This is a genomic window from Saccharopolyspora elongata (genome assembly GCF_004348985.1).
GTDB lineage: Bacteria > Actinomycetota > Actinomycetes > Mycobacteriales > Pseudonocardiaceae > Saccharopolyspora > Saccharopolyspora elongata.
In genome coordinates this window covers 1-57,671 of the sequence record NZ_SMKW01000040.1, presented here as the reverse complement: position 1 = coordinate 57,671, position 57,671 = coordinate 1, and the positions used below count along the sequence as shown (strand labels likewise).

Below are 57,671 nucleotides of genomic sequence, written 5' to 3'. Positions count from 1 at the left end.
ATCATGTCGGGCGACGGCCGTCACCACTCCAGGGAACCGGTCAGATGCCCCGGCACCATGGCGTTACTGCGGGTGCATTGACCGGTAAGGTCGGCCGCACGGATAGCTGTGTCTCACGTCACTCATCAGTGGCGGATCGGCGTCCGGAATCGGCGGCCGCGCGGCCGCCACGCAGGAGGGGTGCAGTTGACCGAGCGGAGCGAGCGGAACCGGACTGCTTCCGGTGGTCTCGGCCTGGCCGGCGCCTGCGCCGAAACGTTCGAACTCGTCCCGCTGCCGGCCGCACCGGCCCTGCTGAGCACCGCGGACGGCATCGTGGTGCGGGCGACGGAACAGGCCGCGACGCTCGCCGGCGAGCCAGGCCCCGACGCGCTGATCGGCTGCCGCCTCGCGGACCTCGTGTCCCGCGACGGCGTGGTGTCGATGCTGCGGACGCGCACCGGCCCGCTCCCGGTCCGCCCGCTGAGCTGGCCGCACGCCGACGACGAGCAGCTGCGCGTCACGGTGCTGACGGACGTCTCCGACCTCACCGAGGCGGCACCTGCGGCGGCCGATGCCGCCAACTCCAACGAGCGGCGCTGGCTGATCGAGGCGCAGCGCATCGCCAAGGTCGGCAGCTGGGTGTTCTACCCGGAAACCGGTGAGCTCTACCGCAGCCCGGTGCTCGCCGAGTTCCTCGGCGGCTCGGGCGCCGAGAACGCCACCGACGCCGGCTCGATGATCTCGGCGACCCATCCCGAGGACAAGGACCGCGCCGCCCAGTTCTACGCCGACGTGCTCTCCGCGCCCGAGGGCGAACTGCTGGAGGTCGAGCTCCGCGACCTGCCCGGCAAGCGGATCTACCTGTGCACCGGCCGTGCCGAGTACAACCGCTCCGGCCGGATCGAGCGCGTGCAGGGCACCGTCCAGGACGTCACCGAACACCGGGCGCTGGAACGCCAGCTCCGCGACGAGCGGCGCAAGCTGCAGGACGCGCAGCGGATCGCCCGGCTCGGCACCTGGGAGTGGGATCCGCGGGCCGACGCCATTCGGCTGTCGCGGATGCTGCACGAGATCATCGGCAAGCCGACCACCGCGCACACCACCTTCGACACCTACCTGGAGCGGGTGCACCCGGACGACAGGGACTGGGTCAGGCAGGCGTGGGAACCGCTGATCGACCGGCGCGAACCGATCGAGGTCGAGCACCGCTACGTGCGGATCGACGGCACGATGCGGATCCTGCGGCTGCACGGCACCGCGATCAAGGACGCCGACGGCGAGGTCGTCATGGTCGGCACCGTGCAGGACGTCACCGAGCAGCGCGCGGTGGTGACCCGCATGGAGCGGTCCAGTCAGCGCTTCAGCGACCTGGTCAACATCACGCCGGTCGGCATCGGGCTGTTCGACCGGGCCGAGCGGCTGGTCGACGCCAACGACACGCTGTGCGACCTGCTCGGGTACCGGCTGGAGCAGCTGCGCGGCATGTCCGTGCCCCAGATCACCCACCCCGACGAGCGGCAGACCGGCTTGCCCACGCCGAGCGAGCGGCCGGGCCTCCGGCGCCGGGTACCGCAGCGGGTGCTGGTGCGCTCCGACGGCGAGCCGGTGTACTGCGAGCTGCACACTTCGTCGTCGGTGCAGGACGACGGCACCCAGTTCTGGCTGGTGGTCTTCCAGGACATCACCGAGCGGCGGCGCGCGGCCGAGGCCCTGCGCTACCAGGCCACCCACGACGACCTGACCGGGCTGCCGAACCGCGCGGCGGTGAAGGACCTGCTGCTCAGGTTGCTCGGGCGCGCCGACTCGCACCGCGTCGCGGTGCTGTTCTGCGACATCGACAACTTCAAACGGGTAAACGATTCACTGGGTCACGACGCCGGGGACGAGCTGCTGGTCGCGCTGGCCCGGCGGCTCGAAGGCGGGCTGCCGGACGGCTGCACGGCGGCCCGGCTGTCCGGCGACGAATTCGTGATTATCTGCCAGGACATCGAGGCCGTCGGCGGCGTCGACTCGCTGGCGACCCGGGTGTCCGGGCTGCTGCGCACCGCGGTGCCGGTGCACGGCCAGCTGATCCGGGTGTCGTCGTCGATCGGCGCCGCGGTGCCCAACGGATCGGGGGCCGGCGGCGAGGACCTGCTGCGGTTCGCCGACGCGGCGATGTTCGAGGCGAAGCGCCGCGGCACCGGCAAGGTCTCGCTGGCCAGCCCCGCCCTGATGGCCTCGGCGGACCGGCAGCTGCAGCTGGAGGGCCAGCTGCGGGAGGCGCTGAACAACGACGGGCTCGTCCTGCACTACCAGCCCGTGGTGAACTCCGAAGGGGTGGTGGTCACCGCCGAGGCGCTGGTGCGCTGGCCGCACCCGGATCGCGGGATGCTCGCGCCGGACGCGTTCCTGCCGGTCGCGGAGCAGGGCGACCTGCTGCGCGAGCTGGACCGCTGGGTCCTGCGGACCGCGCTCCGGGAGGCGGCGACGTGGCCGGCCCGCAACGGCCGCCCGGTCGGCGTCGCGGTGAACCTGGCGGGCCTGGTGCCGGGCGGCCCGGAGTTCGTCGACGGGGTCGCCGACATCGTCGCCGAGACCGGCATCGCCTGGAACCGGGTGATCCTGGAGCTGGTGGAGACGGCGCTGGTGGACCTGCCGTCGCGGACCCGGCACGAGATGGGCGAGCTGGTGGCGCGCGGCGTGCGGTTCGCCGTCGACGACTTCGGCACCGGCTACTCGTCGCTGGCCCGGCTGAAGGACCTGCCGGCGCAGATCATCAAGGTGGACCGCCGGTTCGTCGCCGGCGTCGGCGGCGACGCCTCGGACTTCGCGGTGGCGCGGGCGGTCGTGGACATGGCGCGCGCGATGGGCCGCCAGTGCGTCGCCGAAGGCGTGGAGACCGCGACGCAGTTCCACGTGCTCTGCGGCGTCGGCGTGGACGCCTACCAGGGCTGGCTGTTCTCCAAGGCGATCCCGGCCCGCGAGTTCCGCGGCCTCCTCGAACGCGGCCCCGTGCCGATCCCGGGAGCCTGACGCCCGGGAGGTTCCGTTTTCGCGCGAAACCGTCGCCCTGCAGGCCTGCGGAACGCCGTTTTCGCGCGAAAACGGCGCGCAGGACGAGAGCCCGGACAGCCCCTGCGAAGCCCGCACGGCCCCGTTGGCGGCGAAACCCTGGACCTCCTGTGGGGTCGCGGCCGTTACCGTGTCGCGGCGCGGAGCAGGTCGGCGATCCGGTGGCGGGGCAGGTCGATCAGGCGCAGTTCGAGGTCGGCCGCGTTCGGGGCGAGGCCGGCGACCCGTTCCCTGGCTTCGCGCTTGGTCAGGTCCGCCTCGGAACACGCGATCAGCGCCTCCCGCCAGACGTTGCCGACCTTGCCGTGCGCCCGGGTCAGCAGGTGGTGCGCCACCGTCGGGGTGTCAACCAGGTCCGCGACCAGGATCGCGTGCTTCGAGTCCGGGCTGCTGCGGTGGAACCGCAGCCGGTACTTCGCCGCGACCAGCTCGGAAATGGCGCGCTGGGCACGCTCGTTGGTGATGTCCGGGTGGTTGTTCGGCACCACGAATCCGGCGCGTTCGGCGTTGCAGGCCAACAACATCCGCAGCAGCCACGGCCCCGGGTCGGCACGCAGGTCGAACACCGGCGCGCCCTGCTGCTGCCGGATCGGCCGCGGCCAGCCGGGGTCCCGCAGCGACGTGACCGGGCCGCCGACCCGCTCGCCGATCGCGTCCAGGAATTCCGCGGGCGCGGAGGCTTCCAGCGCCTCCACCGACTGCGGGCCGTGCGTGTAGATCCCCGGCGCTTGCCGCAGCGCCAGCTTGCGGGTGTGCGCGGTCGGCTGGCACACGTACAGGTCGCTGGCGCTGCCGATGGCCTGCGCGCCGAAGTACCGGTGGAACCGGGGCAGGATCGCCTCGAACACCATGCCCAGCCGCAGCAGTTCCTGCTGCACCTTGTGCCCCAGCGCCGGCGTCCGCGGGCTGTAGCCGTAGGCGATCAGCAGCCGGCTGTTCGGGCCGGCCAGGCACTCGGCGGCCCGGGTGGCGAACAACCCGATGCCCTCCGGGGTGTAGGGCGGATCGGTGAACACCAGGTCCGCGCTGCTCTCCAGCACCGGCGGCACCCCGAACCGCAGGTCGGCGTGCATCGTGCGGACGGCGAAGCCGTGCTCGGCCGAGACCGAGTCGATGTGTTCCAGGATGCGCTCGTCGACGTCCACCACGGTCACCGACGCCGACGGCACGACGATGCTCAACGCCAGCGAAGTCAGGTCGTGGTCGCCCAGGCAGAGCACCTGCGCGCCGCGCAGGTCGTAGGTGTCGCGCAGCCATTCGGCGCGGCGCAGCGCCGTTTCCGGCGTGGCCGTCACGTGGTCTAGCGCCGCCGTAGGCACCGGCCCGCTCTCGACGAACTCGCGCATCCTCGCCAGCTGCTCGGCACCGGTGGGCGCGGCGGGGCGCAGCTCGTCCAGCGCGAAGCGCTGCCGGTAGCGGTCGCGGGCCTCCGGCGTCAGCCGGTACGTCTCGCCGGAGGCTTCGACGTCGGGGCCGGCGGTGGCGATCAGGTCTTCGACCGTGCGCCGCGTGACGGCCGTCCGGCGGATCAGCTCGTCGAGCGGCAGCGGGCCTTCGGCGAGCTGGGCGAGGACTTCGCGCAGCCGTCGGGCGAGGACTCCGGCTTCGGCGAGCACCGCTTGCACGGCGTCGACGGGCTCGGGAGTTGCGGGGTGCTGAGCAGTGTTCATCGGGTTCTCAACCTTACGGCGTGCCCCGCGCGGCCGCTGCCGCGCCGGTTCCCAGAGGGTGGGAGCGCGCTGTCGAGAAGATCACGCGATGGTCTCGGCCGATCGCACGATTCGGCCGATCGAGCTAGGGTCGGCCAGGTTTGGGGGACCGCGACGATCTACGAGGGGGCTCGGTTGATCGAGTTCCAGGCCGTGCGCAAGCAGTACGACAACGGCACTGTCGCCGTCCAAGAGCTGAGCCTGTCGGTGGGGGCTGGCACGATCACCGTCCTGGTGGGGCCGTCCGGGTGCGGCAAGACCACCCTGATGCGGATGGTGAACCGGATGATCGAGCCGTCGTCGGGAACGGTGCTGGTGGGTGGCGAAGACGTCCGCCGGCGCGATCCCGCGCAGCTGCGCCGCGGCATCGGCTACGTGATCCAGCAGGCCGGGCTGTTCCCGCACCGCAACGTCCTCGACAACGTGGCGACGGTGCCCGTGCTGGACGGTCGCAGCAAGCAGGAGGCTCGGCGGCGCGCGAGCGAGCTGCTGGAGTTGGTGGGGCTGTCGCAGGAGCTGGGCAAGCGCTACCCGGCGCAGCTCTCCGGTGGTCAGCAGCAGCGCGTCGGGGTGGCCCGGGCGCTGGCCGCCGATCCGCCGGTGCTGCTTATGGACGAGCCGTTCAGCGCCGTGGACCCGGTCGTGCGCGAGGGCTTGCAGGACGAGCTGCTGCGGTTGCAGGACGAGCTGGACAAGACGGTCCTGTTCGTCACGCACGACATCGACGAGGCCGTGAAGCTGGGCGAGAAGGTCGCGGTGCTGCGCCAGGGCGGGCACCTCGTCCAGTACGCCGCGCCCGACGACCTGCTCGCGGAGCCGGCCGACGACTTCGTGACCTCCTTCGTCGGCAAGGACCGCGGCTACCGCCGACTGTCGTTCGTGGACTCCGACGGGCTGAGCCCGAAACTGGTGGCCACGGTCGAGGTGGGGACGCGGGTGGCGCCGGAGCAGCGCTGGCGGCTCGCGCTGGACGGCGAGGGCCGGCCGCGCGGCTGGCTCCCGCCGGGTTCCACTGTGGATGGTGAGCTGGCCGAGGCGCAGCTGGTCGCCGGCGGCTCGCTGCACACCCGGCACACCCCGCTGCGCGGAGCGCTGGACGCGGCGCTGTCCACACCGTCGGGTCTCGGCGTCGTCGTCGACGGCGACGGCCGGTACGTCGGCGTGATCACCGCCGACCACGTGCTCGGCCTGATCGAGCAGCACCGCCGCGCGGACGGCGAAGGGCTGACATGATCGACTTCTTCAGCAGCCCCAGCAACCGGGAGATGGTGCTCGAACAACTCGGCCAGCACATCTACCTCTCGCTGCTGCCGCTGCTGCTCGGCGTCCTGGTGGCGCTGCCGCTGGGCCGTCTCGCGCAGCAGGTGCGCTGGCTGCGCGGCCTGCTGCAGGGCAGCGCCAACATCTTCTACACGATCCCGTCGCTGGCCCTGTTCGTGATCATCCCCGGGCTGCTGGGCACGCCGCTGCTGTCCTCGATCAACGTGATCATCGCCCTGACGCTCTACACCGCGGCGCTGCTGGTGCGGCCGGTCCGGGACGCCCTGGAATCGGTGCCCGCGCACATCGTCACCGCCGCGACCGCGATGGGCTACCGCTCCGGCCGGCGGTTCCTGGCCGTGGAGCTGCTGCTGGCGGTGCCGGTGCTGGCGGCCGCCGTCCGGGTCGCGTCGGTCAGCAACATCAGCCTGGTCAGCGTGGGCGCGCTGGTCGGCATCGGCGGCCTGGGACGGCTGTTCACCGCCGGGTTCCAGCTGGACTACCCGGAGCAGATCATCGTGGGCATCGTGCTGACCGTGCTGCTGGCGCTGGTGGTCGACCTGCTGCTGGTGGCGTTGTGGCGGCTGCTGACGCCGTGGGCGCGGGCGGGGGTGAGCGGCTCGTGATCGGCTCGCTGATCGCCTGGCTGACCGACCCGGCGCACTGGACGGGGCCGGGCGGCATCGCGGCGCAAACCCTGCTGCACCTGTACTACTGCGTGCTCTCGGTCGCCGTCGCGTCCGTGGTGGCCGTCCCGCTGGGTGTCTACATCGGACACACCGGGCGCGGCGCGGTGTTCGTGGTGGGGATCAGCAACGCGATGCGGGCGCTGCCGACGCTGGGCGTGGTGACGCTGCTGGTGCTGGGATTCGGGCTCGGGGAAGGCCCGGCGCTGGCCGGGCTGGTCATCCTCGCCATCCCGGCGATCCTCTCCGGCGCCTACGCCGGGGTCCGCAACGCGCCCGCCGACGCGGTCGACGCGGCCAAGGGCATGGGCATGGCGCCGATGCAGCGGCTGTGGCAGGTGGAGCTGCCGACCGCGCTGCCGCTGCTGCTCGGCGGGGTGCGCAGCGCGATGCTGCAGGTGGTCGCCACCGCGGCCGTCGCCGCCTACGTCGGGCTCGGCGGGCTGGGGCGGATCCTGCTGGACGGGCTGAAGATCAGCAACTACGCGCAGATGGCCTCGGCCGCGATCGTCATCGCGGTGCTCGCGGTCCTGCTCGACCTGGTGTTGGCCGGCGCGACCCGGCTGTTGGTGCCGCGCGGTCTGGTGCTGGCCGCCCGACGAGGAGGTAAGGATTGATGAAGCGGTTGCTGGTGTGCGCCGCCGCGGCGGCGCTGCTGCTGACCGGCTGCGGTTCGCAGGATCCGTTGCAGGCCAACCGGGACGCCGCCGGTGGCGCGCTGGTGGTCGGCTCGGCGGACTTCGCCGAGAGCGAGCTGCTGATGCACGTCTACGCCGAGGCGCTGAAGACCACCGGTGCCGAGGTGGAGACCCGCCCGCGCATCGGCGCCCGGGAGTTCTACGTGAACGCGGTGCGCAACGGTGAGCTGGCGGTGGTCCCCGACTACACCGGCAACCTGCTGCAGTACCTGGACCCGCAGTCGCCGGCGACCGAGACCCAGCAGGTCTACGACCAGCTGAAGAAGGCCGTGCCGGGTGAGATGGAGCTGCTGGAGCAGTCCCCGGCGGAGGACTCCGACGTGCTGACCGTCACCGCGGCCACCGCGGGCACCGGGGTGCGCTCGATGGCTGACCTCGGGCCGCGCTGCGGCGAGTTCGTGCTCGGCGCGCCCGCGGAGTGGAAGTCCCGCTGGGAGACCAAGATCGCGGAGGACTACGGCTGCCGGTTCAAGGAGATCCGCCCCGTGGAGGCGGGCACCATCACGGTGAACGCGTTGACCGCCGGGCAGATCCAGGTGGCGAACCTGTTCACCACCTCGTCGCAGATCGCGGCGAACAACCTGGTGAAACTGGACGACCCGAAGAACATGTTCCCGGCGCAGAACGTGGTTCCGCTGGTGCACAAGGGGAAGCTGACCCCGCAGCAGGTGGAGGCCCTGAACAAGGTGTCCCGGGCCCTCGACACGGACAAGCTCACGGAGCTCAACCGCAAGCTGGAGGTCGAGAAGGCCAACCCGGCGGACGTCGCCAAGGAATTCGTCGCCTCGGCCGGCCTCTGACATTTCACCTGGGCGTGAGCCTTCGGCTGGTATAGCGGCTGGTGTGGATGTGGTGTGCCTTCGGAGAGGCAAAGCGAACGGCCTGTTCACCTCGTCTATCGGGACGAACGGTCCGTTCACCCCATCCCGGCTGGTACTCACTGGCGTCGGTGGATGAGGCGAACGGCCTGTTCACCTCATCTATCGTGGCGAGCAGGCCGTTCACTCCGCACCAGGCAGCGCGGACGCGCCGCTGCAGATCGGGTGCGTTCGCCTGGGGCGGGCGTCACGCGTGCCGGGTGTTGATTTCGCGCGAAATCGTCCCGGTGGCTGCCCGGACTGGGCGTCCGCTCAGGCGGTGCGGCCGCTGATTCTGGTGGTCAGCTCCGTTGCCGCGTGGTGGACCTGGGAGGCCAGGTCCGGCCAGGTCTCGGCGCAGGGTTCGCCGCCCGGGGTGTCGCAGAAGTGGCGGAACGTCACGCTGATCGCCGCGATGGGGCGGGCGCCGTGGTCGAACACCGCGCACGCCACCGAGGCGAAGCCCGCCGTCACGAAGCCGTCCTCCACCGCCCAGCCGCGGCGGCGCTCCGCCGCGAGCAGCCGGCGCAGTTCGGGCAGGTTCCGCGGGCCCCGGTCGGTGCGCAGCACGAACCGTTCGCTGGACGGCAGGAGCGCGCGCACGTGCGCGGCGGGCAGGTGCGCGAGCATCGCGCGCCCGGACGCCGTCAGCTGCGCGGGCAACCGGACGCCCACGTCGGTGACCAGCGTCTGCGGCTGCGACGGCCGCTCCTTGATCAGGTACAGCGACTCGCCGCCGTGCAGGACGCCCAGGTGCGCGGTGCGGCCGACCTGGTCCACCAGCCGCCGCAGCAGCGGCCCGGCGAGGCGTTCCAGCGGGTCGTGGCGCAGGTAGGCGGAGCCGAGCTCGAAGGCCGCCATGCCCAGCCCGTAGCGCCGCTCCTCCGGCAGGTGGGTCACGAAGCCGGCGGCGACCAGCTCGGCCAGCAGGTGGTAGGTCGTCGACCTGGGCAGGTCCAGGTCGCGGGCGATGACCCCGGCCGACACCGGCCCGGCGCGGCCCGCGAGGACCCGCAGGATGGCCAGCCCGCGCCGCAGCGCCGGCACGTCGCTGCTACCGCCCACGACCGCCTCCAATCGGGTTCCGGTCTCGTATTCCAGACATTCTCACCCCATCCGGGCTTCTGCCGGTAGCGCCGTCGCGCTGGTATGGAGATATGCAGGACGACATGCTGAATGTTGGTCCGGAGCCGTTGCACCGCGAGCAGGTCGTGGCCGTCGCGCGCGCCGCGACGCGGGTGGAACTGACCCAGCTCGCCGAACAGGGCATCGTCGCGACGCGCAAGCACATCGAGGCCCTCGCCGCCGAGAAGCGCCCCACCTACGGGGTGTCGACCGGCTTCGGGGCGCTGGCCGTGCGGCACATCCCGGCCGACCGGCGCGCGGCCCTGCAGCAGTCCTTCGTCCGGTCGCACGCGGCCGGCGCCGGCCCGGCGGTGGAGCCGGAGGTGGTGCGGGCGCAGATGCTGCTGCGGCTGCACACGATCGCCACCGGGCGCACCGGCGTCCGCCTGGAAACCGCGCACGCGCTGGCGGCGATGCTCAACGCGGGCATCGTGCCGGTGGTGCACGCGCACGGCTCCCTCGGCTGCTCCGGCGACCTCGCGCCGCTGGCGTCCGTCGCGCTCGCGCTCACCGGCGAAGGCGACGCCTTCGACGGATCGGGGCGGCTCCGCCCGGCCGCCGAAGCGCTGGCCGACGCCGGGATCGAGCCGGTCGTGCTGGTGGAGAAGGAAGGCCTGGCGCTGACCAACGGCACCGACGGCATGCTCGGCATGCTGGTGCTCGCGCTGCACGACCTGTCCGCGCTGCTGGACGTGGCCGATGTGACCGCGGCGATGAGCGTGGAGGCGCTGCTGGGCACCGACCGGGTGTTCGCCGCCGACCTCCAGCGCCTGCGCCCGTACCCGGGGCAGGCGGTGTCCGCGGCGCGAATGTCGGCGCTGCTGGCGGACTCGCCGATCATGGCGAGCCACCGGGGCCCCGACTGCACGCGCGTGCAGGACGCGTACTCGCTGCGCTGCGCGCCGCAGGTGCACGGCGGGGCGCGGGACACCCTCGCCCACGCCGAGGCCGTGGCCGACCGGGAGCTCGCGGCCGCCATCGACAACCCGGTGGTCCTCGACGATGGCCGGGTCGAGTCCAACGGCAACTTCCACGGCGCGCCGCTGGCCTATGCGCTGGACTTCCTGGCCATCCCGCTGGCCGACGTCGCCAGCATGTCCGAACGCCGCACCGACCGGATGCTCGACGTCGCGCGCTCGCACGGGCTGCCCGCGTTCCTCGCCGACGACCCGGGCGTGGACTCCGGGCACATGATCGCCCACTACACGCAGGCGGGCCTCGTCGCCGAGCTGAAGCGGCTCGCCGTGCCCGCGTCGGTCGACTCCATCCCGACCAGCGCGATGCAGGAGGACCACGTGTCGATGGGCTGGTCGGCGGCCCGCAAGCTCCGCCGCGCCATCGACGGCCTGACGACCGTGCTCGCCGTCGAGCTGCTCACCGCCGCCCGCGCCCTCGACCTGCGCGCGCCGCTGCGGCCGGGCCCGGCCACCGGCGCCGTGCGGGACCTGCTGCGCACCCGCGTCCCGGGCCCCGGCCCCGATCGCCACATCGCGCCGGAGATCGCGGCGGCCGAAGAGCTGATCCGTTCCGGCGCGGTGCGCGACACCGCCGCCGTCTTCACGAACTCCACAGTGGACCGGAGGTTGCCATGAGCGAAGCCCGACCCGTGCGCGCCCCGCGCGGGAGCACGCTGACCGCGCGGAGCTGGAGCACCGAAGCACCCTTGCGGATGCTGCAGAACAACCTCGACCCGGAGGTCGCCGAGCGGCCCGACGACCTCGTCGTCTACGGCGGCACCGGCAAGGCGGCGCGGAACTGGGCGTCGTTCGACGCGATCGTCCGGGAACTGACGACGTTGCGCGAGGACGAGACGCTGCTCGTGCAGTCCGGCAAGCCGGTCGGCGTGCTGCAGACCCACGAGTGGGCGCCGCGGGTGCTGATCGCCAACTCCAACCTCGTCGGCGACTGGGCGAACTGGCCGGAGTTCCGGCGCCTCGACGCGCTCGGCCTGATGATGTACGGCCAGATGACCGCCGGATCGTGGATCTACATCGGCACGCAGGGCATCCTGCAGGGCACCTACGAGACGTTCGGCGCGATCGCGGCCCGCCGCTTCGGCGGCAGCCTCGCTGGCACGCTGACCATCACCGCCGGGCTCGGCGGCATGGGCGGCGCGCAGCCGCTGGCGGTGACGATGAACGAGGGCGTCGCGCTCGTCGTCGAATGCGACGCCGAACGCGCGCACCGCCGCGTCCGGCACGGCTACCTCGACGAGGTCGCCGACAGCCTCGACGACGCCATCGAGAAGGCCGTGGTGGCCAAGGCTGCGCGGCGCGCGTACTCGGTCGCGGTGATCGGCAACGCCGCCGAGCTGCTGCCCGAGATGCTGCGGCGCGGCGTGCCAGCCGACATCGTGACCGACCAGACCTCCGCGCACGACCCGCTGTCCTACCTGCCGCTGGGCGTCGACGTGGACGACTGGGCCGACTACGCCGCGAAGAAGCCCGACGAGTTCACCGAGCGGGCGCGCGATTCGATGGCCAAGCACGTGGAAGCGATGGTCGGGTTCCTCGACGGCGGCGCGGAGGTCTTCGACTACGGCAACTCGCTGCGCGGCGAGGCCCAGCTCGGCGGCTACGAGCGGGCGTTCGCCTACCCGGGTTTCGTGCCCGCCTACATCCGGCCGCTGTTCTGCGAGGGCAAGGGCCCGTTCCGGTGGGCTGCGCTGTCCGGCGACCCGGCCGACATCGCCAAGACCGACCAGGCGATCCTCGACCTCTTCGGCGAGGACGAGCACCTGGCGCGGTGGATCCGGCTGGCCGGCGAGCGGGTGTCCTTCCAGGGGCTGCCCGCGCGGATCTGCTGGCTCGGCTACGGCGAGCGCGCCGAGGCGGGCCTGCGGTTCAACGAGATGGTGGCCTCCGGCGAGCTCGCTGCGCCGGTGGTGCTCGGCCGCGACCACCTGGACTGCGGATCGGTGGCCTCGCCGTACCGGGAGACCGAGGCGATGGCCGACACCTCGGACGCGGTCGCGGACTGGCCGCTGCTGAACGCGCTGGTCAACACGGCCTCCGGCGCGACGTGGGTGTCGCTGCACCACGGCGGCGGCGTCGGCATGGGGCGGTCGCTGCACGCGGGTCAGGTCACGGTCGCCGACGGCACCGAGCTCGCGGCGCAGAAGCTGGCGCGGGTGCTGACCAACGACCCGGGCATGGGCGTGATCCGGCACGTCGACGCGGGCTACGACCGGGCGGAGCAGGTCGCCGCCGAGCGCGGTGTCCGCACGCCCCTGGTCGGCTGAGCACTCGTGAGCGTTTTGGATCGCTGTGGCGATCCAAAACGCTCACGAGCTCTGGAACTGACGGGTTGCTGCCCGGGACGCGGGTGTTCGGGAAGGAGCGGGTGTGGCGGGACCGAACGAGTTGATGGCGGCCATCGCCGATGTCGGCGCGGACCGGCGCCGGGGCGGGTACTCCCGGCACGTCTTCGACGACGCCGAGCGGGAGTTGCGCGAGTGGTTCGTCGAGCAGGCCGAGGCTCGCGGCCTGCGCGTCACCACCGACCAGAACGCGAACATCTGGGCGTGGTGGGGCGAGCCGGGCGATGACGCGGTGGTGACCGGCAGCCACCTGGACTCGGTGCCCGGCGGCGGCGCGTTCGACGGCCCGCTCGGCGTGGTCAGCGCGTTGAGCGCGGTGGATCTGTTGCGGGCCAGGGGTTTCACGCCCCGGAAGCCGCTCGCGGTGGTCGTCTTCGCCGAGGAGGAGGGCGGCCGGTTCGGCGTGCCGTGCCTGGGCTCCAGGCTGCTGGCCGGAACCATCGACGCGGACCGGGCCCGCGCGCTCCGCGACCCGAACGGCGTGACGTTCGCCGAGGCCATGCGGTCCTTCGGTGCGGACCCGGCCAGGCTGGGGCGCGACGACGCGGCGCTGCGGAGCATCGGGCAGTTCGTCGAGCTGCACGTGGAGCAGGGCCGGGGGCTGATCGACCTGGACCGCCCGGTGGCGGTCGCGTCGTCGATCCTGGCGCACGGCAGGTGGCGGTTCCGGTTCAGCGGCCAGGGGAACCACGCCGGCGCGACGCTGATCGCCGACCGCCACGACCCGATGCTGCCCGCGTCGCGGCTGGTCCTCGAAGCCCGCCGGATCGCGGCGGGCGTCGACGGCGGCCGGGCGACGGTGGGCAGGCTGGTCCCGAACCCCGGTGGCACCAACGTCATCGCGTCTACTGTGGACATCTGGTTGGACGCGCGGTCGCCGGACGACCGGTCGACGCGGTCCATGGTCGAGGACCTGTCCGGGGCGGCCGCGGAATTCGCCGCATCCGAGGGCTGCCAGGTCGAGGTGACGGAGGAGTCCTACGGCGACACCGTGCACTTCGACGCCGCGTTCCGGGACCGGCTCGCAGGCCTGCTCGGCGACGCCCCGGCGCTGCCGACCGGAGCCGGGCACGACGCGGGAATCCTCGCCGCCGAGGTGCCGACGGCGATGCTCTTCGTGCGCAACCCGACCGGCATCAGCCACGCCCCGGAGGAACACGCCGAGCCCGGCGACTGCGATTCCGGCGCGCACGCGCTCGCCCGGGTCCTGGAAGACCTGGCCGGGTGAGGCGGTTGACCACCTACTGGTGCGAATGGGCCTGGCTGCCGAGCGGACCGGAGCGGGGCGTGCTCTTCGAAGTCGACGCCGGCCGCATCGCCGCCGTCGGCTCCGCGCAGAACCCGCCGGAGCACGCCGAACGACTGCCGGGCATGACGCTGCCCGGCATCGCCAACGCGCACTCCCACGCGTTCCACCGCGCGCTCCGCGGCGGGGACGACGGCGCGCGCGGCACCTTCTGGACCTGGCGCGAACAGATGTACCGGGTGGCGGAGGTGCTGGACCCGGAGAGCTACTACCGGCTCGCCCGCGGCGTCTACGCGGAGATGGCGCTGGCCGGGATCACCTGCGTCGGCGAATTCCACTACCTGCACCACGCCGCGAACGGCACCCGGTACGACGACCCGAACGCGATGGGCCGGGCCCTCGCGCAGGCCGCGCGGGACGCGGGGATCCGGCTCACCCTGCTGGACACGTGCTACCTGGCGGGTGGTTTCGGGCGGCCGCTGGACGGCGTGCAGCTGCGCTTCTCGGACGGTTCGGCGGCGAGCTGGATCGACCGGATCGACCGGTGCACTGTGGACGATGGCCGGGTTCGTCTTGGTGCGGCGCTGCATTCGGTCCGCGCGGTGCCCGCCGGAGAGATCCCGGAAGTGGCCGGCTGGGCGCGCGAGAACGACGCACCGCTGCACGTGCACCTGTCCGAACAGCGCGCCGAGAACGAAGCGTGCCTGGCGGCGCACGGTTGCACGCCGACCCAGCTGCTGGACTCGCGCGGCGCGCTGGGGCCCGGCGTGACGGCGGTGCACGCCACGCACCTGGCCGCGTCCGACGTGGCGCTGCTGGGCGGTAGCGCGACCGGGGTGTGCCTGTGCCCGACGACCGAAGCCGACCTGGCCGACGGGATCGGCCCGGCGGCGGCGCTGGCCGTCGCCGGGAGCCCGCTTTCCGTCGGCAGCGACGGGCACTCCGTGATCGATCCGTTCGCGGAGGTGCAGGCCGTCGAGTCCTACCTGCGGCTGGACACCGAGACCCGCGGGCACTTCGCGGCCTCCGAGCTGCTGGCGATGGCCACCGAGGCCGCGCACCGGGCCCTGGGCTGGGCCGACGCGGGCCGGCTCGAAGCCGGTGCCCGCGCCGATTTCGTGGCGGTGGATCTCGGCTCGACCCGGCTGGCCGGAGTCGCGCCCGAGGCCGTCCCGGCGGTCGCGCGGGCCGACGACGTCAGGGTGGTGATCGCCGACGGGCACAGGATCGTGCAGGACGGCAAGCACGAAGCGATCGACGCGGCGGGCGAGCTCGGCGAAGCGATCGCCGCGCTGCGCTCGTGAGCGTTGGTTCCGGTTCTTACCGGCATATTCACTCACGAGCACTTGAAGATACGACGAGCAGGGAACGAACAACGATGACGAGCACTGTTATTACTGGAATCGGCGAGCTGACGACGAACGACGACGAGCTCGGCACGCTCACCGATGCCGCGCTGGTCATCGACGGTGACCGGGTCGTCTGGGCCGGCCCCGCGGCCGACGCGCCGGAAGCCGACGAGCGTTTCGACGCGGCCGGGCGAGCGGTCCTGCCCGGCTGGGTCGACAGCCACACGCACCTGGTGTTCGCCGGCGACCGCACCGCGGAGTTCGCCGCCCGGATGGCCGGGCAGTCCTACCAGGCGGGCGGGATCGCCGTCACCGTGGAAGCGACGCGGGCCGCCACCGACGAGGAGCTGGCCGCCAACCTGCGCAAGCACATCGCGGAAGCCGCCGCGCAGGGCACGACGTGCATGGAGACCAAGACCGGCTACGGGCTCACGGTCGCCGAGGAGCTGCGGGCCGCGAAGATCGCCGCCGAAGCCGACGAGGTGACGTTCCTCGGCGCGCACCTGGTGCCGCCGGGCGAGGACGCGGACACCTACGCGGACCTGGTGCGCGGGGAGATGCTTGACGCCGTGGCCCCGCACGTCGGCTGGTGCGACGTGTTCTGCGAGCAGGGCGCGTTCGACGCCGACCAGTCCAGGCGAATCCTGGTGGCGGCGAAGGAACGCGGGCTGGGGCTGCGCGTGCACGGCAACCAGCTCGGCCCCGGGCCGGGCGTTCAGCTGGCCGTCGAACTCGGCGCCGCGAGCGTGGACCACTGCACCTACCTCGCGGAGTCCGATGTGGACGCGTTGGCGGGTTCGGACACCGTGGCGACGTTGCTGCCCGCCTGCGACCTGTCCACGCGGCAGCCGCTGCCGGATGCCCGGGCGCTCATCGAGGCCGGTGCCGCGGTCGCCCTGGCGTCCAACTGCAACCCCGGCTCGTCCTACACGTCGTCGATGGCGTTCTGCGTGGCGACGGCGGTGCTGCAGATGCGCATGACCATCGAAGAGGCGGTGCGAGCGGCGACCTGGGGCGGCGCGCGGGCGCTGCGCCGGGAGACCGGCGACGGCGCGGTCGGCGTGCTCCGGCCCGGCGCGCGTGCGGACGTCCACGTCCTCGACGCCCCGAGCACGACCTGGCTCGCCTACCGGCCGGGCGTGCCCCTCACCCACGCCGTCTGGCGCAAGGGCGCGCGCGTCGGCTGACGTGCGCGAGCAAGGGAACTTTCCTGTCACCGGCCCTTGATCACGCCTCCTGGAGGTGTGATCAAGGGCACTTTCCGGTCGCCGCGCCGGCATGTTGACCTCCAGTTAAGTCGAAGTCGGAGGCTGTCGGCAGTCAACGGAGGAGAGCGATATGCGCGTGGTGCAGGTGAAGGAATTCGGTGGGCCGGAAGTGCTGGCCGTGGCGGACGTCGCCGATCCCGAACCCGGCGCGGGGCAGGTGCTCGTGCGAGCGTCCGCAGTGGACATCCTGTTCCTGGACACCCAGCTGCGCGAGGGGTGGGGCAAGGACTTCTTCGGTCAGGCGCCGCCGTACGTGCCCGGTGACGGTGTGGCCGGAAGAGTGGTGTCGGTCGGCGAATCCGTCGACCCGAGCTGGATCGGGCGGTCGGTGGTCGCCAGCACGGGCAACGGCGGCACCTACGCGGAGCTGGTCGTCGTCGACGAGTCCGAGCTGCTCCAGGTGCCGGATGGGCTGGGCGAGCGCGAGGCCGTCGCGCTGTTGCACGACGCCACCACGGCGTTGCTCCTCGCCGAGCACGCCCGGATCCGGCCCGGCGAACGCGTCCTGGTCAACGCCGCCGCCGGGGGAGCGGCTTCGGTGCTGGTCCAGCTGGCGGGGGCGGCCGGTGCCCACGTCATCGGCACGGCGCGCGGCGACGCGAAGCTGAACCTGGTTCGCGAGTTGGGCGGCGAGCCGGTCGACTACGCGAAGCCGGACTGGGAACAGCGAGTCCGGGAGCTGACCGGTGGCGTCGACGTGGTCTTCGACGGCGTCGGCGGCGCACTCGGGCGCGCGGCGTTCGAGACGACGAACAACGGTGCCCGGTTCTACGCGTACGGCGCGGCCAGCGGCGACTTCGCCGAGATCGACCCGGCGGAAGCGCAGCAGCGCGACGTGACCGTGGTGGGACTGCTGGACGTCCAGCCTTCCCCGGAGCAGAAGAAGCCGATGACCGAACGCGCGCTGGCGGAGGCTGCGGCAGGGCGGATCAAACCGACCATCGGCCAGACCTTCCCGCTGGAACGGGCCGCCGAAGCACACGCGGCGATCGCGGCCCGCACCACGCCCGGCCGAACCTTGCTCCTGCCGTGAGGCGTCGGTGACAGGAAGGTTCCCATGCTCGCATCGCTTCGGTGACAGGAAGGTTCCCATCCTCGCGTCGTTTCTCTCGGAGGCCGCTGATCCTCAGGGGCGAGCAGCGCGGCCCGCAGCGTGAGCATGGGAACCTTCCTGTCATCCCAGGCCTGGATCGCAGCATGGGAACTTTCCTGTCACCCCAGGCGCAGGCGCGTGAGCATGGGAACTTTCCTGTCAATCCGGCGCGACGCAGGATCGGGAAGGGCGGCCTAGCGGTCCTTGCTCGCCAGCAGCGCGTTCAGCACTACGCGGACCAGCGGGTGCTCCTCCCGTCCGCACTGGACGGCGGCGAAGACCCGGCGGGTCGGCGGCTTTCCCGCGACCGGCAGCGCCACCACGTCCAGGCCGGCCGCGATGGCCGTGCGGGGCACCAGCGCGACACCGGTGCCCGCCGCGACCAGCGCCACCACCGCGTTAAAGTCGTCCGAGGTGTGCGTGATGTTCGGGACGAACCCCGCGTTCTCGCAGGACACCTGGGCCACCGCGCGGCACGGGTTGCCCGGCAGCGGCGCGATCCAGTCGTCGTCGCGCAGTGCGTCGAGCGCGATCTCCGCGGCAGAACCGAGCGGGTGGTTCGGCGGCAGCACCACGTCGAACGGCTCGGCGTACAGCGGGAACCGGCTCACCCGGCGGGCATCCGCCTGCAGCGTCGACGTGTACTCCATCGAGATCGCGATGTCGATCTCCCCGGCCAGCAGCATCATCAGGCTGTTGTGCGCCTCGGCGTCGCGCACCAGCACCCGCACGCCCGGCGCCTGCTGTCGCAACGCGACGATCGACGGCGCCACGACCTGCGTGATCGCCGAGGCGAACGACGCCACCTCGACCGTGCCGACGGTGCCCGCCGCGCACGCCGCCAAGCTCGCCTCCGCGCGCTCCAGCTCGGCCAGCACCGCCTTGGCGTGCTCGACCAGCAGCTCACCAGCCGCGGTCAGCCGAACCCGGCGGCCCTGCCGGACCAGCAGCGGCTGCCCGACCTCGTTCTCCAGCGCGGTGAGCTGCTGCGACACCGCCGACGGCGTCAGGTAGAGCTTCTCCGCCGCCGCGCGCACGGTGCCGTGGTCGGCGAGCGCGCGGAGCACCTGGAGCCGCCGGGGGTCTATCACCGGGCGATGGTACCCATCCGATCGCGCGCCGCCACGAACGCCGACACCGCCCGTTCCACGTCCTCGGTGCTGTGCGCGGCCGACATCTGAGTGCGGATGCGGGCCTTGCCCTTGGGCACCACCGGGTAGGAGAAGCCGATGACGTAGATGCCCTCCTCCAGCAGCAGGTCCGCCATCCGCGCCGCCTCGGCCGCATCGCCGATCATCACCGGGATGATCGGGTGCTTGCCGGGCAGCAGGTCGAAGCCCTCCTCGGCCATCCGCCGGCGGAACAGCGAGCTGTTGTCCCGCAGCCGCTCCCGCAGCTCCGGTTGCGCGGCGACCAGGTCCAGCGCGGCCAGCGAAGCGGCGACGATCGACGGCGCGAGGGAGTTCGAGAACAGGTACGGCCGGGAACGCTGCCGCAGCAGCTCGACGATCTCGGCACGCCCGGACACGTAGCCGCCGCTGGCGCCGCCGAGCGCCTTGCCGAGCGTGCCGGTGACGATGTCGACCCGGTCGGCGACACCGAACAGGTCCGGCGTGCCCGCACCCTTCGGGCCCGTGAACCCGACCGCGTGCGAGTCGTCGACCATCACCATCGCCCCGTACTTCTCGGCGAGCGCGCAGATCTCGTCCAACGGCGCCAGGTAGCCGTCCATCGAGAACACGCCATCGGTGACGACGAGCTTGCGGCGCGCGTCGGAGTTCTCCTTGAGTAGCCGCTCGAGATCGGCCATGTCGCGATTCCGGTACCGGCCGCGGCGGGCCTTGGACAGCCGGATGCCGTCGATGATGCTCGCGTGGTTGAGCTCGTCGGAGATCACCGCGTCCCGGTCGTCGAGCAGCGTCTCGAAAACCCCGCCGTTGGCATCGAAGCACGAGCTGTACAGGATCGTGTCATCGGTGCCCAGGAACTCCGAGAGCCGCCGCTCCAACTCCTTGTGCGGGGCCTGCGTGCCGCAGATGAACCGCACCGACGCCATCCCGAAACCCCACTTCGCCAGCGCCTCCTCGGCGGCGGCGAGCAGCGCGGGGTGATCGGCCAGCCCCAGGTAGTTGTTCGCGCAGAAGTTCAGCAGCTCGGCACCGCCGACGCCCACCCGCGCGCTCTGCGGCGAGTCCAGCACCCGCTCGTCCTTGTACAGCCCGGCGGCGCGGATCTCGGCCAGCTCGGCGCGGACGTCGTCAGCGATCGTGTACATCAGGCGGACCCCTTCGTTGTCCAGTCGAGGATGACCTTGCCGCAGCGGCCGCTGCGGGCCGTCTCGAACGCCTCGGCGTGCTGCGTGTACGGGAAGCGGTGCGTGATCACCGGGCTCAGGTCCAGCCCGGACTCCAGCAGCACCGACATCGAGTACCAGGTCTCGAACATCTCGCGGCCGTAGATGCCCTTGACGGTGAGCATCTTGAACACCACCGCGCTCCAGTCGAGCGGGAAGTCCTCGGCGGGCAGGCCCAGCATCGCGATCCGGCCGCCGTGCGCCATGTTCGCCACGGCCTCCCGCAGCGCCTCGGGCTTCCCGGAGACCTCCATCGCCACGTCGAAGCCCTCGCTCATGCCCAGCTGCTGCTGCGCGTCGGCGACCCGGGTCTGCGAAACGTCCACGGCCAGATCCACCCCGACGCGGCGGGCCAGCTCCAGCCGGTGCTCGCTGACGTCGGTGATCACCACATGCCGGGCGCCCGCGTGCTTGGCCACCCCCGCGGCCATCAGCCCGATCGGCCCGGCACCGGTGATCAGCACGTCCTCGCCGACGACGGGGAAGCTGAGCGCGGTGTGCACCGCGTTGCCGAACGGATCGAAGATCGCCGCCACGTCCGGATCGACGTCGCCGCGGTGCACCCAGACGTTCTGCTCGGGCAGCACCGCGAACTCGGCGAACGCGCCGTTGCGGTGCACGCCGAGGCCCTGCGTGTGCGCGCACAGGTGGCGGCGGCCGGCGAGGCAGTTGCGGCAGCGGCCGCACACCAGGTGTCCCTCGCCGCTGACGAAGTCACCGACCGATGCCCGCGTGACCGCGGCGCCGATGGCCACCACCTCCCCGGCGAACTCGTGGCCGACCACCAGCGGCGTCGGGACGGTGCGGGCGGCCCACTCGTCCCACGACGCGATGTGCAGGTCCGTACCGCAGATCCCGGTGCGCATCACCCGCACCACGACTTCGTCGGGGCCCGGGGTCGGGTCGGGGAGCTCGGCCAGTTCCAGGCCGGGCGCGGGTGAGGTCTTCACCAGAGCGCGCAAGGTTCCTCCGCTCTCGATGCTTGTCGCAGTGGAGTCTGGCCCGGTGCCGCGGCGCAGGTCCATCGCGACTTTCTGCACTGGCTGGTTAGCGGTGCTGCACAGCGCACGGCGCCCCACCCGCCTTCGACGAATGGGGCGCGGCGTTGGCGGCTGGTCAACCGTTCGACGACCGCTCGTGCGTGTGGGAGAAGCCCTGCTGCCCCAGCGGGGAAGAGGTCTGGACGTGGTGCTGGTGCACGTGGTGGTGCTTGTGCTGCTCGTTGTGGCTCACCTGGGTTTGCTGGTTCGGCCCCTGCAGGCTGCCGACGATCGCGGCGAGGAACGGGTCCGACGCCGACGGTTGGGGGCCATCGGCGGCAGCGGCCGTTCCGGCGGCGCCCAGCACGGCGAGACCGGTGAGCAGGGTGCTGGCAAGCAGACGTCGCATCGATTCCTCCGTAGTGCGGTGACATTGCCAGCGCAGAGGCGATCACACATCGGCTCCGGGCGCCGCGCACGTCACTCCGTGGGGGATCACCCCGAATCCCCGGCCACCCGCCCAGGGGAGCCGCCCGTGCGGGCCGCCGGGAACGGCTCGCGAAACCCGCGGGCCCGCCGCTCTGGGGCGAGGACGAGAGCAGGGGAACCTTTCTGTCATTTGCGGGGCTATGCGGTGCCGGCCCACCGAATCGCCGTGATCAAGACCCAGGATCGACGAGGCGGGCCGCTAGTAAAGGATCGATGGCAGATAGGCCCCGGACGGCTCGTTGTAGAGCCCGATGGTCATCAGCGTTGTCACCATGCGGATTCGAAGACCGTGGTTGAGACACCACTGCACGAGGTGGCCGTTCCGGGCGGGGAGCAGGAAGCCGGGGCCGCTGAACTCGGTCGCCGCAGCGATGAGCGCCAGCAGGCCGTCGTCGGTTTCTGCGACCGAGTGCGCGAAGAAGCCCACGCCTGTCGTGTATCCGGTGATCCGCCCGTCGTGTTCCACCACCTGGGCAGCGCCTCGGGCCAGTGCGTCGCCCACCTCGCCCGCGCGGTCGTGGCCATGCACGTCGCGGCAAACGCGGTTGCACTCGTCAAGATCGTTGAACGTCGCCGGCCGGACGACGTAACCGGGCAACGTGCCGCCGACTGGTTCCCCTTGCATGTTCAGCACGGGTTCGCGGATCTGGAAGCCGAGCTTGGCGTAGAGGCTCAGCGATCGGTTGTGATAAGCCGCCTGCAGAAGCCGCACGCCGGGGAAGCCCTGGCGCTCCGCACGCCGCATCACGTCGATCATCAGCTGCCGGCCGATGCCCGAATCCTGCACTCCAGGGGCGACGGTGATGGGACCGATGCCCGCGATGGCAGAACGCTCGTCGAGAAAGTTGCTACCGACGACCTTCCCGTCGAGTTCTGCTACGACGGAGTAGAACCTCGGGTGTGACAGCAGGCCGCGCAGCGCGGTCACCCCTACTTCCGAGGAGGGGAAATCGGGCGGAAAGCCGTGCTCGTGGGCGAGGGCGGCGAAGGCGTCGTAGCAGATCCGCCCGCAGGCATCGGCGTCCCCGGATTTCCCCACCCGCAACACGGCTTTCGTCGCGAACCCGGACGAACCGTGCGTCTGCGGTGAGAGCGTCGACATGGCTACCTCCAGACGCACGAACGGCGAGCCCCAGAACCTGTCCGTCTGCGAACGGCGCGGCCCGGCGATCCCAGTACAAGGCGGAGCAGCTGATTCGGACAGGGGCTTTCGGCGCGGAGCTCTCTGTCGCGAAGCAGCGGCAACCCGATCACGGAGATGACCGGCTGCTCATCTCCCGATGCCTGACGCGCCTCGGCGAGGGAGGGAACCTTCCTGCCACCCACGGCGGTCGGCGGGCGGCGACGACTTGACTTCTACCTAGGTCGAGGTTCGAGGATCGTGTCGCAGCCGATGATCACGAGGAGGCCCGATGACGACCGGCCACGCCGAAATGCCCGACATCACCCGATCCGACGTCGGCACGATCCTGGTCAGCCCGTGGATCGTGGGCACGCCGCAGCGGCAGCGCGCCGCGGTGGACTCGACGATCGCGGAATGGCGCGTCGCGCCGTGGCCGCCGGCGTTCCTGTCGTTGAACTGCTTCGTGAGCGACGACGGCGCCAAGGTGCTGAACTACGCGCAGTGGACCGACGACGACGCCCACCGCGAATTCGTCCGGGCCTACCGGCCGGCGCTGGTCCGCGGCATCGACGAGGCCGTGCCGGGCATCGAACGCCCCGGCCTCGTCAGATACCGCCTGCACAGCAGCGTCGTCGCAGCAGAGCCTGGTCGCGGCGATCTGGTCGCGGTCTTCACCTACGACACCGAGAACATCGAGCAGGCGCGGCAGCTGGCCGACGATGCGCGCGGCCGGATCACGCCCGAATTGCCGCCGGGGCTCATCGCCGCGCACTTCCACATCAGCGTCGACGGCACCCGGGTGCTGATCTACGAGGAATGGGCCGATGAGGCCGCGGTCGCCGGCAGCACCCACCACCTGGAAACCGCCGCCGCCGGCGATCTCTACCGGCTGCACCGCAGCCTGACCCGCTACCGGGCCTGACGGGGGAGAGCAAGGGAACCTTCCTGTCACCAACGTGCGGGACGTGCGGTGGGGTGGCAGGAAGGGAACCTTTCGATCATTCGCCGGCCCACGGCCGTGGCAGGAAGGGAACTTTCCTGTCACCGGCAGGCCGGCGCTTGCCTTTTGGAACGGCCCGGGGCGAGAGGATGGGAACCTTTCTGTCACCAACCGGTCGCCCCGGTGCTGGTCGAACCTCGGCGCTGGTTACTCGTCGTCGGCGTCGTCGCGGGCGAGGAACGTGGCGAGGCGTTCGGTGGCGTCCTCGAAGTCGGGGTTGAGGTCGACGAACGCCCGCATTCGGTCGGCGACCCAGGCCAGCGTGACCTCGTCGTCACCGCGACGATCTTCGAGTTCCTCAATGCCGCGGTCGGTGAAGTACACCGTGTCCTCCTAGTTGTTTCCGTCCGTGACCGGTGCGATCGGGATTGGCAGAACAGCAGAGTACGAAACGCAATTCCGGCGGCGGCGGGAACCGCCCCGAATGGCGGGAAGGTGCTCGTGCTTGCGAAGTTCCGGGGCCGAACGCCACAAGGCCGGAGCAGGACTCTAATCCGACCCGGCCGACCGAATCGAGCCGGGACTGTGGAGCAGGGGAACCTTCCTGTCACCCCCCCGCCGCGGGGCTCGCGGTGCGGCAGCCGGATCCGACGGTATCCAGCGCTCGCCGCACCGAGGAGCGTTTTCGGCTGCAGCCGCAAAAAAACGGGCCGCCGGTTCCGGGAGGGAACCGGCGGCCCGCTTCAGCCGTGGATCAGGCGAAGGCGTTGCGCACGACCTCGGCCTGCTCGACCTCGTGGACCTTGGCCATACCGGTGGCCGGGGCGGCCATCGGACGGCGCGAGACCCGCTGGAGCTTGCCGACCAGCTGCGGGAACAGCTCCGGCAGGGCCAGGCCGAGGAACGGCCACGCACCCTGGTTGGCCGGTTCCTCCTGCGTCCACCGGATCGAGGTGGCGTTCGGGTACCGCTCGAACAGCGCGCCCAGCTTGCGGTGGGGCAGCGGGTACAGCTGCTCCAGCCGGACGATCGCGGTGTCGGTGATGCCCTCCTTGTCGCGGTGCGCGGCCAGCTCGTAGTAGAGCTTGCCGGTGCACAGCACGATGTTGCGCACGTTGGCCGGGTCCGGCTGCGCCGGGTCGTCGATCACCGAGGTGAACTTGCTGCCGTTGGTGAAGTCCTCGACCGGGCTGGTCGCGGCCTTCAACCGCAGCATCGACTTCGGCGTGAACACCACCAGCGGGCGGTGGATGTTGTCCAGCGCGTGCCGCCGCAGCAGGTGGAAGTAGTTCGCCGGCGTCGACGGCATCGCGACGGTCATCGAACCCTCGGCGCACAGCTGCAGCCACCGCTCGATGCGGGCCGAGCTGTGGTCCGGGCCCTGGCCCTCGTGGCCGTGCGGCAGCAGCATGACCACGTCGGACCGCTGGCCCCACTTGGCCTCACCGGACGAGATGAACTCGTCGATCACCGACTGGGCGCCGTTGAAGAAGTCACCGAACTGCGCTTCCCACAACACCAGGGAATCCGGGTTGCCGACCGAGTAGCCGTACTCGAAGCCCAGGGCCGCGTACTCCGACAGCGCCGAGTCGTAGACCAGGAACTTCGCCTGGTCGTCCGACAGGTTCTGCAGCGGCGTGTACTCGGCGTTCTCCTTGCGGTCGATGAGCACCGAGTGCCGCTGGCCGAACGTGCCGCGCCGGCTGTCCTGACCGGTCAGGCGGACCTGGCGGCCCTCCATGACCAGCGAACCGAACGCCAGCAGCTCGCCGAACGCCCAGTCGATGCCGCCCTCGCGACCCATCTTGGCGCGACGCTCCAGCACCGGCTTGACGCGCGGGTGCGGGGTGAAGCCCTCCGGCAGGTTGATCTGCGCCTCGGCGATGTGCTCCAAGGTCTCCTGCGAGATCGCGGTCGCCAGTCCGCGCGGCACCTGCTGCTCGGACTCCACCGACGGGCTCGGCGACGGCGGGTGCTTCTCCAGCTCGCGGACCTCGTTGAACACGTGCTCCAACTGGGCCGCGTAGTCCTTCAGCGCCTTCTCCGCCTCTTCGACGGTGATGTCGCCGCGGCCGATCAGTGCCTCGGTGTAGACCTTGCGGACGCTGCGCATCTTGTCGATCGCGTCGTACATCTTCGGCTGCGTCATCGACGGGTCGTCGCCCTCGTTGTGACCGCGGCGGCGGTAGCACACCATGTCGATCACGACGTCCTTGCCGAACGCCTGGCGGTACGCCACGGCCAGCTTCGCGACCCAGACGCAGGCCTCGGGATCGTCGCCGTTGACGTGGAACACCGGGGCGCCGATCATCTTCGCCACGTCGGTGCAGTACTTGCTGGAGCGCGAGTGCTCCGGCGCGGTGGTGTAACCGACCTGGTTGTTGACGATCACGTGCACCGTGCCGCCCGTGCGGTAGCCCCGCAGCAGCGACAGGTTCAGCGTCTCGGCGACCACGCCCTGACCGGCGAACGCGGCGTCGCCGTGCAGCAGCACCGGCAGAACGGTGAAGCCCTCCTGGCCCTTGTCCAGGATGTCCTGCTTGGCGCGGACGATGCCCTCGAGCACCGGGTCGACGGCTTCCAGGTGCGACGGGTTCGACGTCAGCGACACCTTGGTCTCGCCGTCACCGAACATCCGGAAGTACTTGCCCTCGGCGCCGAGGTGGTACTTGACGTCGCCGGAACCGTGCGCCTGGCCCGGGTCCAGGTTGCCCTCGAACTCACGGAAGATCTGCGAGATCGGCTTGCCGACGATGTTGGCCAGCACGTTGAGGCGGCCGCGGTGCGGCATGCCGATGACGACCTCGTCGAGCTCGTGCGCCGCCGAGGTGTCCAGCACCGCGTCCAGCAGCGGCACCACGGTCTCGGCGCCCTCCAGCGAGAAGCGCTTCTGCCCGACGTACTTGGTCTGCAGGAAGGTCTCGAACGCCTCGGCCGCGTTGAGCTTCGACAGGATGTACTTCTGCTCCGACGGCTCCGGCTTGGTGTGCGGCTTCTCGACCCGCTGCTGCAGCCACTCGCGCTCGTCGGGCTCGAGGATGTGCATGTACTCGACGCCGACGGTCCGGCAGTACGAGTCGCGCAGCACGCCCAGCACGTCGCGGAGCTTCATGTGCTCCTTGCCGGCGAAACCGCCGACCGCGAACTCCCTGTCCAGGTCCCACAGGGTGAGGCTGTGCGACAGGACGTCGAGGTCCTCGTGCCGCCGCTGCCGGTAGTTCAGCGGGTCGATGTCGGCCATCAGGTGGCCGCGGGTGCGGTAGGCGTCGATCAGCTCGAGCACGCGGGCGGTCTTGTCCACCGCGCCCTCGGGGATGTCCTGCGTCCAGCGCACCGGCTCGTACGGGATACGCAGCGACGCGAAGATGTCGTCGAAGAACCCGTCCTCGCCCAGCAGCAGCTGGTGCATCTTGCGCAGGAAGTCACCGGACTCGGCGCCCTGGATGACCCGGTGGTCGTAGGTGGACGTCAGCGTCACGATCTTGCTGATGCCCATGTCGACCCGCGCCTTTTCGCTGGCGCCCTGGAACTCCGCCGGGTAGTCCATCGCGCCGACGCCGATGATCGCGCTCTGGCCCTTGGTCAGCCGCGGCACCGAGTGGTTGGTGCCGGACGGGCCGGGGTTGGTCAGCGAGATCGTGGTGCCGGCGAAGTCGTCGGCGGTCAGCGCGTTGTTGCGGGCCTTGCGGATGATGTCCTCGTAGGCCTGCCAGAACTGCTGGAACGTCATGTCCTCGCAGCCCTTGATGGAGGCGACCACGAGGTTGCGCGACCCGTCCTTGCCCGGCAGGTCGATGGCCAGGCCCAGGTTGATGTGCTCCGGCGTGACGGCCGCGGGCTTGCCCTTGGCGTCCTCGCCGTAGTGGCGGTTCATGTTCGGGTAGTCCCGGACCGCCCGGACCAGCGCGTAGCCGATCAGGTGCGTGAAGGAGACCTTCCCGCCCTTGTTCCGCTTGAGGTGGTTGTTGATGACGATGCGGTTGTCGAACAGCAGCTTGGCCGGCACCGCGCGCACGCTCGTCGCGGTCGGCACGGTCAGCGACTGATCCATGTTCTTGGCGATCGCAGCCGCGGCCCCGCGGAGCGTCTTCACATCGCCTCCGGCCTGGGGCTCCTTCACCGGAGCGGCCTTGGCGGCCTGCTGCGGGGACGGCTTGGGCGCGGCGGCGGGCTTGCTCGCCGGGGGCGCGGTCGCAGCGGCGGCCGGCGGGACCTGACCATTGGTCTCACTCGGGCGCGTCGCGGTGGCCGTGGTCGTCGGGGCCGCTGCAGCGGCGGCAGCAGCGGTGTTCTCGGTGGCTGCCTGGCCCGGCTTGTAGTCGGCGAAGAATTCGTGCCACGCCGAGTCTACGGAAGTGGGATCGTTGAGGAACTGCTCGTACATCTCCTCGATCAACCACTCGTTGGGGCCGAACTGTGACGCAGGGCTGCTGGACACGGCTGGCGTTCGCCTCGATCCATATGCTCGTGATTTACAGACACACTCAGGTACCAGGCTAGCGGTCCGATTCGCGCGGTTGACACACAGGACGGCCGTTCGGCCGACGAGGTCGGTCACAAAATCGATCAGGAAAGCCCAGCTCGCGGGGAACGGGCCCCGTCCGGGACGGACGAACGATCATCGACCGCACTTCGGCATGCACCACTCAAGATCGGCGTTGCTCGGTACTACTCCATCCGGGTTGTCGTCCGACACCAGTATGACGTTTCACCGACACGCTGTGTTCCCTCTCCGGTAACGGACATTTGCGAAGTTCGGGCCTCGGTGGCACTCCGGCCCCACTGGTCCCGAGCAGGTGTGACGACAGGCGGCCGCGGTTGCGGAGCGTGTCTGAAATGTGCCTTTCCGTGTACGCGAGTGGGCGGCGTTGCGCGGTTCGGTGGCAGAAAGGTTCCCTTCCTCACACCGTAGGGCCATGCGATGACAGGAAAGTTCCCTTCCTCTCAATCCGCAGCGGCACGGCAGGCCGGTGGATGGCAGAAAGGTTCCCTTCCTCACGTCACAGGGCTCGGCGGTGACAGGATGGTTCCCTTGCTCACATCGGTCAGGCGATGTTGGTCGCGTCGATGTCCCGCTCGCCCGGTGCGCTGTCCGCTGCCCGCCACAGGCGTGCGTAGTGGCCGTCGTCCGCGAGCAGTTCGGCGTGGCTGCCCTGCTCGACGATCCGGCCGCCGTCGATGACCACGATGCGATCGGCGCGCGCCGCCGTGGCGAGCCGGTGCGCGACGACGAACGTCGTGCGCTGCGCCGCCACCCGGTCGTTGGCCGCGACCACCATCGACTCCGTCGCCGGGTCGAGCGCGGCGGTCGCCTCGTCGAGCAGCAGCACATCGGGGTCCACCAGCTCGGCGCGCGCCAGCGCGACCAGCTGCCGCTGACCCGCCGAGAGGCCCCGCCCGCGCTCTCCCACCTGCTGCCGGAAGCCGCGCGGCAGCATGGCGATCCCCGGCAGCGCCCCGACCGCCCGGGCTGCGGCCTCGACCTCCGTCGGATCGGCGTCCGGCTGCGCGTAGGCGACGTTGCTGGCGATGTCCCCGGTGAACAGGTGGCCTTCCTGCGGGACGACGGCGAGCCGCTGGTGGAACGCCGCGAGGTCGTAGCGGCGGATGTCCTGCCCGTCGATCAGCACCGCGCCGTCGGTGGCGTCGTAGAACCGCGCGATCAACTTGATCAGCGTCGACTTCCCGGCACCGGTCGCCCCGACCAGTGCCACGGTCTCGCCGGGCCGCACCCGCAGCGCGATGTCGCGCAGCGCGAACTGCTCCGTGCCCGGGTAGCGGAACGACACCGACCGGAGCTCGACGCCCCCTTCGAAACGCTCCGGCACGGGAGCGGGATCGGCTGCGGCGGGCACCGAGGTGGGCGTCCGCAGCAGGTCCCCGATCCGCTGCAGCCCCACCTTCGCCTGCTGGTAGCCGTCGAACACGCCGGACAGCTGCTGCACGGGCGAGAAGAACAGCCCGAGGTAGAGCAGGAACGCGACCAGCACGCCGGCGGTCAGGTCGCCCGACGCGACTCGCGCCGCGCCGACGCCCAGCACCGCCGCCTGCGCGATCTCCGACAGCAGCGCGACGAACGGGAAGTAGGTGGCGATGTAGCGCTGGGCGCGCAGCCTGGACCGCCGGTAGGCGTCGCTGCGCTGCGCGAACACCTTCGCGGCGTGCCCCTCGCGGCGGTGCGCCTGCGCCACCCGCATCCCCGAGACGTTCTCCTGCAGGTCGGCGTTGACCGTGCTCACCCGCTCGCGCGCTTCGGCGTAAGCGGTCGACGAGACCTTGCGGAAGATCACGGTGGCCACCAGCAGGAACGGCAGCACCGCCATCGCCACGAGCGCCAGCGAAACGTCCGTGACCAGCAGCGCGCCCGCGATGCCGAACAGCGTCAGCACGCTGACCACGAATGTCGCCAGCCCGGTCTGCAGGAACGTCGACAGCGCGTCGACGTCCGTGGTCATCCGGGTCATGATCCGGCCGGCGAGCTCCCGCTCGTAGTAGTCCAGCCCGAGCCGTTGCAGGTGCGCGAAGCTGCGCAAGCGCAGCAGGTAGAGCAGCGTCTCGCCGGTGCGCGCGGTGATGACGGTCTGCAACCTGACGACCAGCCAGCCCGCCGCGACGACCACGACGCCCAGGCCGGTGGCGACCCACAGCGCGTCGGTGTGGCCCGAGCCCACCCCGCCGTCGATGCCGTGGCGCACCAGCGACGGCAATGAGATCGACGTCAGCGCGTCCCCGGCCACCAGCAGCACGGTCAGCAGCAGGCCCCAGCGGATCGGCCGCAGCAGCCGGGACAGCTTGAAATCGGGGTCGGGCGCCGTGGCGTCCTCGCCGCGCAGATCGGGCTGATCGGTCGCGGGCGGGAGCTTCCGGATGCCTTCGACCAACTCGGGTGTCGGCGGCATCGTCATGCCGCCCATGCCGCGCGACCCGGGCATCGTCGCCGCGTCGGCGGCAGCCGATTCGGCGTCGTCCACCGGCGGCCAGAGTTCCGGGGTGACGCCGTCCGGGCCGGCCACGACATGGCCGTCGCTGCGGCTGTCGATCGACTCCCCAGGGCCGGCCAGCAGCGACCGGAACAGCTCGCACCGCTGGTTCAGCTCCTCCTCGGTGCCGACGTCGACGACGCGCCCCTCGTCGAGCACCGCGATCCGGTCGGCCAGCGCCAGCGTCGACCGGCGGTGGGCGATCAGCAGGGTGGTGCGCTGCGCGGTCACCGACCGGAGGGTGTCGTGGATGGCCGCCTCGGTCGCCGGGTCCACGGCCGACGTCGCGTCGTCGAGCACCAGGATCCGCGGGTTCGAGAGCAGCGCCCGCGCGAGCGCCACGCGCTGGCGCTGCCCGCCCGACAGGGTCAGGCCGCGCTCGCCGACCGTTGTGTCGTAGCCGTCGGGGAGGCTGGTGATGAACTCGTGCGCTTCCGCGGCTCTCGCCGCGGCGATCACGTCGGCCTCCGAAGCATCGGGGCGGCCGTACGCGATGTTGCCGCGAATGGTGTCGGAGAACAGGAACGCCTCCTCGAACACCACCCCGACCGCGGCGCGCAGCGAATCCAGCCGCAGGTCGCGGATGTCGTGGCTCGCGTCGCCGTCCTCGGCCGGCCCGATCCGGATGCTTCCCGCGTGCACGTCGTAGAAGCGCGGCAGGAGCAGCGAAACCGTCGATTTGCCCGAACCCGCCGGGCCCACCAGCGCCACGGTCTCGCCGGGGCTGACGCGCAGCGACGCGTCGCTCAGCACCGGCTGATCGCGGGTGTAGCCGAAGCTCGCGTCGTCGAGCCGGACCTCCAGCGGCCCGTCGGGCAGGGTCGCCGCTCCGGGTTTCTCCTGCACCTCGGGCTGGGAATCGATCAGCTCGTGGATGCGCTCGACACCGGCGCGGGCGAGCTGCGCCTGGATCATCACGCTCGACAACATCCGGGCCGGACCGGCCAGCATCGCCACGTACCCGGCGAAGGCGACGAACGTCCCGAGGCTCACCTGGTCCTGCAGCACCATCCAGCCGCCGAGGCCGAGCACCCCGACCTGCCCGGCGGAGGGCAGCGCGGCCAGGCTCGCCGCCGGTTTCGACGTCATCCTGGCAGCGCGCAGCCGCTCGGCGAACAGCCGCCGCGCGCGGCCCTCCAGCCGCCCGACCTCGCGGTTCTCCTGGCCGAAGCCCTTCACGACCCGGACACCGGTGACGGTTTCCTCGACGTGCTGCGCGATGTCCGCGGCGCGCTGCTGCGCCGACCACGTCGCGGGGAACAAGCTCTTCTTGCTGCGCGCCGAAATCACCGCGATCAGCGGCGCGACGATCAGCGAAACCACCGTGAGCAGCGGCGACAGCCACAACATCACCACGATCGCGAACAGCGCGAGCACCGCAGTACCGGCCGCCAGCGGCAACATCGACAGCAGCGAGTTGACCATCTGCAGATCGCTGATGGAGCGGGACACGACCTGGCCAGTGCGCAGCGCGTCCTGCTTCCCGCCGTCCAGCCGCTGCATCGCGGCGAACACCGCCCGGCGCAGGTCGTGCTGCACGTCGAGGGCCAGCCGCCCGGCGCTGTAGCGGCGGACGAACGCCGACGCGAACCGGAACACGCCGAGCCCGAGCAGCGCGATCACGATCCACCACAGGCGGTCGGTGCTGCGCGCGACGGCGTCGTCCACCGCCAGCTTGGTCAGCAGCGGGACCAGCGCCTCCAACCCGACCGCCGTGACGGACGCACCCATCGCCAACGTCAGGGCCACGGGGTGCCGGCGACAGGCGGCGAAGAGGCGACGGATCCAACCGCCGGAAGTCGGGCGGGGATTACCGGAGTCGCTCACCTCGCCAGGTTATGCCGCCCCACCGACCACGCAGCCCGGCCGGACGGTCGCTGTGACCCCCGCCAAACCGGGGAGGCGGTGCGAGCATGGGAACTTTCCTGTCACCACGACCGCCCAGACCGCGCCCGGTGTGACAGGAAGGTTCCCATGCTCACGTCACCGAGGGCCTCCGCTGCGTGGGGTGACAGGAAGGTTCCCATGCACCACCCACCGGGTCCTGGGTTCGGGAGGCGCTCGGTGGCCGGTGGCAGGAAGGGAACCTTTCTGCCACCGGCGCCGCAGTGACAGGAAGGTTCCCTTCCACAGGTGGTGCGCGTCAGGCGATGTCGCGCCGACGGCCGGCCAGCCAGCCGCCGGCGATGAACACGGCGGCGTAGCCGACGAAGGTGAGCAGGCTCGCCCACCACGGATGGCCGTAGCTGCCGCCGAAGAAGAAGTGCAGGATCTCGAAGATCGCCCGCGGCGTGTTCGGTTCATCGGGCCCGGCGACCGCGGAGACGAACAGCGGCACCGCCATGTTCGCCACGATGCCGTTGCCGGCCGTCCCGGGCAGGTACGGGCTGACGCCGGAGATCGGCGATCCGATCAGGACCAGCGACAGGATGAACTCGACCATGAACTTGTAGATCAGCGGCAGGATGACCGCGAGCACGGCGTTCGCGACCAGCGCGCCGAACCCGACACCCAGCACCGTCCACAGCACCATCGTCAGCACACCGGCAGCGCCGACGCTGAGCCAGTCGGCCAGGCTGCCGAAGGTGCCGAAGTCCATGCCCGCGCCCACCAGGCTGCCGAGGCTCGCGAACAGCACGTTCGTCACGCCGTAGATCAGGCCGATGCCCGAGTAGGCGAGCAGCTTCGCCGCCAGCACCGCGCCGCGCGGGTTGCCGGTGAGGTACGTCGTCGAGATGGTCCTGTTCCGGTGCTCGCCGGCGAACGCCATGGCCCCGAAGAGTCCCGCGAAGATGGTGCTGAAGTTCGTCGACATCGAAAGCGCCAGCAGGCCCAGCGGGACCGGCCGGTCGAGCTCCTGCACCGAGTCGATGAGCGCCGCCATGGGGCCGCCCAGCGAGCCCGCGCCGAAGCCGAGCAGCACCACCGGCGCGAGCATCCCCCACCACAGGCTCGTGGTGAAGATCTTGCGGAATTCCGCCTTGACGAGCGCGACCATCATGCGGTCCCCCCGAATCCGCGGGCGTCCGGCGCGGCCTGCGCGCCGTGCTGCTGGACGCCGGTGTACTGGCCGTGGGTGAGCTGGAAGAACAGCTGTTCCAGGCCGATCCGCTCGTCCTGCATCGCGTACAACGCGATCCCGGCTTCCAGCGCCAGGTCCGCGACCGTGCGGGAGTCGGCGCCGGTCACCGCGAGCCGGCCGTCCGGGACGTAGTCGACGCTCAAGCCGGCCGCGTGCAGCTTCTCGATCAGCTTGCGGGGGTCGGCGGCCTGCACGAGCGTCCGCGATCGCTGCGCGGCGCGCAGCTCGTCGAGGTGGCCGTCGAAGACGCAGCGCCCGCGGCTGATGATCACCAGCTGGTCGACGGTGTGCTCGATCTCCCGGAGGAAGTGGCTGGACATCAGGACCGTCCGGCCGCTCGCGGCGAAGGCCTTCAGGAAGTTCCGCAGCCAGGCGATGCCCTCCGGGTCCAGCCCGTTGGCCGGCTCGTCCAGCACCAGTACCTGCGGGTCGCCGAGCAGTGCGGTGGCCAGTGCCAGGCGCTGCCGCATGCCCAGCGAGAACGTGCCTGCTTTGCGCTTCCCCGCGGAGCCCATCCCGACGAGTTCGAGGGCCCGGTCGACCTGCGTGTCCGGCACGTTCATCGCGGCGGCGTAGCACCGCAGGTGGTGGCGGGCGGTGCGACCGGGGTGGAAGCTCTGCGCGTCGAGCACGGCGCCGACCACGCTCGCCGGGTTCGGCAGCTGGTGGAACGGCAGGCCGTTGATGGTGGCGGTGCCCGAGGTGGGCATGACCAGGCCGAGGAGCATCCGCAGCGTCGTCGTCTTGCCGGACCCGTTGGGGCCGAGGAACCCGGTCACCGCCCCGGGGCGGACCGTGAAGCTCAGGTCCTGCACCGCGCTGACCGGGCCGAAGCTCTTGCTGAGACCCTCAACGACGATCCGGCCACTGCCGTCGTGCACGCGCCCTCCATCGTCACCCGTTCAACCGACGGGGCCCATCCTGCCGGACAGGCCCGGGTGGTCAGGTGCGAAGGAGCGTTTTCCCAGCTTGTTCTCAGCGCCGGGCGTGGTCGCGGCCCTGCGGTGTGACGGACATCGCCACGCGTGGGCGCCTAGGGCCAGCGGATGGACCGGTCGATCACGGCGGCCCGGTAGATCGTGCCGCGATCCGCATCGAGGCGACCGGTCGCCAGCGGCGGGGCCGGGTCCGTGGTCAGGTCGGGGCGGAGGAATTCGTTGGTGTCCCAGTCGCTGGGCCCGGGGCCGGTCGAGGAGATGATCGGCTCGGGGATGACCGCGATGTCCTTCGCCTCGTCGTCCCGCCTGCGCCGCAGCCTCCGGCGCAGCGCGTCCAGACCGCTGCTGCGGGCGTGCGCGGGCTCGCCGGTGTGGTCCCCGATCAGCAGCCGGTGCGCGGTGACCCAGATCGTGCACGGCCACGGACGGCCGCGCAGCGTGCCCTGGCAGGACCGGCACCTGCCGTCCTCGGCCGGTTCGTGCTCGTCGAGCAGGGTGCGCAGGCCCTCGGTGAGCCGGTAGAGCTCGGAGCGGGCGAGCGGCAACAGCACCTCGGGTGCGTTGTCTTCGGATGCCAGATCCACCCTGTCGAGTCGGTCGAGGACAGCTTTCCGCAGCGCCGTGTCCGTCACTTCGTCTCCCACCGTCGAACGTTGCGAGTGCGTCGGTGTTGCCGGTGGAGATCGCGGAGCGGAGCACCCCGACGACCCCCATCGGGTGACATCGGCAGTCGAGGCGCACGCCTGCACACTCACCACTCGAGGCTCACTCCATCGAGTGGTTATCGATTCGGTCCGAAATTGGCGGCCGAGCAGGGGCTCGCTGCTTCGGCAAATGGGCGATCGTGGCCTACACTAAAAGTGGCGGCCTGCTCCCGGTGACCCCCAGGCTGGTTGAGCGGGCCGCCCCGTTCGGCTGTGTGAGCCCATTACCTGTTCGGTGCATTCGCGGCGACGATCCGAGAACACCTCCCAGACGGGCTCCCGCATGCGAAAACGCCGCGAGCGGGGAAACTCCCTGCCGCGCGGTGACAGGAAGGTTCCCCCGCTCGCAGGCGAGATCAGGCGAGCACGCTGCTGATCGGCGTGCTGGTCAGCCCGTGCGCCTCGGCGACCGGCTCGTTGACCAGCTTGCCGTCGTGGGTGTTGAGGCCACCGGCGAGCGCGTCGTCCGCGCGGCAGGCCTGCTGCCAGCCCTGCTCGGCGATGCGCAGCACGTACGGCAACGTGACGTTGGTGAGCGCGTGCGTCGAGGTGTTCGGGACCGCGCCCGGCATGTTCGCCACGCAGTAGAACACCGAGTTGTGCACCCGGTACGTCGGGTCGTCGTGCGTGGTCGGGCGGGAGTCGGCGAAGCAACCGCCCTGGTCGATGGCGATGTCGACCAGCACGCTGCCCGGCTTCATCTCGGAGACCAGGTGGTTGGAGACCAGCTTCGGCGCCTTCGCGCCCGGGATCAGCACGGCGCCGATGACCAGGTCGGCGGCCCGCACGGCCTGCTCGACCGAGTAGCGGTTGGACGTCACGGTGCGGATCTGGCCGTGGAAGTCGCGGTCGATCTCGCGGAGCTTGTCGACGTTGGTGTCGAGCAGCTCGACGTTGGCACCCATGCCCAGCGCGACGCGCGCGGCGTTGAGGCCCGCGACGCCACCGCCGATCACCACGACCCGCGCCGGGTGCACGCCGGGAACACCGCCGGGCAGCACGCCGCGGCCGCCGCTGGGACGCATCAGCGAGTAGGCGCCCACCTGCGGGGCGAGGCGCCCGGCGACCTCGCTCATCGGCGCGAGCAGCGGCAGCGCGCCGTTGGCCGTCTGCACCGTCTCGTAGGCGATGCCGGTGACCCCGGACTTCAACATCGCGTCGGTCAGCTCGGCGGAGGCCGCCAGGTGCAGGTAGGTGAACAGCACCTGGTCCCGGCGCAACCGCGGGTACTCCTCGGCGATCGGCTCCTTGACCTTGAGGACCAGCTGGCCCTCGCCCCACACCTCCTCGGCGGTGGGCAGCACCTTCGCCCCGGCCGCGAGGAAGTCCTCGTCGGGGATGGAGGAACCGGCGCCGGCGTTCGTCTCGACGAAGACGTCGTGACCGCGGGTGGTCAGCTCGTGCACGCCCGCAGGTGTGATCGCGACCCGGTACTCGTTGTTCTTGATCTCGCGCGGTACTGCGATCTTCACGGCGGAATCCTTTCGTCTCCTGTTGCGCACCACGATCCGCTGCCGCCGAAAGGGGCGCATCATTCCCGCAGGATGAGATTGCCCCGCGCGCTTTGTGCCCGCAGCACAAAGCCGGCTGCCACGAAGCCAACGCGCCGGCAGGGCCGGAACGGCGCGGCGAGGATGCCGGGGTGACAGAAAGGTTCCCTTGCTCGCAGCCACCCGGGCGGCCGGTGGAAGCAAGGGAACTTTCCTGTCATGCGGTGGCAGGAAGGTTCCCTTTCGCACGTCACCAGGGGTGCGTCATCGGCCTGGTGGTGACAGGAAGGTTCCCTTGCTCGCATCCCGCCGGACCCGTTGTGACAGGAACCCTTGCTCGCAGCCGCCAGGGGCGCGGCTTCGGCGGGTGCGGGGTGACAGGAAAGTTCCCTTGCTGTCAGCCGTGCTGGGCCCAGCGGTCGGCGAGCAGTTGCACGAACAGCGCTGCGCGGACGTTGGGGCTCTCCAGGTCGATGTCCACGAGTTGGGTGAGCCGCTTCATCCGGTAGCGGAAGGTGTTCGGGTGCACGCGCAGCTCTCGGCTCGCCTGCCGCGGGTCGCCCGGGTGGCGCAGCCACGCGTGGAGGGTTGCCAGGTATTCGGTGCCCTGCGTTCGGTCGTGCTCGCGCAGCACCGGCAGCGGGCCCAGGGAGCCGACACCCGCGTCGGTCGACGCACCGGCCATCCGGCTGAGCACCACCAGGTGCCAGTTGTCCTCGTACACCGCCACCCGGTCGCGCAGCTGGCCGGTGCGCAGCAGGCCGACCAGCTCCTCGGCCTGCGCGCGCGACTGGGGGAGGTCGGCGACCGCCACCGCATTGCCCACCGCGATCAGCGGGCGCGGCGAAGCGTCGTGGGACATGAGCGCTTCCCGCAGGTCCGGCCAGCCGCCCGCGCCCGCCCGGTCCGGCACCAGGGCGTAGAGCATGGTGCCGATCTCGGTGACCAGCGGGCGCCGCCCGATCCCGCGCGTGATCCACTCCCACATCGCCAGCCGGTGCCCCTCCGCGGGTCCGGCGGACGACGGCATTTCGATCGCGACGACCCGATGCGCCTCGTTGGGCACCGCCAGCTCGTTCACGGCCACCCGCCAGCCCTCGCCCCCCTCCAGCAGCAGCCGCACCTGCTCGGCGGACCGGCGGCGCTCCGCGTCCGCCACCGCCCGCCACCGCAGCAGTTGCAGCGCGACCAGCGGCGCGGTGTCGGCGAACGCGGTGGAGCGCTCCTCGGAGACCTCCCCGGGCACCACGGCCCACATCGAGCCGAGCAGCTCGCCTCCCATCCGGATCGGCACCACCAGGCGGGGCAGGGTGCCGTCCTGCTGGGCGGGCACGAAGATCGCCGAACTGCCCTTGCTGAGCTGGCGGAACGTGCCGCGGGCCCGGAACTTGGCGAGCACCTCGTCCGGCTGCTTCCGGCCCATGATCGTCGAGACCCGCGCCGGGTCGGTCAGGTCCTGCCTGGCGGAGTAGGCCAGGACCTGGGAGTGCGCGTCCTCGATCGTGACCGGCGCGTCCACCACGTCGGCGACCGCGTCGGCGAGGCGGAACAGGTCGCCGACCCCGGTGCCGCGCGCGTCGGCCTCCTCGATACCGGTCCCGGCCAGCGCCGCCCGGATCAGCCACACCAACTGCGCCCAGCCGGCACCCGGCCGGACCTCCACCAGGGCCACCCCGGCTTCCTCGGCCGCCGCGGCCACCGCGTCGTCCGCCGAGATCGGCGGCTTGAGCAGCACCGCTGCCGCGCCCTGCGCGCCGCAGGCCCTCGCCAGCCGTTTCGCCTGCTCGCGATCCGTGACTGCCACGCCCAGCACGAGGTCGCCGCCCGCCGCGGTCGGCGGCTCATCGGGTTCGGCGATGACGACGTCCCCCACGCAGACCGTCGGCTCCGGGCTGACCACTGTGCGCAGCAGTGTGGGGCCGACCCGTTCGACCAGCGCCCGGATGTCCAGCATCACCGGCCTCCTGAGTGCTTCGGGCCGCCGCCGGTCAGGTGGGGGAGGGCATTGACACCAGGGCTGGCCCGTTTATCGTTGCTGAGCACATCGACAATCGCATACCGGCCGTCGACCCCGTGCGGGAGAGACCTTGAGGGCTCACACCGAGCCGTCAGGGCGCCGAAGGAGCAAGACTCCCCACAAACTCTCAGGCACCCATGACCGTTCGGGCGAGGCAACTCTGGAAAGCGCGCGTCATCCCTGACGCTCCACCCACGGTGCAAGCCGCGAGAAACCGCGGCGAAGCTCTCAGGTTCCGAAACAGAGGGGGAGGCCCAGCCCCGCTCGGGCATCCCTGCCCCCGAAAGCCTTGGAGCCTCCCGTCATGTCCCTGCCTGCGAACCTGCGCTACACCGAAGAGCACGAGTGGATCGAGGACCGCGACGAGCTGGTCCGGATCGGCATCACCCAGCACGCCGCGGATGCGCTCGGCGACATCGTCTTCGTGCAGCTGCCCGAGGTGGGGGAGCAGATCGAGGCGGGCCAGGCCTGCGGCGAGCTGGAGTCCACGAAGTCCGTCAGCGACCTGTTCGCCCCGGTGACCGGCGAGGTCGTGGCGATCAACGAGTCCGTCGTGGACGATCCGGCGCTGGTCAACTCCGAGCCCTACGGCGAGGGCTGGCTGCTGGAGGTGCGCACCTCCGACACCGGCGCTCTGCTCACCGCCGAGCAGTACGCCGCGGTGATCGCGGAGTAGCGGGGAATAGGCGAGGGAGGAGACGGTCAATGGCGATCAGCGTCTTCGACCTGTTCTCGGTCGGTATCGGGCCGTCCAGTTCGCACACGGTCGGCCCGATGCGCGCGGCCCGGCTGTTCGTGCAGCGGTTGCACGGCGAGGGCCGGTTGCCGCAGGTCAAGCGGATCAAGGCGGAACTGTTCGGGTCGCTCGGCGCGACCGGGCACGGGCACGGCAGCCCGAAGGCGGTGCTGCTCGGTCTCGAGGGGCACAGCCCGGAGACCGTCGACCCGGCGGCGGTGGAGGGCCGGGTCGCCGAGATCCGGGAGACCGGGCGACTGCGCCTCGACGGCGTGCAGGAGATCCGGTTCACCGTGGACCGCGACCTGGTGATGCACCGGCGCAAGTCGCTGCCGCTGCACCCCAACGGGATGCGGTTCACCGCGACCGGCACCGACGGGGTCGAGCTGGAGAGTGCGGTCTACTACTCGGTCGGCGGCGGTTTCGTCGTCGACGAGGACGCCACCGGCACCGATCGGATCAAGCCCGACGCGACCGCGGTGCGGTACCCGTTCCGGACCGGCGCGGAACTGCTCGCCCGCACTGAGGAGTCCGGGCTGCCGATCAGCGGCGTCATGTTGGCCAACGAGCTGTCCTGGCGCGGCGAGGACGCTGTGCACAAGGAGCTGCTGGGCATCTGGCAGGTCATGCGCGAATGCGTGGACAACGGATGCCGGAACTCCGGGGAGCTGCCCGGCGGGCTCAAGGTCCGGCGGCGGGCGGCGGAGCTGGCCGCTTCGTTGACCGAGCAAGACGATGCGCTGGAGTGGGTGACGCTCTTCGCGCTCGCGGTGAACGAGGAGAACGCGGCCGGCGGGCGCGTGGTGACCGCGCCGACCAACGGCGCGGCCGGGATCGTCCCCGCGGTGCTGCACTACTACATGCGGTTCGTGCCGGGTGCCGACGACGCCGGCGTGGTGCGCTTCCTGCTCGCGGCCGGTGCGGTCGGCGTGCTGTTTAAGGAGAACGCGTCGATCTCCGGTGCCGAGGTCGGCTGCCAGGGCGAGGTCGGGTCCGCGTGCTCGATGGCGGCCGCCGGGCTCGCCGAGGTGCTCGGCGGGACCCCGAGCCAGGTGGAAAACGCCGCGGAGATCGCGATGGAGCACAACCTCGGACTCACCTGCGACCCGATCGGCGGTCTCGTGCAGATCCCGTGCATCGAGCGCAACGCGGTCGCGTCGGTGAAGGCGATCACGGCGGCGCGGATGGCGCTGCGCGGCGACGGCACCCACTTCGTCTCGCTGGACAAGGTCATCAAGACCATGCGCGAGACCGGCCGGGACATGAAGGTCAAGTACAAGGAGACGGCTCGCGGCGGTCTCGCCGTCAACGTCATCGAGTGCTGACCCGCCGCACGCCCGGTGAGTGCATGGGAACCTTCCTGTCACCACCGGGCGGTGCGGTGCGAGCTGGGGAACCTTCCTGTCACGGGCCGACCGCAACGAGGCCCGGTGGCATGCGGATGGGAACTCCTCCGTCACCGAGCCCGCGGCGCGAGCTGGGGAACTTTCCTGTCAGCGCCGCTCAGTACCGCGGTGACTGCATGGGAACTTTCCTGTCACCACTGAGCCGTGTGGTGCGAGCTGGGAACTTTCCTGTCACCACCGAGCCGTGCGGTGCGAGCTGGGGAACCTTCCTGTCACGGGCCGGTTCCTGCGGTGAGTGCATGGGAACTTTCCTGTCACCGATGAGCCGGCGGACGCCTGTTGTGGAGCTCGGCTCCGGTGCGAGGATGGGAACCTTCCTGTCACCGCTCCCCGCCGCGCACCGGCCAGATGCCGTGCACCGGGGACCAGCCGAGGAGGCGCCGCGCCGCTTCGCTGCTGACGCGGTGCGACGGCTCGGCCGCCTCGTCCGGGGCCTGCCCGGGGGCCGGGCTGCCGTCCACGCGGGCCAGCTCGCGGTAGTAGTCCGCGACCCGGACGGGCTCGTCGGCGATGTTCAACGTCTCGCCCGCGCAGCCGCGCTCCAGCGCGCCGACCACCGCCTCCGCGTAGTCCCGCGCGTGCACCATCGCCGCCCACGACCGCCCGTCGCCCGGGATGAGCAGCCGCCCGGCGCGCAGCCGGGCCCGCTGCTGGTCCTGCACCGTCGCGGGGCCCACGAAGCGTCCGCCGCGCAGGATGCTCCACGCGATCTCGTCGGCGGGCAGTTCGCGGACCGCGGCCTCCATCGCCTGGACCGGGGCGACGATGGTCGTCCGTTCCGGACGGTGGTCGAACGGCGCCGTCTCGGTCAGCGGGGTGTCGCCGCCGTCCGCGTAGGCCATCGTGATGCTCATCTGGACGAAGCGCCCCACCCCGGCTTCCTGCAGCGCGTCGGTCACCACCGCGGTTCCGGTGCTGCGCAGCGCCGTGTTCAGCGCCCAGCTGCCCGCGGTCGGCGGGACCGCGGTGGCCGCGTTGACCACCGCGTCGACGTCCTTGAACTCCGTCGCCAGCAGTCGCCCGGCGACCGGGTCGAGCAGCGACGCCCGGATTCGGCGGGCTGCTTCCGGCAGGCGGTCGAGGCGGTCGCCGGGCGCCATGGCGGTCACGTCGTGTCCGCGGCGCAGCAGCATCGGGACGAGGTGGTGCCCCAGGACCCCGCTGGCCCCGATGGCGAATACGTGCATCGGTTCCCCTTCAGTTCCGCAGTTGCTCGGCGAGTCCGGCGGCGAACGACCGGTAGTCGCGCGGTGGTCGGCCGGTGATGTCCGCGACCGCCGTCGTCACCACCTCCGCCTCGCCGGCCCGGTAGGTGGCGTAGAGCTGGAGGCGCGCCGCCACCGCCCAGTCCGGCACTCCCGCCGATCGCATGGCTGCCGCGACCTCGGCGGGCGCGGCGTCCACGTGCCGGATCGGGCGTCCGGCCACTTCGGACAGGATCTCGGCCACCTCCCGGTAGCCGAGGGCTTCCGGCCCGGTGAGGTCGTAGTCGCCGGCCGCGACGTCCGCGGTCAGCAGGCTCACCGCCGCGAGGGCGATGTCCTCGACGTCGATCATGCTGACCCGCGCCGCCCCGACCGGTAGCACGATCGCGTCGCGCGCCCGGATGGTCGGCAGCCACTGCAGCGCGTTCTGCATGAAAGCGTTGGGGCGCAGCACCGCGTGCGGAATGCCCGCGGCGCGCAGCTCGTCGTCGCCGACGCCGTGCTGGTGGTGGATGCTCGACTCGGCCCCGGGCTGCGCTCCGAGTGCGGACAGCTTCACCACCCGGCTCACCCCCGCCTCGCCGCTGGCCGCGATGAGATTCCGTTGCAGGACAAGCTGTTCCGGGTGGAACGGAGTGAGCATGAACAACCGGTCCACGCCGCGCAGCGCGCTCAGCGTCGACGCGCGGTCGGTGAGGTCGCACTCGACGACCGCCGCGTCGGGCGCGCGGTTCGGCGAGCCGGGGCGCACCAGCGTGCGCGGGCGGTGGCCGAGCCGCACGAGTTCCCGCGTCACCGCGCGCCCGACGGCGCCCGATGCGCCCGCGACGGCGATGACCGGCCCGCTCACGCCGCCCCCAGCGCGCGTGCCCCGGCGAGCTCCAGGTCCGCCGGGAGCCGGTCTTGCACCGCCGAGTCCGCGAGCAGTTCGCCCAGTTCCGGGGCGAACTTGAACAGGTTGTGCCCGGCGATCGCGGTGACCCCGGGGGCGTGCCAGGCGCGGAGCGCGTCGCTGCCCGCGGGCAGCTTGCTCATGATGCACACCCGCACCCCGATCGGCTCCGGGATCAGCCCCGGCAGGGCGCGCTCGACGTAGCCGGTGACCCGGCGGACGTGGTCCTCCATGCCTTCCTCGCCGGTCAGCGCGCCGCGGGCGTCGAACGGCACGTCGACGCCGTCGCCGATGAGGCCCAGCACGTACTGGTCGGTGTAGGGGATCACCGAGCCGTACACCATCTCGCCGAACTGGCCGGACTTGTCCACCCAGCACGGGGTCGGCGCGCCGCGCAACTCCTCGCGGATCCGGTAGTGCGGGCGGGCGTGCAGCGCGCAGTCCAGCGGGATGTCCCAGCCGAGGCGGGCGGCCAGGCGCGGCGTGTCGACGCCGGCGCAGAGCACGACGTGCCGCGCGTGGTAGATCGCGTCGGCGGTCTGGAACTCGACCTTCCCGTTGTCGAGCACCAGGAGGCTGTGGATGTCGTTGGCGATGATGTGGTCGCCGACCCAGCCGGTCAGGGTCTCGATCACGTGGTTGACGCGCAGCGCCCCGGCGGTCGGGTCGACCAGCAGCGGGCCGTCGATGGGTCCGAGCGCGCCGAACACCTCCGCGCGGTCGGACGCCGGCGCGTAGTGGTGCGGCACCTGGTGGGTCTTCAGGCCGGTGGTGTCGGCGGGGGTGGTGCCCAGGTACGCGCAGCCCTCGGTGCCCACCATCTCGACGCCGGAGCGGCGCTCCCACTCGCGGTAGCCGGCCAGGCCGCGCGCGGCCAGGTCGACGATGTGCGGATCGTCGTGCCGGTGCCGGAAGGTGCGGGACAGCCCGCCCGACTGGCCCGACCCGGGCCGGCGGCCGTCGAAGCACTTCACGTTCGCGCCCCGCCGCAGCAGGGCCTCCGTGGTGGACAACCCGAGTACCCCGGCGCCGATCACCGCGATGTCCAGTTCCCTCTTGTGCTCAGCCATCTTTCCGCTCCTCCAGCCGTTTGCCGGCGTCTGGTTCTCCTTGCGGCAGCCGGACCCCAGCATGCTTCGCCCGGCCCGGCCGCGACATCACGTGTTCTCGGGAGCCGGTCGCGAAGCGAAGATGCCGCCTCGCTCGGGCGAGGCGGCATCTTCCGGGGAAGGAAAGGAAATCGGATCGTCTACAGTGGCCTGTCAGCCCTCCACGAACTTGAGGCCGGCGATGCCGACCACGATCAGTGCCAGGAACGCCAGTCTCGAGAACGTCACCGGCTCGCTCAGGAAGATCATCCCCACCGCCGCGACTCCGACGGTGCCGATGCCGACCCAGATCGCGTAGGCGCTGCCCACGGGAAGGTCCTTCAGCGCCACCGAAAGCATGCCGAGGCTGATCATGGCGACGCCGATGCCCAGCACCGCGGGCCACAGCCGCGTCATGCCCTCGGCGTGCTTCAGCGCCAGCGACCAGACGATCTCGAGCAGGCCCGCTGCGACGAGGATGACCCAAGCCATTGCTGTTTCCCTTGTTCCAGGAGGTCGGAGCAACGCCGTCAGGCGTTGGCGCCGCCGTCGACGAGGATGCCGGTGCCGGTGATGTTGCGGCCGCCCTCGCCGGCCAGGAACGCGACCGCGGCCGCGATGTCGGCCGGGTCGTTGTAGCGGCCCAGGGCGGTCAGGGCGCGCTCGCCGTCGGCCTCTTCGCCGTCGGCCGGGTTCATCTCGGTGTCGGTGGAGCCCGGGTTCACCAGGTTGACCGTGATGCCGCGCGGACCGAGGTCGCGGGCGAGGCCCCGGGTGAAGCCGGTCAGCGCCGACTTGCTCAGCGAGTACAGGCTCAGGCCGGGGCCGGGAGTCCGGTCGGCGAGGTTGCTGCCGACGCTGATGATCCGGCCGCCCTCGGGCAGGTGCTTGACCGCGGCCTGCACGGCGACGAACACCGCGCGCACGTGGATGCCGACGGTCTCGTCGAACTGCTCCAGGGTCAGCTCGTCGATGGGGGCCCACGGGAAGATCCCGGCGTTGTTGACCAGGATGTCCAGCCGGCCGAACTCGGCGACCGTCTGCTCAACAGCGCTGGTCACCGCCGCGGCGTCGGTGGCGGGGGCCGCGAACGCGGCACCACGCCGGCCCGCCTCCTTGATCTTGTCGACCACGCCGTTGGCGCGGTCGGCCGAGGTGTTGTACGTGATCGCGACGTCGGCGCCGTCCGCGGCCAGTCGCTCGGCGACCGCCGCACCGATGCCGCGTCCGCCACCGGTGACCAGCGCGACCTTGCCGTCCAGACCTGTCATGAGCCCCTCGCTTTTCTGTGTCGAACGATATATAAATGGCTATCATCGCTACTCTCGGGTGTCAACAGGGGAAGGCCCGGTGCGAACCGGCGCCATCCGGGGAGGAGGGAAGCCGATGTCGCCACGCGGACGTCCGCGCAGCTTCGACCGGGAAGCCGCCCTGCGGACCGCCATGGAGCTGTTCTGGGAACGCGGCTACGAGGCCACGTCGCTGAGCGACCTCACCGGCGCGATGGGCATCAGCTCGCCGAGCCTGTACGCGGCGTTCGGGTCCAAAGAGGACCTGTTCCGGGAAGCCGTCGCGCTCTACAACAGCGCCGACGAGGCTGTCGGCGACCGGTCGCTGCAGAGCCAGCCGACGGCGCGGCGCGCGATCGAGGCGATGCTGCGCGACAACGCCGACGCCTACGTGGATCCGGACACGCCGCGCGGCTGCATGGTGGTGCTCGCGGCCACCAACTGCACGCCGGAGAACGAGCGGATCTGGGATTTCCTTGCGGAGTGCCGGAAGGACGACTTCCGTGCGGTGCTCGCGCGACTGGAGCGCGGCGTCGCCGACGGCGACGTGCCCGCCGGCGCGGACCTGGAGAAGATCGCCTCGTTCTACCTGACCGTCCTGCAAGGACTGTCCATTCAGGCCAGAGACGGGAGCTCCCGCGAGGCCGTGCACGCGGTCATCGACTGCGCGATGCTGGCCTGGGACGGGATGGTGGCCGCGCCGGAGGTGCGTCGCGATGACGCCGTGTCCGCCTGATCCGAGCGCGTCGACCGGGCACCGGCGCAGGCCGGTGCCCGGGGTGCGCGCCCGCCGCGGTGGGCCGGCCGGACTATTCGATGCCGTACTTCTCCGACGCGATCCGCATGGACCGTTCCACATCGGCCTCGAATTGGCTCGGCGGCGGCGCCGGCTGACCGGGCACCGCCTCCACGCCGACCTCCAGGAAGAATTTTTCGAACCCGCTCGGAACGAAAAGCATGAGCATTCTCGCGGGCGTTTCGGAAATATTCTTGAACCGGTGGGCCGAACCACGCGGAAGATAAATGAAAGAACCCGGTTCGGCGGTGAATTCACGGTCCCCGTCGAACACCTGGAGGCTTCCTTCGACGAGGTAGAAAGCCTCGTCTTCGTACTGGTGGACGTGCAGCGGCGGGCCACTGCCCGGCGGGATCTCGCCCTCCATGACCCCGATCATTCCGCCCGTGTCCTCGGCTCCGACCTTCAGCGTGTAGCGGTCGCCGCTGAAGGCCCAGACGCTTTGGCCCGCGCCGGGCGGGACGTGGATCACCCGGCGGGTGACCTCCGGTGCGCTCATGTTCAGACTCCTCTCGACCAGCGGGTGCGCGCTGTCGAGCCTCTGCGATCGGCCCGGGTGCGGGCATCACGTCATCGCGGGATTCCCATTGACCGGCCGTTCCCAGCCGACCACCCCGCGCGATGTGGCCAATATCACCCGCTTCCGGGGTGTTCGCGCCTCGCTGGGCCGAACGGTGGCGCACGATTCCGCCGACGGGAATTCACCGGATGCTTCGCGGCGGATATGTCGTGAAAAGGAAATGGACGGAGGGTTACGGACTTTGATACCAAAAAAGCCCCGCGCGGTAAAGATCTACCGGCGGCATCCTCCTGCGACACTCGGGTGAATGCATTCCCTTTGGCGCTTTTGGAACAACCCGCCTCCTGCTGATTGTTCGGGTACTGTCGCGTCAGCTATCTGCGTTCGTCTGATGCTGCTCACCGAGGGGAACACACGATGGACACTGATGCGTTACCGCTGATCGGCCGGGAACGTGTCTTAGGTGAATCGCGCGAGTTATTGCTGCAGGTCGCCGAGGGAGCCGGGAACTGCGTCGTCGTGGAGGGGTCGGCCGGCATCGGCAAGAGCCGACTGCTGCAGGAAGTGGAGGCCGAAAGCCATGCACTGGGTCTCGGAGTCATCTCTTCGCAGGCCGTGAAGCTGGACAAGAACACGCCGTTGATCACATTGCGTTCGCTGTTCCGATCGTGCCATCTGCTCGGACCGCAGATCCCGGCGGGCCCCGAGCTGAACACCTCCACCCTGTGGGCCGTGGACCAGGTCGGCGAGATGATCGCGCAACAGGCCCGGAAGCAGCCGATGCTGATCGCCCTCGACGACGCGCACTGGGCCGACGAAGCGACCGCGCTGGCGCTGCGCGTGCTCGTGCCCGCTCTCCGCTCGGAACCCGTGCTCTGGTACTTCACCCGCCGCCCCTACCCGATTCGCAGCTGCGCGCAGGAAGCGCTGGACTGGCTGATCGGCGACGGGGCCCAGAAGCGGCAGCTCGAACCGCTTTCCGACGGCGCGGTCGCGCAGCTGTGCGCCGAGGTGCTCGGCGTAGAACCGGACGAGGTGACCCTGGCCTACGCGGCGCGCAGCGGCGGGAATCCCTTCCTGCTGCGGGAGATGCTGCGTGGGCTGCCGGGCGACGGACCGCAGGAGCCGCCCGCGGCGATGACGCCGACGTTCTTCGACGCCGTCGGCGAGCGGATGCAGGACTTGCCGGAGGACACCCGCCGCGCGCTGGACGCGATGACGGTGTTCGGCCGGCCCTTCGGGGTGCACGAGGTCGCCGCGCTGCTCGGGCGCCCGGCGGTGGACCTGCTGGGCACCGTCGCGATGCTCGTCGACGCCGAAGTGCTGGTCGAGCAGGGTGCGAAGCTGAGCTTCCGGCACGAGCTGATCCGCGAGGCGCTCTACCACCGGATGCCGGAGCCGACCCGGGCGACGCTGCACCAGGAAGCCGCGTCGGTGCTCGCCCAGCACGGCCGGTCGGCCACCGAGCAGGTCAAGCACCTGCTGCTCAGCGGCGGCGGCTGGGTGGACGTGGCGACCGTGGTGAAGCGCGCGGTGCAGGAGATCGCCCCGGCGGCGCCGAACACCGGCGCCGACCTGATCCTCCGCAGCCTGCCGCTGATCGCCGAGCGCAGCCCGATCCGCGCGGAACTGGCCGCCGAGGCGGTGCGGCTGCTGGTGCTGGCAGGCCGCCCGGCCGAGGCGATCGAGCTCGGCCAGCGCTTCCGCGGCAGCGGGCTGCCACCGAACACCGAGGCGATGCTGCTGCTCGGCCTGACCGAAGCGCTGCACACCGTCGGCGAGCACGCCGCGGTCATCGAGCACACGGTGCTCGCCCTGCCCCGCGCCAAATCGGATTCGATGGTGCGTGCCGAGCTGCTGGCGATGCACGCGCACGGGCTGGTCGCGGTCGGCGACATCGAACCAGCGGCGGCCGCGGCGACCAACACCGTGCACGTCGCCAACCGGGCCCGCACGCTCGGCGCGCTGGTGTGCGGGACCGGCGCGCGGAGCCGGGTTTCCCTCGCGCAGGGCGATATCGCGTCGGCCATCCGGTACGCGGCCGAAGCGGTGCGGCTCGGCGACCGCGCCGGTGACATCGGGCGCACCCGGCATCCCCGGCTGCACCTGGCCGCCGCGCTGACGGCCGCCGACCGCCTCGGCGAGGCGGAGGAAGAGCTGTGCCGGGACGAGCACGACGTCGCGGAGCTGGAGACGGTGTGGTCGCAGCCGCCGCGCTACCTGTGCCGGGCCGAGCTGCTGTTCGCCACCGGTCGGCTCAACGATGCCGCGGCCGAAGCGGAAGCCGGAATCCTGCTCACCGAACAGCTTTCCGCGGAAGCGTTGGCCGTTCCGCTGCTCGCGCTGCGGGCCGTGGTGGCACTGCGGGCCGACGGCGTGTCGGCCGCGTGGCGGCACCTCAACCGCGCCCAGGAGATCGTGGAGACCGGGCGGCGGAGGATGCCGGACCTGCTGGTCTGGGCGCGGCTGCTCGCCGAAGGGGCGGAAGGCGATCCGGACCGGATCCGGCTGGAGCTGGTGGAAGTCCTCGACCGGCTCAAGCGCAGCAGGTCGCTGCTGGTCGGCTCGCCCGAACGAGTCCCGGTGCTGGTGCGGCTGGCCATGCGGGTCGGCGCCGACGACGCGGCCGCCCAGGTGATCGCCGCGGCGGTCGAGCTGGGCCGCCGCAACCCCGACGTGCACGTGTTCCTCGGCGCCGCGGCGCACGGTGCCGGCCTGCACCGCCGGGACGTGCGGTCGCTGCGCACCGCCGTCGAGCACTACCGGGCGGGCTCGCAGCCGGTGCTGCTGGCGCACGGGCTGGAAGACCTGGCAGCCGCCGAGGCGGACCTCGGCAACCTCGACCAGGCCACCGAGCTGCTCATCGAGGCCGAATCCGGGTATGCGCGGTGCGACGCGCTGCGGGACGCCGCCCGGATGCGCGGACTGCTGGCCCGGACCCCGAACCTCCCGGAGCCGCGGCGGCAGAGCACCCGCAAGACGGGCTGGGGCAGCCTGACCCGCGCGGAGCTGCGCGTGGTGCGGCTGGTCGCCGAGGGGCTCACCAACCGGGAAGTCGCGAACCGGCTGTACCTGTCACCGCACACTGTGGACAGCCACCTCCGGCACAGCTTCGCGAAACTGGGCATCACCAGCCGCGTCGAGCTGGCGCGACGCGTGATGACGCACGACCAGCCGGCAACTCACGCGAACACGTGATGACCGTCGGCGGCCCGGGCGGGGATGCTGGTTGCGAGCCGGTCGGAGACCCGCCGAAGAAGGCGGAAGTCCTTTCCACCGGCCCCAATCACCCGATTCCCGTTAGGAGCTGTGGTGTCCACAAACGTAGTCGGACCGGACTTCCTGACCCTGCAGGTGCGCGACCTGGAGCGGGCGCGGCGGTTCTACACCGAGGTCGTCGGATTCTCCACTGTGGAATCCAAGGTGCCCAACGCGGCGGTGCTGGCCGCCGCGCCGATCCGCATCGCGCTGCGCCAGGCCACGATCGACCTCGACGAGGTCGCCAAGGTCGGGCACGGCGTCGTCGTCTGGATCAAGGCGGAGAACCCCGACAAGCTGCACGAGCAGCTCACCGCCGCCGGCGTGCCGATCAGCAAGCCGATCTGCGACGGTTCCTGCGGCCGTGAGTTCATCTTCGAGGACCCCGACGGCTACCTGATCACCGTCTACGAAGGTCAGCCCGTCTAGCAGGCTCGTCCTGCGCGGCGGTGCGGGTGGCCGAACCTCAGAGGGACTGTTTCCAAACTCGTTCTGCGTAGCGGTGCGGGTGGCGGAACCTCAGACGCCGCCTGGCTGTGGGATCCCCGACTTACGTATGTCCAATACGCGGCATCGGGGCTGTCCTCGTCAGGCGACGTCTGAGAACCCGCGGCGGTGCGAGTTGCGTAGGTGGGCTAAGCGGCTTCGCCGCTTCAAAAGACAAAGCCTGCGGTACTACACCCGACTGCACCACTTCCAAAACAGCCTCTGAGAACCCGCGGCGGTGCAGGCCTGGTCCAGCGCCGCTGAAGAAGCAGGGCATTGTCCCCTGTGGACGATTGTGTTCGTCGGCGCGGCCCCGTTCGCGGTGCGCCGTGCCGTTTCCTCCTGCCGTCCGCCCGGGCCGGTTCGCGCCCCGGGTGGTCCCCGAAGGAGCACCAGCATGATCGCACTCGAGAACATCCGTCCCGACGCGCGCCTTCCGTTACCCGCGCGGCTGAAGTTGCTGCTGGACCGGGAACTGGGGATGGGCAACTTCCTGGACCGCGCGGCGGCGCACAACCCCGCCCCGGACCGGGCGTTCCTGTTCGCCCAGCGGCCGGAAGGCGAGATCGAGGCCTACGGCCTGGCCCGGCTGGTGGAGGTGCGCAACGCCTACGCGGCCTGGTACCACGCGCACGGCGTCGGCAAGGGCGACGTGGTCGGCGTGCACGTCCCGGAAGGCGTCGACTCGTTCCTGCACTTCCTGGCGTTGACCTCGCTCGGCGCGATCGCCGCGCTGGTCAACGGCCGGATGAAGCCGGAGGTCGCGGCCGAGTACCTCGGCCGCATCGGTGCGCTCGGCGTCGTGGCCGACGGGCCCCGCCTCGAGCGGCTGCGCGACGCCGGCCTGGACACCGAGCGGCTCGCGTTCCACACCGAGCCGACCGCGCTGTCCACCACGCCCGCCGCCGACGCCACCCACCCCGGCGTCTTCCCGTACGTCCACGCCGACGACGACCTGGTGATGGTCTGCCACACCTCCGGCACCACCGGCCCGCCGAAGGCCGCCAGCTTCGGCCACCGCCAGTTCTTCCTCGGCAAGCGCGGGCGGCTGTGGAACTTCCCACCGGCGGCCCGCAACCGGCTGCTCACCGCATTGCCGCAGTCGCACTCGGCGGGCATCAGCTACCTGATGACCGCGACCCTGCTCGGCCTGCCGACGCTGGTGATGGCCGACACCGGGGGCCCGGCGGTGCGGGCGGCGATGCGCCGGTTCCGGCCGACCATCGTCGCCGCGTTCCCGCAAACCTGGGCCGACCTGGCCGAAATCGGCCTGGACGCGGCCGACGCCCGGCATGTGCACACGTGGATCAACACCGGCGACGCCGCGCACGAGGCGCACATCAAGGCGCTCATCCAGCACGGCCGCCGCCCCGGCCGGCTCCGGTCCCGGCCGGGCAGCCGGTTCATCGACGGGCTCGGCTCGTCGGAGATGGGCATGGCGCTGTTCCGCAAGGTCAGCGAGCTCGGCAGCACCGACTACGGCCGCTGCGTGGGCACGCCGATCAAGGTGGTGCGCCGCGCCGTGGTCCTGGACGACGACGGCCGCGAGCTCGGGCCGGGCCGCGCCGGGCGGCTGGGCGTGCTGACCCCGACCCGGACCCCCGGCTACTGGAACAACACCGAGCAGACGGTGAAGTCGTCGTTCGCCGGCTACTGGCTGACCGGCGACGTCGTCTACCGCGACGAACGCGGCCGGTTCATCCACCTCGACCGGGTGCCTGACGTGATCCGCACCTCCGGCGGCCCGGTCTACAGCCTGCCGCTGGAAGAGGCGATCCTCATCGGCTGCCGGTTCGCGGCGGACTGCTCGGTGATCGGGGTCAGCGATCCCCGCTCGCCCGGGGCGCAGGTGCCGCTGGCCGTGGTGCGCCTGCGCCCCGACGCCGAGCCGGTGGCGGACCTGACCGCGTCGATCAACGCGGCGCTCGCCGCCGCCGGACTGTCCGAAGTGCACGGTTCGGTGGTCGCTCGCGACGACGCGGACTTCCCGACTGGCGCGACCGGCAAGGTCCTCAAGCGGCAACTCCGCGAACGCTTCGCCGACCACCTGATCATCACCAACGTCTGACGCCCGTTTTACAAGCGGCGCAAACCGTTTCTCGATCACTGCGCCCGGGCGCGCCTGCGCCCGGATGGGGAAGGGGAGTCATGAACGAACCCGGCTCGGCGACGCCCTACGGCGTGCTCTCGGAGGGAACGCAGGCGCCGCCCGCGGTCCGCATGTACGAAATGCTCTACAGCTCGCTGGTCAGCCAGCTGCTGATCGCGGTGGCCGAGCTCGGTGTCGCCGACGCGATCCACGGCGAGCCGACGCACGTCGACGACATCGCCGCGCGCGTCGAGGCGGACGCCGACAGCCTCTACCGGGGCCTGCGGGCGCTGGCCAGCGTCGGGGTGTTCACCGAGGTCGAGCCCCGGGTGTTCGACCTGACGCCGCTCGCGGCCACGCTGCGCAGCGACGGCGAGGGCTCCATGCGCGCCCTGGCCCGCTACGTCGGGCTGCCGGAGCGGCAGCGCTCCTTCGGTGCGCTCGCCTACAGCCTGCGCAGCGGCCGCCCGGCCTTCGAGCACGTGCACGGCCGCGGGTGGTGGGCGCACTTCGCCGACCACCCGGAGCTGGCGAAGCTGTTCAACGACGCGATGGGCAGCATGGCCCGGATGGTGAACTCGGCGATGCTGGAGGCCTACGACCTGACGGGCGTGCGGCACCTCGTCGACGTCGCGGGCGGGCAGGGGCACCTGGTGGCCACCATCCTGGCGCGCTACCCGGAGATGACGGCGGAGGTCTTCGACCTGCCGCGGGTGGTGCCGGAGGCCGAGGAGGTGCTGCGGGCGGCGGGCCTGTCCGGCCGCGCGAAGTGCGTCGGCGGCGACTTCTTCGACTCGGTGCCGACCGGCGGCGACGTGTACGTGCTGTCCTGGACCATCCACGACTGGAAGGACGAGGACGCGATCAGCATCCTGCGCAACATCCGGGCGGCGATGTCGCCGGAGAGCAAGCTGCTGGTGATCGACGAGGTGCTGCCGCCCGGTGACACGCCGCACTTCGGCAAGTTCGAGGACATCGTGATGCTGAGCCTGCTGTCGGGCCACGTCCGGACGGAGCCGGAGCTGACGGCGCTGTTCGAGAAGGCGGGCCTGCGCCACGAGGAGACGCGGGCGACGAGCTCCCCGACCAGCGTGCTGGTGGCGTCCCCCGCCTGACCGTTCGAGAGGACCGTGCCCGGCCGGGCACGGTCCTCTCGATCATATGTCCTATGTGGATTAATCGCACCGGATCGTGCATTCGGCATCCTGGCGGTACTTGCTGGGGCTGACGCCGTGGAACCGTTTGAAAGCCGCGCTGAAGCCGAAGGCGTCCGCATATCCGACCCGGTGCGCTATCGCGGCGACCGGGGTCGGTGGATTCGGCCAGCAGGTCAGCGGCCAAGGTCATCCGCCAGTACGTCAGGTACGTCAGCGGCGGCTCGCCCACCAGCTCGGCGAACCGGCCGGCCAGCGTCGTACGCGACACCCCCGCACGCGGTACGTCGCGGTCAGCAGCACAGCCTGATCGGCCGACGCCGCGCGTCCCGGTTCGGGCCGGTCGGAGATGGCGAAGGGCCCCGGGCCGCGCGCGATCGCGGTGTCACCGGCCCGCGCCAGCCGCGCCTTCCCGCCGTCCCCGAAGGAAATCCAGCCCTCGCCCGACAGCGGCGCGAGCAGCGTCAGGGATTCCGCGTCCCCGAACCGCAGCGCCCACGGCGGGGAGAGCTCAGTTCGGCTGAAACCGGCACCGACCGCGCGGACGCCCGCAGCAGGTCGTCGAACAAGTCCATGAACTCCACGACAGCGGCGGACGATCGGACATGGTCCGCGTACGACGAGCCATGGCCGCCCCGCGCCGCCGCCGGTTGACTGCTTCCCATGACGACACAAGCGGATTCGATCCTGGTGCTGGGAGCGACGGGCAAGACCGGACGCCGGCTGGTGAGCACGCTGCGCGCGGCGGCCGAACACGTCCGGGCCGCGTCTCGCTCCGGCGAGGTTCGGTTCGACTGGGCCGACCGGGAAACCTGGCCGGCCGCGCTGGACGGGGCTCGGCGGTCTACCTCGTGGCCCCCGAGAACCCGGCGCTGACAAGGCTTTTCGTCGAGAATGCGGTCGCGGCGGGTGTCCGCCGGTTCGTGGCCCTGCCCGGACGCGGCGTCGGCTGGTTCCCCGGAGCCCTTCAAGAGCGGGGTCGCGGCGGGAGAGGCAGTGCGCGACTCCGGCGCGCAATGGTCGATCATCCGGCCGAACAACTTCAACCAGAACTTCGACGAGGGCCTGTGGCGCGCGCCGCTGCGAGCAGGTCTGCTGGCCCTGCCCATCGGTTCCGCACCGGAGCCGTTCATCGACGTCCAGGACGTCGCCGACGTCGCGGCGGCCCTGCTGGCATCGGACGGCCACCACGGGAAGGTGTACGAGCTCTCAGGGCCTCGGGCGCTCACGTTCGGTGAGGCCGTCGAGATGATGGCCGATGTCGCGGGGCGGTCCATCCGCTACGCGGAGCTCACGCTCGAGGAGTACCGGGCCGAGCTCGTGGCCGGGGGAGCGTCGGAGGACGAAGTCGAGGAGGTCGACGCGATGTTCGCCGCGATGCGCGCCGGGCACCTCGCCGAGCCCACCGACGCGGTTCGGCAGGTGCTCGGGCGCGCACCGGTCGACTTCGGCGACTACGTCGCCCAGGCCGCCGCGGCGGGCGCGTGGTCGTAGTCGCGTGGCCGGGGTCCCGTCGTTCGGGTAGGCCGATCGGAGCAGCCACCGAGAGTGAGTCAATCACGTGATCACGTGATGTCTTTTGGCGCAGAGATCTACACGATTGGGTGTAGCCGCCCGTGATCGACGCTGCGGCCGCGACTCTGCGTCATCTGTCCTTTGCTCCATGAGGTCGATGCCGGTCCGGCCTGTCCGCGGATCGCGACGGCGCAGGGGACCAAGTCACTCTCGGAGGAGTTCGCATGAGCGCGTTATCGCGCCGCAACCTGCTCACCTGGACTGCGGCGCTCGGCGGCTCGGCCGCCGTCCTCTCCACCACCGAAGCACTCGCGGCACCAACCGTCCCGCAGCAGGTGGGACCGGCCGCCAACCCGGCCATCACCGTCGGCCCCGCGGACGTCCGCTTCGCCGGCCTGACCAGGGGCCAGAACCAGCGATTCGTGAGCAACCCCGAAAGCGTCTGCCTGCCGTCCACGACGGAGCAGGTGGTCGCGGCCGTCGGCGACGCGGCGCGGCGCGGCAAGCGCATCGGCGTGCGCAGCGGCGGGCACTGCTACGAGAACTTCGTCGACAACCCCGACGTGCGGGTCCTCATCGACATGACGCAGATGAACGCGATCGCCCACGACACCAAGATGAACGCGATCATGGTCGAGGCGGGCGCGGAGCTGGGCGACGTCTACGACACGCTCTACAAGCGGTGGGGCGTCTGCCTGCCCGGCGGCTCCTGCTACACCGTCGGCGTCGGCGGGCATGTCACCGGCAGCGGCTACGGGCCGCTGAGCCGCCGGCACGGCTACATCAGCGACCACGTGTACGCGGTGGAGGTCGTGGTGGTCGACGCCGGCGGGAACGCGCGGGCGATCGTCGCGACCCGGGAGGCCGACGACCCCAACCGCGAGCTGTGGTGGGCGCACACCGGCGGCGGCGGTGGCGCTTTCGGCGTCGTCACGCGGTTCTGGTTCCGCGCCCCGAACGCCACCGGCACCGACCCGGCGAAGCTGCTGCCGGTCCCGCCGCGGGAGGCGTGGATCCACCGCCGCGAGTGGGCCTGGGACCAGATGACGCCCGAGCGGTTCGCCCGGCTGCTGCGCAACTACGGCACCTGGATGGAGCGCAACAGCGGCCCGGACAGCCCCTACACCGGGCTGTTCTCCCGGCTGGAGCTGACGACCCGCGCGTACGGCCCGTTCCACCTGGTCGTGCAGATCGACGCGGGCCTGCCCAACGCGGCGCGGCTGCTCAACGACTTCCTCAACGCGGTCGGCGAAGGCGTCGGCGTGACGCCCACCGTCACCGACCACCGGAAGCTGCCGTGGCTGCACGCGACCGGCTGGCCCGGGATGTGGATGAGCAACCCGACCGACCGCTACAAGTACAAGTCCAGCTACCACCGCAAGGGCTTCACCGACGCGCAGATCGCCGCGCTGTACGAGCAGCTGACCAACACCGACTACGCGCAGCTGCCGTTCGTGGTGTCGATCGCGTCCTTCGGCGGCAAGGTCAACACCGTCGCGCCCGACGCGACCGCCAACCCGCACCGCGACTCGGTGATGAAGCTGCTGTGGGGCACCGCCTGGCAGGGCCCCGCGGACGACGACCGCCACGTGGGCTGGCACCAGCGGTTCTACCAGGCCGTCTACCGGGACACCGGCGGTGTGCCGGTACCCAACGACGTCACCGACGGCTGCTTCATCAACTACTGCGACATCGACATCAGCGACCCGGCGTGGAACGCCTCGGGCGTCCCGTGGCACGACCTGTACTTCAAGGGGAACTACCGGCGCCTGCAGCAGGCGAAGAAGGCCTACGACCCGAGGGACGTGTTCAAGCACGCCCAGTCGATCAGGCTGCCCTGACCGGACGCGCAGCGGCCGCGGGAGGCAACCCACCCGCGGCCGACTCGCGCCAGGACCGGACCATGCCGGATGACGATTTCGCGCGAAACCGCCACCCGGCACCCGCGAGGTGCGCCGTTTTCGCGCGAAAACGGCGCACCTCCCTCACGGGAAACGCCGGTTTCGCGCGAAAACGGCGGGTTCCCCCGACCGGTTAGACACATCTATCCACAGTGGATGGGGTTGTCCACAGATCTCCGCAACGCTGATGACAGCTCCCGAACCGAGCCCGCATGCTGCGATGCATGACAACTTTGATCAGTGCCACCACGCCGGTCGATTTCGGACTGATGACCTGCGCCCAGGCGCATTCCCAAGGGATCACCGACCGCCAGCTGCGGAAGAGCGGCGAATACCGGCGAGTGATCCACGGCGTTTACTGCAGCAGCGTGACCGAGATAACCCATGCGCTCCGCTGCCTGGCCGCAGCCCTCGTCCTGCCGCCGGAGTCGATCATCACCGGTCGGTCCGCCGCCACCCTGCGCGGGGTGCCGTTGGCGAGGGCTCACGACCGGGTCGAAGTGCTCGTGAGCGGGCACAAATACATGAACAGGCGCTTCGGCCTGCGATGTTGGTCGGTCCGAAGCTGGGCGTTCGAGCGGGTGGGATGGGCGG

The 57,671-nt window shown here is 71.1% G+C and carries 44 protein-coding genes, 2 pseudogenes and 2 riboswitches; of the genes and pseudogenes, 23 read left to right on the top strand and 23 right to left on the bottom strand.

What is annotated here, in order from left to right; genetic code table 11:
* Nucleotides 1-180 precede the first annotated feature (180 nt).
* Entirely contained in the window at nucleotides 181-2,997 is a 2,817-nt protein-coding gene (locus tag E1288_RS26895; RefSeq protein ID WP_235883833.1) for a sensor domain-containing protein, read from the top strand.
* A gap of 164 nt (nucleotides 2,998-3,161) precedes the next feature.
* Here the strand turns inward: E1288_RS26895 and E1288_RS26890 are convergent, their stop codons facing one another.
* Nucleotides 3,162-4,706, bottom strand: a complete 1,545-nt coding sequence (locus tag E1288_RS26890) for a bis-aminopropyl spermidine synthase family protein (RefSeq protein ID WP_132489770.1) — start codon at nucleotides 4,704-4,706, stop codon at nucleotides 3,162-3,164.
* Between the two features lie 174 nt (nucleotides 4,707-4,880).
* Here E1288_RS26890 and E1288_RS26885 point away from each other — a divergent pair, with 174 nt between their 5' ends.
* From E1288_RS26885 to E1288_RS26870, 4 genes are read left to right on the top strand one after another with little or no spacing between them, the layout of a single operon-like run.
* Nucleotides 4,881-5,978, top strand: coding sequence for an ABC transporter ATP-binding protein (locus E1288_RS26885; protein ID WP_132489768.1), 1,098 nt, complete (start codon nucleotides 4,881-4,883; stop codon nucleotides 5,976-5,978).
* On the top strand, nucleotides 5,975-6,631 hold the full coding sequence (locus E1288_RS26880; RefSeq protein ID WP_132489766.1) for an ABC transporter permease: 657 nt from the start codon (nucleotides 5,975-5,977) through the stop codon (nucleotides 6,629-6,631). Before E1288_RS26885 ends, E1288_RS26880 begins: the two co-directional genes overlap by 4 nt.
* Nucleotides 6,583-7,308: an ABC transporter permease gene (locus E1288_RS26875; RefSeq protein WP_235883832.1), complete on the top strand. Its 726-nt coding sequence runs from the start codon at nucleotides 6,583-6,585 to the stop codon at nucleotides 7,306-7,308. Before E1288_RS26880 ends, E1288_RS26875 begins: the two co-directional genes overlap by 49 nt.
* Complete coding sequence (locus E1288_RS26870; protein ID WP_132489762.1) at nucleotides 7,308-8,189, top strand: ABC transporter substrate-binding protein; 882 nt, start codon at nucleotides 7,308-7,310, stop codon at nucleotides 8,187-8,189. The genes E1288_RS26875 and E1288_RS26870 overlap by 1 nt, the downstream gene beginning before the upstream one ends.
* Nucleotides 8,190-8,519: 330 nt before the next feature.
* Here E1288_RS26870 and E1288_RS26865 read toward each other — a convergent pair whose 3' ends face one another.
* Nucleotides 8,520-9,311, bottom strand: a complete 792-nt coding sequence (locus E1288_RS26865; RefSeq protein WP_132489760.1) for an IclR family transcriptional regulator — start codon at nucleotides 9,309-9,311, stop codon at nucleotides 8,520-8,522.
* A gap of 104 nt (nucleotides 9,312-9,415) precedes the next feature.
* Here E1288_RS26865 and hutH point away from each other — a divergent pair, with 104 nt between their 5' ends.
* The 6 genes from hutH to E1288_RS26835 all read left to right on the top strand — a co-directional run bounded on the left by hutH (nucleotide 9,416) and on the right by E1288_RS26835 (nucleotide 17,586).
* Nucleotides 9,416-10,963 carry a histidine ammonia-lyase gene (gene hutH, locus E1288_RS26860; protein WP_408013926.1) on the top strand — a complete coding sequence of 516 codons (1,548 nt, stop codon included), beginning with the start codon at nucleotides 9,416-9,418 and terminating at the stop codon, nucleotides 10,961-10,963.
* The gene (gene hutU / locus E1288_RS26855) at nucleotides 10,960-12,612 is read left to right on the top strand and encodes a urocanate hydratase (protein WP_132489756.1); all 1,653 of its coding nucleotides are present in this window, start codon (nucleotides 10,960-10,962) and stop codon (nucleotides 12,610-12,612) included. The genes hutH and hutU overlap by 4 nt, the downstream gene beginning before the upstream one ends.
* Before the next feature lie 124 nt (nucleotides 12,613-12,736).
* The gene (locus tag E1288_RS26850) at nucleotides 12,737-13,918 is read left to right on the top strand and encodes an allantoate amidohydrolase (protein WP_132489830.1); all 1,182 of its coding nucleotides are present in this window, start codon (nucleotides 12,737-12,739) and stop codon (nucleotides 13,916-13,918) included.
* A gap of 5 nt (nucleotides 13,919-13,923) precedes the next feature.
* Nucleotides 13,924-15,240: a formimidoylglutamate deiminase gene (locus E1288_RS26845; RefSeq protein ID WP_207954562.1), complete on the top strand. Its 1,317-nt coding sequence runs from the start codon at nucleotides 13,924-13,926 to the stop codon at nucleotides 15,238-15,240.
* Between the two features lie 74 nt (nucleotides 15,241-15,314).
* Nucleotides 15,315-16,472: an imidazolonepropionase gene (gene hutI / locus E1288_RS26840; protein ID WP_132489752.1), complete on the top strand. Its 1,158-nt coding sequence runs from the start codon at nucleotides 15,315-15,317 to the stop codon at nucleotides 16,470-16,472.
* Between the two features lie 151 nt (nucleotides 16,473-16,623).
* Nucleotides 16,624-17,586: a zinc-binding dehydrogenase gene (locus E1288_RS26835; RefSeq protein ID WP_132489750.1), complete on the top strand. Its 963-nt coding sequence runs from the start codon at nucleotides 16,624-16,626 to the stop codon at nucleotides 17,584-17,586.
* Nucleotides 17,587-17,840: 254 nt separating this feature from the next.
* Here E1288_RS26835 and E1288_RS26830 read toward each other — a convergent pair whose 3' ends face one another.
* The 5 genes from E1288_RS26830 to E1288_RS26810 form a co-directional block, all read right to left on the bottom strand.
* Entirely contained in the window at nucleotides 17,841-18,737 is an 897-nt protein-coding gene (locus E1288_RS26830; protein ID WP_132489748.1) for a LysR family transcriptional regulator, read from the bottom strand.
* Entirely contained in the window at nucleotides 18,734-19,921 is a 1,188-nt protein-coding gene (locus E1288_RS26825; RefSeq protein WP_132489746.1) for a glycine C-acetyltransferase, read from the bottom strand. The genes E1288_RS26830 and E1288_RS26825 overlap by 4 nt, the downstream gene beginning before the upstream one ends.
* Nucleotides 19,921-20,961: an L-threonine 3-dehydrogenase gene (gene tdh / locus E1288_RS26820; protein ID WP_132489744.1), complete on the bottom strand. Its 1,041-nt coding sequence runs from the start codon at nucleotides 20,959-20,961 to the stop codon at nucleotides 19,921-19,923. The genes E1288_RS26825 and tdh overlap by 1 nt, the downstream gene beginning before the upstream one ends.
* Nucleotides 20,962-21,115: 154 nt before the next feature.
* On the bottom strand, nucleotides 21,116-21,388 hold the full coding sequence (locus E1288_RS26815) for a hypothetical protein (RefSeq protein WP_132489742.1): 273 nt from the start codon (nucleotides 21,386-21,388) through the stop codon (nucleotides 21,116-21,118).
* Between the two features lie 279 nt (nucleotides 21,389-21,667).
* Nucleotides 21,668-22,396 (bottom strand): GNAT family N-acetyltransferase, encoded by a 729-nt coding sequence (locus E1288_RS26810; protein ID WP_235883831.1) that lies wholly within the window; start codon nucleotides 22,394-22,396, stop codon nucleotides 21,668-21,670.
* Nucleotides 22,397-22,880: 484 nt separating this feature from the next.
* On the opposite strand from E1288_RS26810, the gene E1288_RS26805 reads away from it, so the two are divergent.
* On the top strand, nucleotides 22,881-23,513 hold the full coding sequence (locus E1288_RS26805; RefSeq protein WP_132489738.1) for a putative quinol monooxygenase: 633 nt from the start codon (nucleotides 22,881-22,883) through the stop codon (nucleotides 23,511-23,513).
* A gap of 225 nt (nucleotides 23,514-23,738) precedes the next feature.
* On the opposite strand, the gene E1288_RS47190 is transcribed toward E1288_RS26805, so the two are convergent.
* The 8 genes from E1288_RS47190 to E1288_RS26770 form a co-directional block, all read right to left on the bottom strand.
* Nucleotides 23,739-23,915: a DUF6104 family protein gene (locus tag E1288_RS47190; RefSeq protein WP_010304877.1), complete on the bottom strand. Its 177-nt coding sequence runs from the start codon at nucleotides 23,913-23,915 to the stop codon at nucleotides 23,739-23,741.
* Nucleotides 23,916-24,285: 370 nt separating this feature from the next.
* Nucleotides 24,286-27,915, bottom strand: a complete 3,630-nt coding sequence (locus tag E1288_RS26800) for a multifunctional oxoglutarate decarboxylase/oxoglutarate dehydrogenase thiamine pyrophosphate-binding subunit/dihydrolipoyllysine-residue succinyltransferase subunit (RefSeq protein ID WP_235883835.1) — start codon at nucleotides 27,913-27,915, stop codon at nucleotides 24,286-24,288.
* A gap of 661 nt (nucleotides 27,916-28,576) precedes the next feature.
* Nucleotides 28,577-32,242, bottom strand: a complete 3,666-nt coding sequence (locus tag E1288_RS26795) for an ABC transporter ATP-binding protein (RefSeq protein WP_165968273.1) — start codon at nucleotides 32,240-32,242, stop codon at nucleotides 28,577-28,579.
* A gap of 412 nt (nucleotides 32,243-32,654) precedes the next feature.
* Nucleotides 32,655-33,512: an ABC transporter permease gene (locus E1288_RS26790; protein WP_235883830.1), complete on the bottom strand. Its 858-nt coding sequence runs from the start codon at nucleotides 33,510-33,512 to the stop codon at nucleotides 32,655-32,657.
* Nucleotides 33,509-34,474 (bottom strand): ABC transporter ATP-binding protein, encoded by a 966-nt coding sequence (locus E1288_RS26785; protein WP_132489732.1) that lies wholly within the window; start codon nucleotides 34,472-34,474, stop codon nucleotides 33,509-33,511. The genes E1288_RS26790 and E1288_RS26785 overlap by 4 nt, the downstream gene beginning before the upstream one ends.
* A gap of 152 nt (nucleotides 34,475-34,626) precedes the next feature.
* Nucleotides 34,627-35,175, bottom strand: a complete 549-nt coding sequence (locus tag E1288_RS26780; RefSeq protein ID WP_235883829.1) for a hypothetical protein — start codon at nucleotides 35,173-35,175, stop codon at nucleotides 34,627-34,629.
* A gap of 416 nt (nucleotides 35,176-35,591) precedes the next feature.
* The gene (gene ald, locus E1288_RS26775) at nucleotides 35,592-36,707 is read right to left on the bottom strand and encodes an alanine dehydrogenase (protein ID WP_132489730.1); all 1,116 of its coding nucleotides are present in this window, start codon (nucleotides 36,705-36,707) and stop codon (nucleotides 35,592-35,594) included.
* A gap of 415 nt (nucleotides 36,708-37,122) precedes the next feature.
* Entirely contained in the window at nucleotides 37,123-38,679 is a 1,557-nt protein-coding gene (locus E1288_RS26770) for a PucR family transcriptional regulator (RefSeq protein ID WP_132489728.1), read from the bottom strand.
* Between the two features lie 112 nt (nucleotides 38,680-38,791).
* A riboswitch (glycine riboswitch) is annotated at nucleotides 38,792-38,896 on the top strand.
* Nucleotides 38,897-38,996: riboswitch (glycine riboswitch) on the top strand.
* A gap of 50 nt (nucleotides 38,997-39,046) precedes the next feature.
* Between E1288_RS26770 and gcvH the strand changes: the two genes are divergently transcribed.
* Both gcvH and E1288_RS26760 read left to right on the top strand, forming a co-directional pair.
* Nucleotides 39,047-39,418: a glycine cleavage system protein GcvH gene (gcvH, locus tag E1288_RS26765; protein WP_132489726.1), complete on the top strand. Its 372-nt coding sequence runs from the start codon at nucleotides 39,047-39,049 to the stop codon at nucleotides 39,416-39,418.
* Nucleotides 39,419-39,447: 29 nt separating this feature from the next.
* Nucleotides 39,448-40,803 carry an L-serine ammonia-lyase gene (locus tag E1288_RS26760; protein ID WP_132489724.1) on the top strand — a complete coding sequence of 452 codons (1,356 nt, stop codon included), beginning with the start codon at nucleotides 39,448-39,450 and terminating at the stop codon, nucleotides 40,801-40,803.
* A 401-nt stretch (nucleotides 40,804-41,204) separates the two neighbouring features.
* Here E1288_RS26760 and E1288_RS26755 read toward each other — a convergent pair whose 3' ends face one another.
* The 5 genes from E1288_RS26755 to E1288_RS26735 all read right to left on the bottom strand — a co-directional run bounded on the left by E1288_RS26755 (nucleotide 41,205) and on the right by E1288_RS26735 (nucleotide 45,340).
* Complete coding sequence (locus tag E1288_RS26755; protein ID WP_132489722.1) at nucleotides 41,205-42,071, bottom strand: NAD-dependent epimerase/dehydratase family protein; 867 nt, start codon at nucleotides 42,069-42,071, stop codon at nucleotides 41,205-41,207.
* 10 nt (nucleotides 42,072-42,081) lie between these two features.
* Nucleotides 42,082-42,939 (bottom strand): SDR family oxidoreductase, encoded by an 858-nt coding sequence (locus tag E1288_RS26750; protein ID WP_132489720.1) that lies wholly within the window; start codon nucleotides 42,937-42,939, stop codon nucleotides 42,082-42,084.
* Entirely contained in the window at nucleotides 42,936-44,051 is a 1,116-nt protein-coding gene (locus E1288_RS26745; RefSeq protein WP_132489718.1) for an NAD(P)/FAD-dependent oxidoreductase, read from the bottom strand. Before E1288_RS26745 ends, E1288_RS26750 begins: the two co-directional genes overlap by 4 nt.
* Nucleotides 44,052-44,243: 192 nt before the next feature.
* Nucleotides 44,244-44,561, bottom strand: a complete 318-nt coding sequence (locus E1288_RS26740) for a DMT family transporter (protein ID WP_132489716.1) — start codon at nucleotides 44,559-44,561, stop codon at nucleotides 44,244-44,246.
* Between the two features lie 38 nt (nucleotides 44,562-44,599).
* A complete protein-coding gene (locus tag E1288_RS26735; RefSeq protein ID WP_132489714.1) occupies nucleotides 44,600-45,340 on the bottom strand; it encodes an SDR family NAD(P)-dependent oxidoreductase in 741 nt (246 codons plus the stop codon).
* A 115-nt stretch (nucleotides 45,341-45,455) separates the two neighbouring features.
* Here E1288_RS26735 and E1288_RS26730 point away from each other — a divergent pair, with 115 nt between their 5' ends.
* Nucleotides 45,456-46,094: a TetR/AcrR family transcriptional regulator gene (locus E1288_RS26730; RefSeq protein ID WP_132489712.1), complete on the top strand. Its 639-nt coding sequence runs from the start codon at nucleotides 45,456-45,458 to the stop codon at nucleotides 46,092-46,094.
* A gap of 73 nt (nucleotides 46,095-46,167) precedes the next feature.
* Here E1288_RS26730 and E1288_RS26725 read toward each other — a convergent pair whose 3' ends face one another.
* The gene (locus tag E1288_RS26725) at nucleotides 46,168-46,653 is read right to left on the bottom strand and encodes a cupin domain-containing protein (protein ID WP_132489710.1); all 486 of its coding nucleotides are present in this window, start codon (nucleotides 46,651-46,653) and stop codon (nucleotides 46,168-46,170) included.
* A gap of 438 nt (nucleotides 46,654-47,091) precedes the next feature.
* Between E1288_RS26725 and E1288_RS26720 the strand changes: the two genes are divergently transcribed.
* From E1288_RS26720 to E1288_RS26705, 4 genes are all read left to right on the top strand, one after another.
* Entirely contained in the window at nucleotides 47,092-49,872 is a 2,781-nt protein-coding gene (locus tag E1288_RS26720) for an ATP-binding protein (RefSeq protein WP_132489708.1), read from the top strand.
* Between the two features lie 114 nt (nucleotides 49,873-49,986).
* Complete coding sequence (locus E1288_RS26715; RefSeq protein WP_235883828.1) at nucleotides 49,987-50,361, top strand: VOC family protein; 375 nt, start codon at nucleotides 49,987-49,989, stop codon at nucleotides 50,359-50,361.
* Nucleotides 50,362-50,815: 454 nt separating this feature from the next.
* Nucleotides 50,816-52,486 carry a class I adenylate-forming enzyme family protein gene (locus E1288_RS26710; protein ID WP_132489704.1) on the top strand — a complete coding sequence of 557 codons (1,671 nt, stop codon included), beginning with the start codon at nucleotides 50,816-50,818 and terminating at the stop codon, nucleotides 52,484-52,486.
* Nucleotides 52,487-52,566: 80 nt separating this feature from the next.
* On the top strand, nucleotides 52,567-53,622 hold the full coding sequence (locus E1288_RS26705) for a methyltransferase (protein WP_132489702.1): 1,056 nt from the start codon (nucleotides 52,567-52,569) through the stop codon (nucleotides 53,620-53,622).
* Between the two features lie 60 nt (nucleotides 53,623-53,682).
* Here E1288_RS26705 and E1288_RS50455 read toward each other — a convergent pair.
* Nucleotides 53,683-53,941, bottom strand: a pseudogene (locus E1288_RS50455) (helix-turn-helix transcriptional regulator); the annotation flags it as partial.
* Nucleotides 53,875-54,417 carry a cupin domain-containing protein gene (locus E1288_RS48995; RefSeq protein ID WP_235883827.1) on the bottom strand — a complete coding sequence of 181 codons (543 nt, stop codon included), beginning with the start codon at nucleotides 54,415-54,417 and terminating at the stop codon, nucleotides 53,875-53,877. The pseudogene E1288_RS50455 and the gene E1288_RS48995, both read right to left, overlap by 67 nt.
* Here E1288_RS48995 and E1288_RS48990 point away from each other — a divergent pair.
* The 4 genes and pseudogenes from E1288_RS48990 to E1288_RS26685 form a co-directional block, all read left to right on the top strand.
* Nucleotides 54,325-54,537 carry a Rossmann-fold NAD(P)-binding domain-containing protein gene (locus tag E1288_RS48990; protein WP_235883836.1) on the top strand — a complete coding sequence of 71 codons (213 nt, stop codon included), beginning with the start codon at nucleotides 54,325-54,327 and terminating at the stop codon, nucleotides 54,535-54,537. The genes E1288_RS48995 and E1288_RS48990 overlap by 93 nt on opposite strands.
* A 33-nt stretch (nucleotides 54,538-54,570) precedes the next feature.
* Nucleotides 54,571-55,155: a Rossmann-fold NAD(P)-binding domain-containing protein gene (locus tag E1288_RS26695; protein WP_235883826.1), complete on the top strand. Its 585-nt coding sequence runs from the start codon at nucleotides 54,571-54,573 to the stop codon at nucleotides 55,153-55,155.
* Between the two features lie 245 nt (nucleotides 55,156-55,400).
* On the top strand, nucleotides 55,401-57,017 hold the full coding sequence (locus E1288_RS26690; RefSeq protein WP_132489700.1) for an FAD-binding oxidoreductase: 1,617 nt from the start codon (nucleotides 55,401-55,403) through the stop codon (nucleotides 57,015-57,017).
* A 293-nt stretch (nucleotides 57,018-57,310) separates the two neighbouring features.
* Nucleotides 57,311-57,671 (top strand): annotated as a pseudogene (locus E1288_RS26685) (hypothetical protein); the annotation flags it as partial.

What these genes read in the sequence shown, in the direction of transcription:
- hutI (WP_132489752.1), top strand. Translation starts at nt 15,315, where the DNA reads ATGACGAGCACTGTTATTACTGGAATCGGCGAGCTGACGACGAACGAC.
- E1288_RS26870 (WP_132489762.1), top strand. Translation starts at nt 7,308, where the DNA reads ATGAAGCGGTTGCTGGTGTGCGCCGCCGCGGCGGCGCTGCTGCTGACC.
- E1288_RS26770 (WP_132489728.1), bottom strand. Translation starts at nt 38,679, where the DNA reads ATGCTGGACATCCGGGCGCTGGTCGAACGGGTCGGCCCCACACTGCTG.
- E1288_RS26720 (WP_132489708.1), top strand. Translation starts at nt 47,092, where the DNA reads ATGGACACTGATGCGTTACCGCTGATCGGCCGGGAACGTGTCTTAGGT.
- E1288_RS26755 (WP_132489722.1), bottom strand. Translation starts at nt 42,071, where the DNA reads ATGCACGTATTCGCCATCGGGGCCAGCGGGGTCCTGGGGCACCACCTC.
- E1288_RS26730 (WP_132489712.1), top strand. Translation starts at nt 45,456, where the DNA reads ATGTCGCCACGCGGACGTCCGCGCAGCTTCGACCGGGAAGCCGCCCTG.
- hutH (WP_408013926.1), top strand. Translation starts at nt 9,416, where the DNA reads ATGCTGAATGTTGGTCCGGAGCCGTTGCACCGCGAGCAGGTCGTGGCC.
- gcvH (WP_132489726.1), top strand. Translation starts at nt 39,047, where the DNA reads ATGTCCCTGCCTGCGAACCTGCGCTACACCGAAGAGCACGAGTGGATC.
- E1288_RS26790 (WP_235883830.1), bottom strand. Translation starts at nt 33,512, where the DNA reads ATGATGGTCGCGCTCGTCAAGGCGGAATTCCGCAAGATCTTCACCACG.
- E1288_RS26850 (WP_132489830.1), top strand. Translation starts at nt 12,737, where the DNA reads ATGGCGGCCATCGCCGATGTCGGCGCGGACCGGCGCCGGGGCGGGTAC.
- E1288_RS26835 (WP_132489750.1), top strand. Translation starts at nt 16,624, where the DNA reads ATGCGCGTGGTGCAGGTGAAGGAATTCGGTGGGCCGGAAGTGCTGGCC.
- hutU (WP_132489756.1), top strand. Translation starts at nt 10,960, where the DNA reads ATGAGCGAAGCCCGACCCGTGCGCGCCCCGCGCGGGAGCACGCTGACC.
- E1288_RS26880 (WP_132489766.1), top strand. Translation starts at nt 5,975, where the DNA reads ATGATCGACTTCTTCAGCAGCCCCAGCAACCGGGAGATGGTGCTCGAA.
- E1288_RS26710 (WP_132489704.1), top strand. Translation starts at nt 50,816, where the DNA reads ATGATCGCACTCGAGAACATCCGTCCCGACGCGCGCCTTCCGTTACCC.
- E1288_RS26760 (WP_132489724.1), top strand. Translation starts at nt 39,448, where the DNA reads ATGGCGATCAGCGTCTTCGACCTGTTCTCGGTCGGTATCGGGCCGTCC.
- E1288_RS26815 (WP_132489742.1), bottom strand. Translation starts at nt 21,388, where the DNA reads ATGCGACGTCTGCTTGCCAGCACCCTGCTCACCGGTCTCGCCGTGCTG.
- E1288_RS26825 (WP_132489746.1), bottom strand. Translation starts at nt 19,921, where the DNA reads ATGTACACGATCGCTGACGACGTCCGCGCCGAGCTGGCCGAGATCCGC.
- E1288_RS26795 (WP_165968273.1), bottom strand. Translation starts at nt 32,242, where the DNA reads ATGGGTGCGTCCGTCACGGCGGTCGGGTTGGAGGCGCTGGTCCCGCTG.
- E1288_RS26705 (WP_132489702.1), top strand. Translation starts at nt 52,567, where the DNA reads ATGAACGAACCCGGCTCGGCGACGCCCTACGGCGTGCTCTCGGAGGGA.
- E1288_RS26690 (WP_132489700.1), top strand. Translation starts at nt 55,401, where the DNA reads ATGAGCGCGTTATCGCGCCGCAACCTGCTCACCTGGACTGCGGCGCTC.
- E1288_RS26745 (WP_132489718.1), bottom strand. Translation starts at nt 44,051, where the DNA reads ATGGCTGAGCACAAGAGGGAACTGGACATCGCGGTGATCGGCGCCGGG.
- E1288_RS26805 (WP_132489738.1), top strand. Translation starts at nt 22,881, where the DNA reads ATGACGACCGGCCACGCCGAAATGCCCGACATCACCCGATCCGACGTC.
- E1288_RS26735 (WP_132489714.1), bottom strand. Translation starts at nt 45,340, where the DNA reads ATGACAGGTCTGGACGGCAAGGTCGCGCTGGTCACCGGTGGCGGACGC.
- E1288_RS26890 (WP_132489770.1), bottom strand. Translation starts at nt 4,706, where the DNA reads ATGAACACTGCTCAGCACCCCGCAACTCCCGAGCCCGTCGACGCCGTG.
- E1288_RS26740 (WP_132489716.1), bottom strand. Translation starts at nt 44,561, where the DNA reads ATGGCTTGGGTCATCCTCGTCGCAGCGGGCCTGCTCGAGATCGTCTGG.
- E1288_RS26800 (WP_235883835.1), bottom strand. Translation starts at nt 27,915, where the DNA reads ATGTACGAGCAGTTCCTCAACGATCCCACTTCCGTAGACTCGGCGTGG.
- E1288_RS48990 (WP_235883836.1), top strand. Translation starts at nt 54,325, where the DNA reads ATGACGACACAAGCGGATTCGATCCTGGTGCTGGGAGCGACGGGCAAG.
- E1288_RS26725 (WP_132489710.1), bottom strand. Translation starts at nt 46,653, where the DNA reads ATGAGCGCACCGGAGGTCACCCGCCGGGTGATCCACGTCCCGCCCGGC.